The organism is Roseateles albus, assembly GCF_028595345.1.
GTDB classification, from domain to species: domain Bacteria; phylum Pseudomonadota; class Gammaproteobacteria; order Burkholderiales; family Burkholderiaceae_C; genus Paucibacter_A; species Paucibacter_A albus.
Genome location: NZ_JAQQXT010000002.1, coordinates 346,029 through 402,320, shown reverse-complemented (window position 1 = coordinate 402,320; position 56,292 = coordinate 346,029). Strand labels below are relative to the sequence as shown.

52 protein-coding genes (2 of these 52 running past the window's edge) are annotated in these 56,292 nt (G+C 63.1%); 24 read left to right on the top strand and 28 right to left on the bottom strand.

The annotated features are described in order from the left end of the window. A protein-coding gene (locus PRZ03_RS04690) for an SIMPL domain-containing protein (protein ID WP_263532042.1) crosses the window boundary here: on the bottom strand, positions 1 to 273 show its beginning. Its footprint begins 429 nt before the window's first position; the window shows 273 of its 702 coding nt (coding positions 1-273); it begins with the start codon at positions 271 to 273; its stop codon lies beyond the left edge, outside the window. 194 nt (positions 274 to 467) lie between these two features. Between PRZ03_RS04690 and ompR the strand changes: the two genes are divergently transcribed. From ompR to PRZ03_RS04670, 4 genes are all read left to right on the top strand, one after another. Further along, complete coding sequence (gene ompR / locus PRZ03_RS04685) at positions 468 to 1,202, top strand: osmolarity response regulator transcription factor OmpR (protein WP_263532041.1); 735 nt, start codon at positions 468 to 470, stop codon at positions 1,200 to 1,202. Positions 1,203 to 1,234: 32 nt separating this feature from the next. Beyond that, positions 1,235 to 2,557 carry an ATP-binding protein gene (locus PRZ03_RS04680; protein ID WP_273599233.1) on the top strand — a complete coding sequence of 441 codons (1,323 nt, stop codon included), beginning with the start codon at positions 1,235 to 1,237 and terminating at the stop codon, positions 2,555 to 2,557. A 42-nt stretch (positions 2,558 to 2,599) separates the two neighbouring features. Beyond that, a complete protein-coding gene (locus tag PRZ03_RS04675) occupies positions 2,600 to 2,737 on the top strand; it encodes a hypothetical protein (RefSeq protein ID WP_273599232.1) in 138 nt (45 codons plus the stop codon). 813 nt (positions 2,738 to 3,550) lie between these two features. After that, positions 3,551 to 4,366 (top strand): hypothetical protein, encoded by an 816-nt coding sequence (locus PRZ03_RS04670; protein ID WP_273599231.1) that lies wholly within the window; start codon positions 3,551 to 3,553, stop codon positions 4,364 to 4,366. A 74-nt stretch (positions 4,367 to 4,440) separates the two neighbouring features. Here the strand turns inward: PRZ03_RS04670 and ispF are convergent, their stop codons facing one another. Next, positions 4,441 to 4,968: a 2-C-methyl-D-erythritol 2,4-cyclodiphosphate synthase gene (ispF, locus tag PRZ03_RS04665; protein WP_273599230.1), complete on the bottom strand. Its 528-nt coding sequence runs from the start codon at positions 4,966 to 4,968 to the stop codon at positions 4,441 to 4,443. Positions 4,969 to 5,219: 251 nt separating this feature from the next. Here ispF and PRZ03_RS04660 point away from each other — a divergent pair, with 251 nt between their 5' ends. After that, positions 5,220 to 7,370: a patatin-like phospholipase family protein gene (locus PRZ03_RS04660; protein WP_273599229.1), complete on the top strand. Its 2,151-nt coding sequence runs from the start codon at positions 5,220 to 5,222 to the stop codon at positions 7,368 to 7,370. Here PRZ03_RS04660 and PRZ03_RS04655 read toward each other — a convergent pair whose 3' ends face one another. Beyond that, complete coding sequence (locus PRZ03_RS04655) at positions 7,371 to 8,111, bottom strand: helix-turn-helix domain-containing protein (RefSeq protein WP_273599228.1); 741 nt, start codon at positions 8,109 to 8,111, stop codon at positions 7,371 to 7,373. A 93-nt stretch (positions 8,112 to 8,204) separates the two neighbouring features. After that, on the bottom strand, positions 8,205 to 8,927 hold the full coding sequence (gene ispD / locus PRZ03_RS04650) for a 2-C-methyl-D-erythritol 4-phosphate cytidylyltransferase (RefSeq protein ID WP_273599227.1): 723 nt from the start codon (positions 8,925 to 8,927) through the stop codon (positions 8,205 to 8,207). A gap of 204 nt (positions 8,928 to 9,131) precedes the next feature. Between ispD and PRZ03_RS04645 the strand changes: the two genes are divergently transcribed. From PRZ03_RS04645 to PRZ03_RS04630, 4 genes are all read left to right on the top strand, one after another. Further along, positions 9,132 to 10,172, top strand: coding sequence for an RNA methyltransferase (locus PRZ03_RS04645; RefSeq protein ID WP_273599226.1), 1,041 nt, complete (start codon positions 9,132 to 9,134; stop codon positions 10,170 to 10,172). A 67-nt stretch (positions 10,173 to 10,239) separates the two neighbouring features. Next, entirely contained in the window at positions 10,240 to 13,704 is a 3,465-nt protein-coding gene (mfd, locus tag PRZ03_RS04640) for a transcription-repair coupling factor (RefSeq protein WP_273599225.1), read from the top strand. Positions 13,705 to 13,716: 12 nt separating this feature from the next. Then, entirely contained in the window at positions 13,717 to 14,421 is a 705-nt protein-coding gene (serB, locus tag PRZ03_RS04635) for a phosphoserine phosphatase SerB (RefSeq protein WP_273599224.1), read from the top strand. Positions 14,422 to 14,487: 66 nt separating this feature from the next. After that, positions 14,488 to 16,665, top strand: a complete 2,178-nt coding sequence (locus PRZ03_RS04630) for a putative bifunctional diguanylate cyclase/phosphodiesterase (RefSeq protein WP_273599223.1) — start codon at positions 14,488 to 14,490, stop codon at positions 16,663 to 16,665. Between the two features lie 6 nt (positions 16,666 to 16,671). Here the strand turns inward: PRZ03_RS04630 and rraA are convergent, their stop codons facing one another. Then, positions 16,672 to 17,166, bottom strand: a complete 495-nt coding sequence (gene rraA, locus PRZ03_RS04625; protein ID WP_263532029.1) for a ribonuclease E activity regulator RraA — start codon at positions 17,164 to 17,166, stop codon at positions 16,672 to 16,674. Further along, positions 17,166 to 17,423, bottom strand: coding sequence for an RNA-binding S4 domain-containing protein (locus PRZ03_RS04620; RefSeq protein WP_273599349.1), 258 nt, complete (start codon positions 17,421 to 17,423; stop codon positions 17,166 to 17,168). The genes rraA and PRZ03_RS04620 overlap by 1 nt, the downstream gene beginning before the upstream one ends. Positions 17,424 to 17,499: 76 nt before the next feature. Between PRZ03_RS04620 and PRZ03_RS04615 the strand changes: the two genes are divergently transcribed. After that, positions 17,500 to 19,065: a polyamine aminopropyltransferase gene (locus tag PRZ03_RS04615; protein WP_273599222.1), complete on the top strand. Its 1,566-nt coding sequence runs from the start codon at positions 17,500 to 17,502 to the stop codon at positions 19,063 to 19,065. Beyond that, entirely contained in the window at positions 19,066 to 20,634 is a 1,569-nt protein-coding gene (locus PRZ03_RS04610; RefSeq protein ID WP_273599221.1) for a flavin monoamine oxidase family protein, read from the top strand. A gap of 15 nt (positions 20,635 to 20,649) precedes the next feature. On the opposite strand, the gene PRZ03_RS04605 is transcribed toward PRZ03_RS04610, so the two are convergent. After that, entirely contained in the window at positions 20,650 to 21,675 is a 1,026-nt protein-coding gene (locus PRZ03_RS04605; RefSeq protein ID WP_273599220.1) for a questin oxidase family protein, read from the bottom strand. Positions 21,676 to 21,760: 85 nt separating this feature from the next. Between PRZ03_RS04605 and soxR the strand changes: the two genes are divergently transcribed. Beyond that, positions 21,761 to 22,312, top strand: a complete 552-nt coding sequence (gene soxR / locus PRZ03_RS04600; RefSeq protein ID WP_273599219.1) for a redox-sensitive transcriptional activator SoxR — start codon at positions 21,761 to 21,763, stop codon at positions 22,310 to 22,312. Here the strand turns inward: soxR and speD are convergent. The 6 genes from speD to PRZ03_RS04570 are packed head-to-tail and all read right to left on the bottom strand — an operon-like array spanning position 22,254 to position 28,129. Beyond that, a complete protein-coding gene (gene speD, locus PRZ03_RS04595; RefSeq protein ID WP_273599218.1) occupies positions 22,254 to 22,631 on the bottom strand; it encodes an adenosylmethionine decarboxylase in 378 nt (125 codons plus the stop codon). The two genes, soxR and speD, sit on opposite strands and share 59 nt — an antisense overlap. A gap of 15 nt (positions 22,632 to 22,646) precedes the next feature. Then, positions 22,647 to 22,907 (bottom strand): molybdopterin converting factor subunit 1, encoded by a 261-nt coding sequence (gene moaD / locus PRZ03_RS04590; RefSeq protein WP_273599217.1) that lies wholly within the window; start codon positions 22,905 to 22,907, stop codon positions 22,647 to 22,649. Further along, positions 22,904 to 24,151, bottom strand: coding sequence for a molybdopterin molybdotransferase MoeA (locus PRZ03_RS04585; RefSeq protein WP_273599216.1), 1,248 nt, complete (start codon positions 24,149 to 24,151; stop codon positions 22,904 to 22,906). Before PRZ03_RS04585 ends, moaD begins: the two co-directional genes overlap by 4 nt. Then, a complete protein-coding gene (thrC, locus tag PRZ03_RS04580) occupies positions 24,144 to 25,550 on the bottom strand; it encodes a threonine synthase (protein ID WP_273599215.1) in 1,407 nt (468 codons plus the stop codon). The genes PRZ03_RS04585 and thrC overlap by 8 nt, the downstream gene beginning before the upstream one ends. Continuing rightward, positions 25,547 to 26,857: a homoserine dehydrogenase gene (locus PRZ03_RS04575; protein WP_273599214.1), complete on the bottom strand. Its 1,311-nt coding sequence runs from the start codon at positions 26,855 to 26,857 to the stop codon at positions 25,547 to 25,549. The genes thrC and PRZ03_RS04575 overlap by 4 nt, the downstream gene beginning before the upstream one ends. A 45-nt stretch (positions 26,858 to 26,902) precedes the next feature. Next, positions 26,903 to 28,129, bottom strand: a complete 1,227-nt coding sequence (locus tag PRZ03_RS04570; RefSeq protein ID WP_273599348.1) for a pyridoxal phosphate-dependent aminotransferase — start codon at positions 28,127 to 28,129, stop codon at positions 26,903 to 26,905. A 191-nt stretch (positions 28,130 to 28,320) separates the two neighbouring features. Here PRZ03_RS04570 and PRZ03_RS04565 point away from each other — a divergent pair, with 191 nt between their 5' ends. From PRZ03_RS04565 to PRZ03_RS04550, 4 genes are all read left to right on the top strand, one after another. Continuing rightward, a complete protein-coding gene (locus PRZ03_RS04565; RefSeq protein ID WP_263532021.1) occupies positions 28,321 to 28,695 on the top strand; it encodes an Mth938-like domain-containing protein in 375 nt (124 codons plus the stop codon). A 142-nt stretch (positions 28,696 to 28,837) separates the two neighbouring features. Further along, positions 28,838 to 29,317 (top strand): peroxiredoxin, encoded by a 480-nt coding sequence (locus PRZ03_RS04560; RefSeq protein ID WP_263532020.1) that lies wholly within the window; start codon positions 28,838 to 28,840, stop codon positions 29,315 to 29,317. A gap of 238 nt (positions 29,318 to 29,555) precedes the next feature. Continuing rightward, positions 29,556 to 31,316, top strand: coding sequence for a PhoH family protein (locus PRZ03_RS04555; RefSeq protein WP_273599213.1), 1,761 nt, complete (start codon positions 29,556 to 29,558; stop codon positions 31,314 to 31,316). A 69-nt stretch (positions 31,317 to 31,385) separates the two neighbouring features. After that, positions 31,386 to 32,222, top strand: coding sequence for an HAD family hydrolase (locus PRZ03_RS04550; protein WP_273599212.1), 837 nt, complete (start codon positions 31,386 to 31,388; stop codon positions 32,220 to 32,222). A gap of 29 nt (positions 32,223 to 32,251) precedes the next feature. On the opposite strand, the gene PRZ03_RS04545 is transcribed toward PRZ03_RS04550, so the two are convergent. Next, entirely contained in the window at positions 32,252 to 32,680 is a 429-nt protein-coding gene (locus tag PRZ03_RS04545; RefSeq protein ID WP_263532017.1) for a YidB family protein, read from the bottom strand. Positions 32,681 to 32,981: 301 nt separating this feature from the next. On the opposite strand from PRZ03_RS04545, the gene PRZ03_RS04540 reads away from it, so the two are divergent. Continuing rightward, on the top strand, positions 32,982 to 33,794 hold the full coding sequence (locus PRZ03_RS04540; RefSeq protein ID WP_338109591.1) for a C40 family peptidase: 813 nt from the start codon (positions 32,982 to 32,984) through the stop codon (positions 33,792 to 33,794). A 19-nt stretch (positions 33,795 to 33,813) separates the two neighbouring features. On the opposite strand, the gene PRZ03_RS04535 is transcribed toward PRZ03_RS04540, so the two are convergent. Genes PRZ03_RS04535 through PRZ03_RS04490 form a run of 10 tightly spaced genes read right to left on the bottom strand, consistent with a single transcriptional unit; the run spans position 33,814 to position 42,070 of the window. Further along, positions 33,814 to 34,296, bottom strand: a complete 483-nt coding sequence (locus PRZ03_RS04535) for a hypothetical protein (RefSeq protein ID WP_273599346.1) — start codon at positions 34,294 to 34,296, stop codon at positions 33,814 to 33,816. A gap of 45 nt (positions 34,297 to 34,341) precedes the next feature. Further along, positions 34,342 to 36,393, bottom strand: a complete 2,052-nt coding sequence (gene paaZ, locus PRZ03_RS04530) for a phenylacetic acid degradation bifunctional protein PaaZ (protein ID WP_273599210.1) — start codon at positions 36,391 to 36,393, stop codon at positions 34,342 to 34,344. Between the two features lie 24 nt (positions 36,394 to 36,417). After that, complete coding sequence (locus tag PRZ03_RS04525) at positions 36,418 to 37,026, bottom strand: TetR/AcrR family transcriptional regulator (protein WP_273599209.1); 609 nt, start codon at positions 37,024 to 37,026, stop codon at positions 36,418 to 36,420. A 17-nt stretch (positions 37,027 to 37,043) separates the two neighbouring features. Beyond that, entirely contained in the window at positions 37,044 to 38,129 is a 1,086-nt protein-coding gene (gene paaE / locus PRZ03_RS04520; RefSeq protein WP_273599208.1) for a 1,2-phenylacetyl-CoA epoxidase subunit PaaE, read from the bottom strand. Positions 38,130 to 38,146: 17 nt separating this feature from the next. Then, positions 38,147 to 38,674, bottom strand: a complete 528-nt coding sequence (gene paaD, locus PRZ03_RS04515) for a 1,2-phenylacetyl-CoA epoxidase subunit PaaD (protein WP_273599207.1) — start codon at positions 38,672 to 38,674, stop codon at positions 38,147 to 38,149. Continuing rightward, complete coding sequence (gene paaC / locus PRZ03_RS04510; protein ID WP_273599206.1) at positions 38,668 to 39,444, bottom strand: 1,2-phenylacetyl-CoA epoxidase subunit PaaC; 777 nt, start codon at positions 39,442 to 39,444, stop codon at positions 38,668 to 38,670. The genes paaD and paaC overlap by 7 nt, the downstream gene beginning before the upstream one ends. A 7-nt stretch (positions 39,445 to 39,451) precedes the next feature. Further along, positions 39,452 to 39,760 (bottom strand): 1,2-phenylacetyl-CoA epoxidase subunit PaaB, encoded by a 309-nt coding sequence (paaB, locus tag PRZ03_RS04505; RefSeq protein ID WP_273599205.1) that lies wholly within the window; start codon positions 39,758 to 39,760, stop codon positions 39,452 to 39,454. Further along, a complete protein-coding gene (paaA, locus tag PRZ03_RS04500; protein ID WP_273599204.1) occupies positions 39,757 to 40,764 on the bottom strand; it encodes a 1,2-phenylacetyl-CoA epoxidase subunit PaaA in 1,008 nt (335 codons plus the stop codon). Before paaA ends, paaB begins: the two co-directional genes overlap by 4 nt. 23 nt (positions 40,765 to 40,787) lie before the next feature. Beyond that, the gene (gene paaI / locus PRZ03_RS04495; protein ID WP_273599203.1) at positions 40,788 to 41,240 is read right to left on the bottom strand and encodes a hydroxyphenylacetyl-CoA thioesterase PaaI; all 453 of its coding nucleotides are present in this window, start codon (positions 41,238 to 41,240) and stop codon (positions 40,788 to 40,790) included. A 26-nt stretch (positions 41,241 to 41,266) separates the two neighbouring features. Next, positions 41,267 to 42,070, bottom strand: coding sequence for an enoyl-CoA hydratase-related protein (locus PRZ03_RS04490; protein ID WP_273599202.1), 804 nt, complete (start codon positions 42,068 to 42,070; stop codon positions 41,267 to 41,269). 180 nt (positions 42,071 to 42,250) lie between these two features. Between PRZ03_RS04490 and PRZ03_RS04485 the strand changes: the two genes are divergently transcribed. Next, on the top strand, positions 42,251 to 42,856 hold the full coding sequence (locus PRZ03_RS04485; protein WP_273599201.1) for a phenylacetic acid degradation protein PaaY: 606 nt from the start codon (positions 42,251 to 42,253) through the stop codon (positions 42,854 to 42,856). Here PRZ03_RS04485 and PRZ03_RS04480 read toward each other — a convergent pair whose 3' ends face one another. Then, positions 42,857 to 43,840: a PfkB family carbohydrate kinase gene (locus tag PRZ03_RS04480; protein ID WP_273599200.1), complete on the bottom strand. Its 984-nt coding sequence runs from the start codon at positions 43,838 to 43,840 to the stop codon at positions 42,857 to 42,859. Between the two features lie 260 nt (positions 43,841 to 44,100). On the opposite strand from PRZ03_RS04480, the gene PRZ03_RS04475 reads away from it, so the two are divergent. From PRZ03_RS04475 to PRZ03_RS04450, 6 genes are all read left to right on the top strand, one after another. Further along, complete coding sequence (locus PRZ03_RS04475) at positions 44,101 to 50,274, top strand: hypothetical protein (RefSeq protein ID WP_273599199.1); 6,174 nt, start codon at positions 44,101 to 44,103, stop codon at positions 50,272 to 50,274. Positions 50,275 to 50,355: 81 nt separating this feature from the next. Continuing rightward, positions 50,356 to 51,483 (top strand): GTP 3',8-cyclase MoaA, encoded by a 1,128-nt coding sequence (gene moaA / locus PRZ03_RS04470; protein WP_273599198.1) that lies wholly within the window; start codon positions 50,356 to 50,358, stop codon positions 51,481 to 51,483. A gap of 6 nt (positions 51,484 to 51,489) precedes the next feature. Then, positions 51,490 to 52,032 carry a GNAT family N-acetyltransferase gene (locus PRZ03_RS04465; protein WP_273599197.1) on the top strand — a complete coding sequence of 181 codons (543 nt, stop codon included), beginning with the start codon at positions 51,490 to 51,492 and terminating at the stop codon, positions 52,030 to 52,032. A 24-nt stretch (positions 52,033 to 52,056) separates the two neighbouring features. Next, entirely contained in the window at positions 52,057 to 52,686 is a 630-nt protein-coding gene (locus PRZ03_RS04460; RefSeq protein WP_273599196.1) for a 3'-5' exonuclease, read from the top strand. Further along, entirely contained in the window at positions 52,683 to 53,960 is a 1,278-nt protein-coding gene (gene moeA / locus PRZ03_RS04455; protein WP_273599195.1) for a molybdopterin molybdotransferase MoeA, read from the top strand. The genes PRZ03_RS04460 and moeA overlap by 4 nt, the downstream gene beginning before the upstream one ends. Before the next feature lie 70 nt (positions 53,961 to 54,030). Beyond that, complete coding sequence (locus PRZ03_RS04450) at positions 54,031 to 54,729, top strand: YebC/PmpR family DNA-binding transcriptional regulator (protein ID WP_263532000.1); 699 nt, start codon at positions 54,031 to 54,033, stop codon at positions 54,727 to 54,729. Here PRZ03_RS04450 and PRZ03_RS04445 read toward each other — a convergent pair. The 3 genes in view from PRZ03_RS04445 to mobA are tightly spaced (at most 6 nt apart) and all read right to left on the bottom strand, a layout consistent with a single transcriptional unit that may run on beyond the window. Next, positions 54,708 to 55,298 carry a nitroreductase family protein gene (locus tag PRZ03_RS04445; RefSeq protein ID WP_273599194.1) on the bottom strand — a complete coding sequence of 197 codons (591 nt, stop codon included), beginning with the start codon at positions 55,296 to 55,298 and terminating at the stop codon, positions 54,708 to 54,710. The genes PRZ03_RS04450 and PRZ03_RS04445 overlap by 22 nt on opposite strands. After that, complete coding sequence (locus PRZ03_RS04440; protein WP_273599193.1) at positions 55,295 to 56,164, bottom strand: formate dehydrogenase accessory sulfurtransferase FdhD; 870 nt, start codon at positions 56,162 to 56,164, stop codon at positions 55,295 to 55,297. Before PRZ03_RS04440 ends, PRZ03_RS04445 begins: the two co-directional genes overlap by 4 nt. A gap of 6 nt (positions 56,165 to 56,170) precedes the next feature. After that, positions 56,171 to 56,292 carry the end of a molybdenum cofactor guanylyltransferase MobA gene (mobA, locus tag PRZ03_RS04435; RefSeq protein WP_273599192.1) on the bottom strand. Its footprint extends 484 nt past the window's final position, so the window shows 122 of its 606 coding nt (coding positions 485-606); its start codon lies beyond the right edge, outside the window; it ends in the stop codon at positions 56,171 to 56,173.

The window sequence follows — 56,292 nt, the reverse complement described above, 5'->3', positions numbered from 1 at the left end:
CGAGAAGTTACCGGTTTGCACCTCCACCTGACCCGGCTTGGCAATCTTGCGCGCCTCCGTCAGGGCGGCCTCCAGCGCCTGCTTCAGCTGCGTCTGCACCGTCGCCGCATCCGAGCCCTCTTTGCTGGTCGAAAAGACGATGCCCAGCACATCACGGGTGACTTCAACACTGGCGCTGGCTGTCAGGTTGAGCCGGTCTCTGGGCAAAGCATCGCTTGCCGCAAAAGCGCCACCGGCCAGGGACAACAAGCCAAGACAAATGATTGCTTTCATGAAACTCCAATTTTTGAAGACGCACACTGAGCGCCCCAGGCCGCGCAGCATTGCACGGAATCTCGCCCGGGCCAGGCCCGAGATGTTAATGAACTGTAACGAGCTGTCAGTGCGGTGCCAAAACAGACCAAAACGCACTCACAATGAGCTTGTTACAAATCAGGATCAACCCGGACTAACCAGGACTTACGGCCATGACCAGCACGCCCCCCACGCGGCCTAATCGCATTTTGATCGTCGATGACGACGCTCGCATCCGCGACCTGCTGCGCCGCTATCTGAGCCAAGAAGGGTTTGAAGTCTTGCTGGCCGAAGACGGCCGCGCCCTCACCAAGCAGCTCAGCCGCGAGACGGTCGATCTGATCGTGCTCGACTTGATGCTGCCAGGCGAAGACGGCCTGACGATCTGCCGCCGGCTGCGCGCCGGCAATGACCTGACGCCCATCATCATGCTGACGGCCAAGGTCGAGGATGTGGACCGCATCGTGGGCCTGGAGGTCGGGGCCGATGATTATTTGTCCAAGCCCTTCAACCCGCGCGAGCTGCTGGCGCGCATCAACGCGGTGCTGCGCCGTCGCCCTGTGATGGAAGCACCAGGCGCCCCATCCAAAGAAGCGATGACGGTCAACTTTGGGCCCTTTGAATTCGACTTGGCCCTGCGCCGGCTGTCGCGGGACGGCGAGGCGCTGCCCTTGACGACCGGAGAATTTTCGATGTTGAAGGCCTTGGTTCGGCACCCACGTCAGCCGCTGACCCGCGACAAGCTGGCCCAACTCGCACGCGGCCGCGACTTCGAACCCTTTGACCGCAGCCTCGATGTGCAGATCTCTCGCCTGCGCAAATTATTGGAGACCGACCCGGCTCAGCCACGCTATATCCAAACCGTCTGGGGCGTGGGTTATGTGTTTGTGCCGGACGAAACGGCCTAGGGTTCTTCGCTAAAACCAAGTCTACTTAAGCCGTGCCACGCCCCCAGCTCGCGCTGAATCTGTTCTGGCGCACTTTTGCGCTCTTGGCCCTGCTGCTGGCCGGTGGGGTGCTGGCTTGGCAACAAACATTCAAAGTCTTGGAGGCGGAGCCGCGCGCGCTCGAGGCGGCGCAGCAGTTGGCCGGCTTGGTCAATCTGAGCCGGGTCGCGCTGGCCGACACCGACAGCATCAACCGCGTTGCCGTCCTGAGCTCTTTGGCACGCAGCGAGACGGTGCAAGTGCGCGTGGCCGAGGCGCATGACCGCTGGCAGCCCTACGACAGCTCGGACTTCGCCAAGCAGCTCGCTGCCGAGATGCGCGGCCGGCTTGGGCCCGATACCGTGGTGGCGCGCAGCGTCAACGGCACGCCCGGCCTGTGGGTGCGCTTCAACATTGGCCAGGACGCCTATTGGCTGCAAACCAGCGCACGGCCCTTCAGCATCGCCAATTCGACCAATAGCTGGTGGTTGCTGATTGCCCTGATCGGTACGGTGCTGGGATCGGCGGCCATCACGCGCCTGATCAACCAGCCGCTGCGAGATCTGAGCCTGGCGGCGCACCGCATCCGCGAGGGCGAGTACGACTCGGTGCTGGATGAAAGCACCCGCACCAGCGAGATCCGCGACGTCAATATGGGCTTCAACCGGATGGCACGCGAGCTCGCCAAGATGGAAGAAGACCGCACGGTCATGCTGGCCGGCATCTCGCATGACTTGCGCACGCCACTGGCCAGGCTGCGGCTGGAGGCCGAAATGAGCGTGCCGGACGAGCAAGCGCGCCAGTTCATGGCGCAAGACATCGATCAGCTCGACGCCATCATCCACAAGTTCATGGACTATGCCCGCCCTTCGGAGCTGCAGTTACAGCCGCTGCTGCTGGGCGAAGTGGTGGACCGGGTGGCCCAGGGCTTTCGCGAACCCCAGCAGATCCGGATTCAAAACGGGGTGCAGTCTGACTTCAAGGTTTGGGCCGACGACACCGAGCTGGGCCGCGTGCTGCTGAATCTGTTCGAGAACGCCCGCCGCTACGGCCGGGCCGACGATGGCCCTGCGCAAGTTGAAGTAACAGCCAGCATCAGCGGCAACTGGGTGCATCTGCTGGTGCGCGACCATGGAAGAGGCGTGCCCTCGGACAAATTGGCCAAGCTGACCACGCCCTTCTTTCGCGGCGACGCCGCACGCACCGCCGCCAATGGCGCGGGCTTGGGTCTGGCCATCGTTGAGAAATCGGTGCAGCGCCTGGGCGGCCAGCTGGAGATCGGCAATGCCGAAGGCGGCGGCCTTTTCGCGGTGATCAAGTTGCAAAAGGCCAGCTAAGGCAAGGCTAAACCCGCAGGGGTTTGACTAGATGGCACCAGCATGGGCGCGGTGGTGGGCGGCGCCTTTGCTTCGGGCCTGGGCGTTGAAGAGCTCGCTGCCTTTGTACGTGCCTCCGATTGGGACGCTATTTTGGCTGACCGCTCGCCGCGCCGCGAGCTGAGCTTTCAGCGCCGCTGAGGATGACCGCTTGGTGGCATCCAGAATTGACTTCGGCGTCAAATTTAAGGGCCTGACGCTGCCGCCCGCTGCGGCCGGCAACAGCACCTTGTAATTCACCCTGACACGCCTGGCCCCCAGGGCGCCAAGAGCGAGCAAGGTCTGCAATAGTTGCCACTGCCGTTTCGAGCCCTCGCAACCGATTTGCTGGACGGGCGGCTGGTCACCCTGAGCGATCAAGCGCTGTTCCTCGCCATGCGGGCCTTGATGGCGGCACCGGACTTGTTCTCGCCGGTGCGGGTCGACGGCCAGCGGTTTCTTGGCCGTGGGCACACGCCTAGGCCCCTTCTACCTGGCCTACGGCGGCACGCACGATGGCGACAAAGTTTCAATTTCCGAACCCTCTGATAGCGAAAGCCAATACTTGGGCCGACCTGTTTGGCGCAAGCCGAGTGGGTGCCGACACTTTGAGCCCCTATGTCTACGCGCAGGATGTGGGCGCCTATCGACGCACTGGATTGCGATTCATACCGATGTCGCCGCAGACCGTAAGGTCAACTACTACAAAACACTCGAGGTACGCGCCAAGGGCTCAGACACACCGACCTTGGTGAAAGTCATATCGACCAACGATGTGGAACAGTTGGTGTGGCGCGCTCTGAGGCCGCTGGTTTGCACAGGCAAGTAGCAAGTTAGGCCTCCTGAGGGCGCAAATTTCGCCACCTCTGAGGGGCGGCTGGCAAGGGCTCGCGAACTGCGCAACACTGCAGCGCGTCCACCCAAACCACCACGCCAACAGCCCCTACCGGGGCATAAAGATCGGAGCGACTTGCGATGAAAGCGAACCTGAAATCCATTTCCTGCCTGCTGTGCCTGAGCGCCAGCGCACTCATCTTGAGCGCCTGTGGGAGCAGCAGCGACCCTGAGCCGAAGCCGGAGCCCAAAACCGCGTCCATCAACAGCGCCAACTACAGCGACGTCTTGGGGATCGCGGCAGGCAGTACAGACCAAAGCGAGGGTTTGATCAGGGCCGGCTTGGCGCCCATTGCCGTCGGCTTCACTCAAACCCAGCCGGGCAGCCTGGCCTGTGTCGATGGCGGCAGCCTTGATTTGAGCATTGCAGACAAGCTGCGGACCTACACGGCCGTGAATTGCAAGACCGGGCCGGTCTTCATTGCCTCGGGCACTTTGACCGAAAGCGTTGACAGCCCCGACGGCCTGAGCCGCAGCGTCAAGATCAAAGATCTGAACCTGCGCACCAGCGACACCGATCTGACCATGCAGAAGGTCAACGGCGACCTGAAGGTCAGCGTCAAGGCCGACGGCACACCGGTGAGCGCCGTGATCGACCTCAGCGTGCTCCGCAATGCCCGCACCGACACTTTTGCCCTTACGCTGGACGCCAGCGGCAATCTTATGGTCGTGATCGACACTTCGCGCTTCCCGCAAAAACTGGTGATCACCGGCGACGCCAAGACCAATAGCGTCAAGATCAGCAGCCGGGGCGACGGTTCTTCGTTGACGGCCATAGAAAGCGCCGATGGCAAAACCTATATCTTGGAGCTGCGCGAGCCCGGCAACGCCACGCCGGTCTTGACCAAGACCATCACTGCGGCCGAGCTAGAAGCCTGGGTGAAGAAGGCTCTGTAAACAGCCCCAGCGGCATTCAGAACAGGGCCCCTGCAGCGCATGGCGCGGCAGGGGCTTTGTCAATATTTCGGCGCTCAGCCCTTGGCCAACAGACAAACCGCCTGCGCCTCGATGGCCTGACACTCGCCGACCGGACCCATCTTCTCGGCCGTCTTGGCCTTGACATTGATCTGCCCAATCTCCAGGCCTAACACCTCGGCCAAGCGGGCTCGCATCAGGGGAAGGTGGGGCGCCATCTTGGGCGCTTGGGCCTTGATGGTGCTATCGATATTGACGATCTGCCAGCCCTCAAGGCGCACGCGGCGGTAGGCCTCGGCCAGCAAGACCATCGAATCGGCACCTTTGAACTCGGCCGCTGTGTCAGGAAAAAGCTTGCCGATATCACCCAAAGCCGCTGCGCCCAGCAGCGCATCGGTGATTGCATGCGCGAGCGCGTCGGCGTCCGAATGACCCAGCAGGCCATGTGTATGCGGGATGGTGACGCCGCCCAGCACCAGGGGCCGGCCCAGCACCAAAGCATGGGTGTCCCAACCTTCGCCGATTCGGAATGGGCAGGGCATCGGGCTGTGCGGCGGTAAGGCAGGAGTTTGAGTTTGTGTCATGGCGTTGGTGGGAGCTAAGGCAGCGAGCCTAGATCAAAAACGCCGCGAGCTTAGCGCGGATTTACACAAAGCTGCGCTACGCTCGCGGCCTTGCCCATCTGCTGACCATGCCTGCATCAAATTTTCAAACCTGCCTCAAGCTGGCCACAAGCCGGCGGCGGCAATGCGTTCTCCTTTTCGTTGCGTCTGCACTGGCGCTGAGTACCGGCACTGGCTTCGCTCAAGAAGAAGCCGCTGCGCAGGCTGCGCCTGTGGAAGCACTCAAACGCCCCAAGATCGGCTTGGTGCTGTCCGGCGGCGGCGTGCGCGGCCTGGCCCATATCGGGGTGCTGCGAGTGCTGCAAGAGCTGCATGTGCCGGTGGACGTGGTGGTGGGCACCAGCATGGGCGCGGTGGTGGGCGGCGCTTTCGCCTCCGGGCGCAGCATCGAGGAGTTGGAGAACTTTGTTCAGGGCACCGACTGGCCGGCGATTCTTGCGGACCGGCCGCCGCGTCAATCCCTGAGTTTTCGCCGCCGCGAGGAGGACCAACTGCTGCCCTCACGCATCGAACTGGGATTGCACCGCGCCACCGGCGTCAGCTTGCCCCCCTCGGCAGCGGGAAACAGCGCCTTGGAATTTGCGCTGGAGCGCCTGGTGCCGCCCGCGCAAGCCGAAGCGCCGATCAGCCAACTGAGCCTGCCCTTTCGCGCCGTGGCCACCGACCTGCTCAGCGGCGACATGCTGGAGATGATTGACACGCCGCTGTTCCTGGCCATGCGCGCTTCGATGGCAGTGCCCGGCGTGTTCACCCCGGCGCGCATCAATGGCCGGCAGGTTGTGGACGGCGGCCTGGTGCGCAATCTACCGATCGATATCGCCCGCAAAATGGGCGCCGAGATCATCATCGCGGTCAATGTGGGTTCACCGCTGCTGGAAGAACGCGAGATCAACAGCGCGGTCGGCGTCGCCAACCAGATGCTGCAGATTCTGACCAATCAAAACGTCGCCCAATCGTTGCGGGGGCTGCGGCCCGACGATGTCTTGATCGACCCCGATCTGGGCAATATCGCCTTCATGGACTTCGGTCGCCACCAGGAAGCGGTCGCCTCCGGTCAGCGGGCTGCGTTTGCCTCGCATGAACGTCTGCGCCAGCTGGCCATACCGCCCGAGGTTTACGCTGCACTGGAATCCAGGCGGCAGCAAACGGCTGAAGCGGCAAACCCCAGCAAGCGCCTGCCCTTGGCCAGCCTGGAGATTCGCGGCACGCAGCGCAGCAACCCTGCAGCATTGAAGGCCGAAATCGACTTGCCGCTGGGAGAGCCGGTCAGCGTCGGCGACATTCAAAAAGCCAGCGCGCAGCTCTATGGGCGCGGCGACTTCGAGCGTATTGACGCGCAGATCAGCGACGAAAAAGGCCAACGCCAGGTCACCCTCAACGTCAGTGAGGCCGACTGGGCCAGCAGCCGCCTCAGAGTCGGACTGGAGCTCTACAGCGACTTTGATGACGCCAATCGTTTCACGGTGCGGCTGATGCATGTGTGGACCTGGCTCAACCCATGGGGCGCCGAGCTGCGCACCAATGCCAGCATCGGCGACAAGCGCTGGCTGGGCACGGAGTTGTTTCAACCCTTGGGTGCCGGCTCACCCTGGTTCCTGAGCACCGAAGCGCATTACCGGGCTGGCAGCATTGACCAATACAGCAGTCTGGGTTTGCGTACCGCTAGGGTGAGCGCCAATGGCGCGGAGGTCTCGGTGGCCTTGGGCCGGCAGCTCTCCAATTGGGGCGATGTGCGCCTTGGCGTAGGCAAGCTGCGGGAAAGCGCCAGGCTGACGATTCCCGAGCCTCAGAATGCCGAACAGCTGAACGGCTACTACTCGCACCGATTCATGGAGATCCGGACCGACACCTTGGACTCCTTGGCCTTCCCGACCCGGGGCCTGCTGTTTGGTCTCAGCTTGGAGGAGTACCGAAACCGCGACAAGGAGTCAGTAGGCAAGGTGGAGTTGCGAGGCCTGAGCGCCTTCCGCTGGGGCCAGTGGGCCGGCCATGTGTATGGCGAAGTGGCCTCCTCGTCGATCGGCACGACCGGAGATTTGGGCGGATTCTTGCGCCTCTCCGGCTCGCCGCAAGGCTCATTGAGCGGCCGGGCCGTGGCGATGACCCGCCTGGTGATGGCGCGCAATATTGCACAGATGCCGGTCGGCTTGGGCGGTGCCATTCGCGCCGGCTTCTCGCTGGAAGCGGGATCAATCTTGCGCGCCAGCGACAACAGCTTGTTCGCCTTTGCCTTGCCCGAATCCAAGCTGGCCGCCAGCGGTTTTCTGTCCTTGGACACCCGCTTTGGCCCCTTCTACCTGGCGGCGGGCAGCACCTATCAGGGCAGATCTTCGCTGTATCTGTTCCTGGGGCCAATCTGGTAATCAATCGGCTGTTCGGCGCATCGCGGTGAACTGCGCAAACTCCCATGAACGCAGACCCAGCAGCAGCGTGAAGCCGTCACGCTCGCTGGCCTGCAGGCGCTGATCGTCCTGGTGCAAGCGCGCCAACTCGGCGGCCAACTGGCGGATTTTCTGTACCAACTCCTGCGCGCTCGGGTTGGACAGGCGCCCATGCACGCACAGCAAGGCCTCGCCGGGCGCATCAAAACGTCCGCCGAAGTAATCATCCACCACATGCTTGCGGAAGAACTGCTGCACCGGCCCATCCGCGATCCAGCGAAACGCAATCGACACCCGCATGCGGTAGCGATTCATCGCCTTCAGCTCGATCAGTTCCAGCCGGTCGAGTTTGACTAAATAGCCGATGCACTCGGTCTCACTGATCGCATAGACCTCGATGATCTGCGCCAGCGTCCAGTGGCCCAGGCAGCAAATCGCAACCAGCAGCAGCTTGGGGTCACGCACCAATGAGCGCTCTTGATCGAGCGTCAGCGTGTCGGCATGGGGCGCGCAATCGGCCGCCTGGCGCAACACATCTTCCATCGCCACGCCGACCGCTTTGCAGATCTGCTCCAGCCGGCTCAGGCTCATATCGCCTTGCGAAAACACCCGTTTAACGCTGGATTCGCTCATCGCGAGACGCAGCGCCAGCTGCTTGTAGGTCATATCGGCGGCGCGCATTTCGCTGCGCAGCACTTGAATCAAAATTTCCGGACTGCTCATACACCCTCCCAGGCTCGGCTTGTTTGGTGGCGAATATTAATACCAAACATAGAGAAATACCCTGGAAGTCCCGAAAATCAATGAAGCCAGCCCTTAAGACCTCGTGCTGAGCAAGCGTTCGGCCAGCGCGAAGTCCTCGGGCCAAGTCACCTTGAAGTTCTCGATTGAGCATTCGACCAACAAGGGGCTGTGGCCCAAGGCCTCGATCGCGCTGGCCTCGTCGGTGATGGATTCGCCTGCATGAGCCAGCGCCGGCATCAAGAGACCGAGGCGGAACATCTGCGGCGTTTGCGCCGCCCATTTCTCGGCCCGCGAGATGGTTGATGCAACCCTGCCTTGGTTTGATGCCTTCAAGGTATCGGCCAAGGGCTGAGCCAGCAAACCGCCCACTTCATCGGCTTCGCAGGCGGTGATCAAGCGCTCGACCCATTCGGGGCGCAGCAAGCAACGCGCCGCGTCATGCACCAGCACCCAGTCATGCGGCTGGGCACCGCGCGCCAGCAGTTCACGCAAGCCATTGGCGACCGTCTCGGCCCGACTGGCGCCACCGCAACGCGCCAGCCAGCTCGTTTCACCGACAAACTCGGGCATGGCCCCTTCGAACAAGTCATCGTCCGGCGCCAGCACCACCAGCGTGGCGGCAAGGCCCGGCACCCGCGCCAAGGCGCTCAAGGTATGCGCCATCATCGGCCGCCCGGCCAACGGCACATATTGTTTGGGGCCCTCTGCGCCCGAGCGGCTGCCGATGCCGGCGGCCGGCACCAAGGCATAACAGCGTGGCTGCACACCCACCGTGTAATTGTTCTGGCTCATCATCGCTTCATTCTAGGAGGCTGGCGGACTTGGAGCGGCGAAAGCGAGAATCGGCCCCAGCCAGGACAGTTGGTGCCGGATTTGCAGCCCCATAGCCCGGCTATGGGGCAAAAAGACGGTGCCGAATGGACGGCTGCGGTCGGTTCGCAGCCGCCGGACTCCAAGTCCGACAGCCTCCTCGGGTGGCGCTCTAAAATGCCCGGCTCCATGCAGATCCAAGACCTACGCCTGCGCCTGCGCGCGCTCGGCGCAAAACCCGAACACGAACAACGCGTCCTGCGCGACTGGGTGCAGGTGCGCGTGCGCGACAGCGGCCGGCGGCGCCCCGGCAACTACCTGCCGCTGGCCCTGCGGGAGGCTTTGCCGGCCATCGAGGCCGAGTTGGCGGGCCTGACCCGCTTGATCTCCAGCCATCCCGGCGAGGACGGCTCGGCGCGCCTGCTGGTGGGCCTGCAGGACGGGCAAACGGTCGAATCTGTGCTCTTGCCACGCGACGGCCTGTGCGTGTCGTCCCAGGTGGGCTGCGCGGTTGGCTGCGTGTTTTGCATGACCGGACGGGACGGCTTGATCCGCCAGGTCTCCAGCGCCGAAATCGTCGCCCAAGTCACGTTGGCACGGACCCTGCGGCCGGTCAAAAAAGTCGTCTTCATGGGCATGGGCGAGCCGGCGCACAACCTCGACAATGTGATCGAGGCGATCAACTTGCTCGGCAGCGAAGGCAATATCGGCCACAAGAACCTGGTCTTCTCCAGCGTCGGCGACCCGCGCATCTTCACGCGCTTGGCCGAGGGGCAGGTCAAGCCGGCCCTGGCCCTGTCGCTGCACACCAGCAAGGCGGAGTTGCGCGAACGCCTGCTGCCGCGCGCGCCGCGCCTGACGCCGGATGAGCTAGTCGAACTCGGTGAACGCTATGCACGCGCGACCGGCTACCCGATCCAATATCAATGGACGTTGCTGGACGGCATCAATGACAGCGCCGAGGAACTCGATGGCATCGTGCGGCTGCTCAGCGGCAAATACGCGCTCTTGAACATGATCCCCTACAACGCCATCCCGGACCTCGAGTTCCAGCGTCCGAGCTGGGAGAAAGCCGCCGCGATCGCACGCCATCTGCACCAGCGCGGCATTCTGACCAAGTTGCGCGACTCAGCGGGGCAGGATGTGGACGGCGGCTGCGGCCAACTGCGCGCGCGGGCGCAAACCGGCAGCGCCCCGGTCAAGATCCACCCCCGGCGACCCCACAACTGAGTCGGCGCGCGGGGCTTGCCTACAATCATGGCAGCCCCACCCCGGGGCTGTTTCCATTTGTGGCCCCATGCAGCTTCCTCTGATCTCTCCCGGCAAGAAATTCACCCAGGCGCGCCCGACCGGCTCGGCCGACGCCCTGCTGCTGGCCCGCTTTGCCGTGCAGCAGATGGCTGCGGGGCGCATCACAGCGATCTTCACGGCCGAGCCGGGCGACACGCAGCGGCTCGAGGACGAGCTGAAATTCTTTGCGCCGCAGTTACGCGTTGGCGTCTTCCCAGACTGGGAGACCCTGCCCTACGACACCTTCAGCCCACACCAGGACCTGATCTCGGAGCGCCTGGCCACGCTCTGGCAGCTGCTGCAGAGCCGCGGCAAGCCGGCCGACCAGCGCGAGCTGGATGTGGTCCTTTTGCCCGCCGCGACCGCGCTGACGCGCCTCGCGCCACCGAGCTTCTTTGCCGCCACCACCTTCAACTTCAAGCAAAAGCAACGCCTCGACGAAGCCGCGCTGAAGTCGCAACTGACGCTGGCCGGCTACTCGCATGTCTCCCAGGTGGTGTCACCGGGCGAATACGCGGTGCGCGGTGGCCTGATCGATCTTTTCCCGATGGGCTCCTTGGTGCCCTACCGGGTCGACCTGTTCGGCGATGAGGTCGACTCGATCCGCACCTTTGACCCCGACACCCAGCGCAGCCTCTACCCGGTGCCCGAGGTGCGGCTGCTGCCGGGCCGTGAGTTCCCGATGGATGAGGCGGCTAGGAAGGCCTTTCGCTCGCGCTGGCGCGAGAAGATGGACGGCGACCCGACCCGCTCACGCCTTTACAAAGACATCGACCAAGGCATTGCGTCCGGCGGTATCGAGTACTACCTGCCGATCTTTTTCGAGCAAACCGCCAGCATTTTCGAATTCCTGGGCGAGCAATGCGCATTGGCGCTGCACGGCGAGGTCGACGAGGCGCTGACGCGCTTTTGGACCGACACCCGCGAGCGCCATCGCTTTTTGCAGCATGACCCCGAGCGCCCCATCCTGGCGCCGGAAGAGCTCTTCCTCAAGGTCGAGGATTTTTTTGCACTGACCCATGTGCATCCGGTGCTCGCGATCCGCGGTTCCGAGCCGGTTGACTATGCGCGGCCGCTGCCCGACGTCAGCGTCGAGCGCGGCGCGCAGGAGCCGCTGGCGCGTTTGGCCGCGCATCTGAAGGCGACGCCGCACCGGGTCTTGCTGCTGGCCGAAAGCGAAGGCCGGCGCGAGAGCCTGCTGGAGCTGCTGCGCGACAACAAGATCGATCCACCTTCGGTCGCAAATCTGGCCGAGTTCGAAGTTAGTACCGAGAAGTTCGCGATCACGGTCGCACCCTTGGCCGCCGGCTTCTTCTGGCGTGAGCCTGAAGACGGTAGACAGATTCAGCTCTTTACCGAAACGGAATTGTTCGCGACCACGCCGACGACAAGGCGGCGGCGCAAACAAGAGCAGGTCTCCGACGTCAATGCGCTGATCAAGGACTTGTCCGAGCTCAAGGTCGGCGATCCGGTGGTGCATAACAACCATGGCATCGGGCGCTACCAGGGCCTGATCAATATCGACATCGGCGACGGGCCGTCCGAGTTCCTGCACCTGATCTACGCCGATGAGGCCACGCTTTATGTGCCGGTCTCGCAGCTGCACCTGATCAGCCGCTACACCGGCGTCAGCGCCGAAGAAGCGCCGCTGCACCGCCTCGGCTCCGGCCAATGGGAAAAAGCCAAGCGCAAGGCGGCCGAACAGGTGCGCGACACCGCCGCCGAGCTGCTCAATCTCTACGCCCGCAGAGCCGCCCGCGAAGGCCATGCCTTCCGCTACTCCGGCCCCGACTACGAGGCCTTTGCCACCAGCTTCGGCTTTGAGGAAACACCCGATCAGCGCGCGGCCATCCATGCGGTGATCCAGGACATGATCAGCCCCAAGCCAATGGACCGATTGGTCTGCGGCGATGTGGGCTTCGGCAAAACCGAGGTGGCGCTGCGCGCGGCCTTTGTGGCCGTGATGGGCGGCAAGCAGGTCGCCATCCTGGCGCCGACCACCTTGCTGGCCGAGCAGCATTACCAGAACATCGCTGACCGTTTCGGCAAATGGCCGGTGCGCGTGGCCGAGATGAGCCGCTTCCGCTCCGCCAAGGAGATCAAGGCCGCGATGGCGGGCCTGGCCGACGGCACCATCGACATCGTCATCGGCACCCACAAGCTGCTCAGCCCGGATGTGAAGTTCGCTAGGCTGGGCCTCTTGGTGATCGACGAGGAACACCGTTTCGGCGTGCGCCACAAAGAGCAGATGAAGGCGATGCGGGCCGAGGTCGATGTGCTGACGCTCACCGCCACGCCGATCCCGCGCACCTTGGGCATGGCCCTCGAAGGCCTGCGCGACTTGAGCGTTATCGCGACGGCACCGCAGCGCCGCCTGGCAATCAAGACCTTTGTCCGGGCCGAGAGCAGCGGCACGATACGCGAGGCGATTCTGCGCGAGTTGAAGCGCGGCGGTCAGGTCTACTTTCTGCACAACGAGGTCGAGACGATCGAGAACCGGCGCCAAAAATTGGCCGAGCTGGTCCCCGAGGCGCGCATCATCATTGCGCACGGCCAGATGCCCGAGCGCGAGCTGGAGCGCGTGATGCGCGAGTTCGTCGGCGGCAAACATAATGTGCTGCTGTGCTCGACAATTATTGAAACCGGCATCGACGTGCCGAGCGCCAACACCATCATCATGGCGCGCGCCGACAAGTTCGGTCTGGCGCAGCTGCACCAGCTGCGAGGCCGGGTCGGCCGCTCCCACCATCAGGCGTACGCCTATTTGTTGGTGCCCGATATCGAAGGGCTGACCAAGCAGGCGGCGCAGCGCCTGGACGCAATCCAGGCGATGGAGGAGTTAGGTTCGGGCTTCTATCTCGCCATGCATGACCTGGAAATTCGCGGTGCCGGCCAGATGCTGGGCGAGAACCAGAGCGGCAATATGATGGAAATCGGCTTTCAGCTCTATAACGAGATGCTGGCCGAGGCGGTGCGCGCGCTCAAGTCCGGCAAAGAACCCGATCTGCTCAGCCCTTTGGGCGCCGTCACCGAAATCAATCTGCACGCACCCGCCCTGCTGCCCGACGCCTACTGCGGCGATGTGCACCAGCGCCTCTCGCTCTACAAGCGCCTGGCCTCGGCGGAGAAGAGCGAGCAGATCGACAAGTTGCTGGAAGAAGTCACCGACCGTTTCGGCAAGTTGCCCAGCCAGGGTCAGACCTTGTTCGATACCCACCGCCTGCGCGTGCTGGCCAAGCCATACGGCGTGGCCAAGATCGATGCCGCCCCGCTGGCGATGAATATCAACTTCCGCCCCAATCCACCGATCGACGCGATGCGGGTGATCGAGCTGGTGCAGAAGAACCGCAACATCAAGCTGGTCGGCAACGACAAGTTGCGCATCGACAAGGCGCTCAGCGACCCCAAGGACCGGGCGCAGGCGATTCGCGAAGTGCTGCGGCTGCTGGGCGCTCCGATCAAACAAGACTGATAGACCTTCAAGATGACGACAACGAATTTAGTGCTGCAAGGCATCACCCCGCCGTTGGCCTTGGCCGACTTCAAACTCGCGGCCTTCGACATGGACTCGACGCTGATCAGCATCGAATGCATCGATGAGATCGCCGATGCTGCCGGCCGCAAGGCCGAGGTGGCGGCCATCACCGAGGCGGCGATGCGGGGCGAAATCACCGACTTCAAAGACAGCCTGCGCCGGCGCTTGGCGCTGCTCAAGGGCGTGCCGGTCACGGCGCTGGATGCCGTCTTGAAGGAGCGTCTGCAGTTCAACCCCGGCGCGCGCGAGCTGTGCGCGGCGCTCAAGGCCGCCGGCGTCAAGCTGCTGCTGGTGTCGGGGGGCTTCACGTTTTTTGCCCGCTATGTGGCCGCCGAGCTGGGCATGGACTTTGTGCGCAGCAATGAGCTGGAAGTCAAAGACGGCCTGCTCACCGGCGGCCTCGTCATGCAGGACTGGGGCGATATCTGCGACGGCGAAGAAAAGCGCCGCATGATGCTGCAATGCGCGGCCGAGATTGGCTGCAGCCCCGAGCAATGCATCGCGGTCGGTGACGGCGCCAACGACCTCTTGATGATGGGCGCGGCCGGCCTGTCGGTGGCCTATCACGCCAAACCCCGGGTGCGCGAGCAGGCGATGGTGGCGATCAACGCAGGCGGGCTTGAGCAGTTGCTGAGTTTGATGACTCGCAACTAAACCTGGCTAAACCTAGCTAAAGCTGGCGTAGGATGGACTTGGACCATCCAAGCGAGCCCTAAGCTTATGCCTGATCACGCTGCCCCGCCCGCCTTGCCGCCTTTGGCGCCCCAGCAGCTATTCGACTCGCTGGATCAGGCCAGTCTTGGCCTGATCTGGGTGGATGAATCGGCAACGATTCGGCATTCCAATCACTATTTCCGCCAATTCAGCGTCGCGGCGGACTATCTGCACGAGTGCTTTCAAGATCTCAGCCTTGAACGCTGGCAGACCCTGATGCGCCAGGACGGCCCTCCCGAACTCCGGCAACAAACCTTGTTGCTGCAACTCACTCTGGCCGAGGGCGGGCAACGCAGCTTCGAATTGCAGTTTCAGTCACTGCCCGACGCCGAGTCAAAACTGACCCTGATGCTGTTGCGCCCCATGGACGAGCGCATCGAGCGCGAGGCGGTCTCAGCACTCCAGCATGATGTATTGGAGGCCGTGGCGCTGGGGCGGCCGCTGCCGGTCGTGATGGACCTGCTGTGCCGGCGTGTTGAAGCCTTGGCACCGGACGTCATCTGCTCGGTGCTCGCGGTGGACGAGGCCGGTTTGCTGCACCCCTTGGCTGCACCCAGCCTACCCTCCAATTTCAGCGCAGCCTTGGATGGGCTGGCCATAGGCCCATCGGTGGGCTCATGCGGCACGGCAGCCTTTCGAGGTCAAGCCGTGCAGGTCACTGATATTGCCAATGACCCCTTGTGGGCCGACTATCGGGCCTTGGCCCTGTCCTTTGGCCTCGGTGCTTGTTGGTCGACACCGATTTTTCTCAACCCGCAACGGGTCGGGGCGACCTTCGCACTCTATTACCGCGAGGCCCGCGTTGCGGCAGATTTTCACCGCCGCATGGTCGAGGCCTGCGAGCAGCTCTGCACGGTGGCGCTCAAGCATGACGAGCATCTGCGCCAAATCGAGCGCCTGGCCTATTTCGACGGTGTCACCGGCTTGCCCAATCGCACGCTGTTTGCCGATCGGGTTCGGCAGGGCTTGCCGCTGGCCGGGCGCACAGGCGCGCCCGCAGCCTTGCTGTTGCTGGACTTGGACCGCTTCAAAACCGTCAATGACACCCTGGGCCACGCCAGCGGCGACGAGGTGCTGCGCCAAGCCGCGCTGCGCCTGAGTGCTTGCCTGCGCGAGGCGGACACCTTGGCGCGCTTTGGCGGCGATGAGTTTGTTGCCTGGTTGCCCGGCTGCAGCGCCAGCTATGCGATGCAGGTCGCGGCCAAGCTGCTGGCCAGCCTGGAGCTGCCGCTGGAGCTGACGGGCCAAGATGCACCGCTGCTGATCAGCGCCAGCATCGGTGTGAGCTGCTACCCCGATGACGGCCATGAGCTCGACAAGCTGCTCAAGCATGCCGATATCGCCATGTACGAAGCCAAGCGGGCCGGCCGCAACTGCGCGCGCTTTTACCTGCCGGCAATGAATCAAGCCCTGGACACCCGCATGGCGCTTGAAAGCGCGCTGCGCCTGGCGCTTTCGAGCAATTCGCTGGCCCTGCACTATCAGCCCAAGGTGCGCTTGAGCGACGGCGCGCTGGTCGGTGCGGAGGCCTTGCTGCGCTGGTGGCATCCGCAACATGGCCAAGTGCCGCCCGACACCTTCATCCCCATGGCCGAAGAATGCGGCCTGGTCAACGCCTTGGATGCCTGGGTGCTGGAGGCGGCCTGCGCGCAACTGGCCAGCTGGCGCGAACAAGGGGTGGCTATTCAAGCGGTCGCGGTCAATGTCTCGCCCACCCGATTTCAGCAAGACGATGTGGCAGCGCATGTGCATTCGCTGCTGCAGAAACATGATTTGCGCGCCGAACAGATCACGCTGGAGATGACCGAACGCCTGCTGCTGGAGCATGAGACGCGCACCGTGGACCAGCTCAATCAACTGCATTCAATGGGCGTGCGCTTGTCCATAGATGATTTCGGTACTGGCTACTCCAGCCTGAGCTATTTGAAGCGTCTGCCCGTCAGCGAGCTCAAGCTCGACAAAAGCTTTGTGCGCGATCTGGAGACCGACGCCGATGACCGCGCGCTGTCCAGCGCCGTGATCGGCATTGGCCGCGCCTTGGGCCTGGCCGTGGTGGCCGAAGGTGTCGAGACCGAGGGGCAGCGGCGCGTACTGATCGAAGCCGGCTGCGAAATCGCTCAAGGTTACTTTTTCGCCCGCCCACAGTCCGCGCAGGACTTGCAGGCCTGGCTCAAGCTTCGCTGACGAAAGTTACAGGCGATTTGCGCTGATCACCACGCCGTCGGCGTCGGCGTACAGCCAATCTCCAGGGCGAATGCTGACACCCTGAACCTGCAGCAGCACGTCGGCCAGACCTTGGCCCTTGCGATCGGTGGGCATAGGCACAAGGCCCAAGGCCAGAATGCCGACCTGCGCCTGCGCCAGCTCGGCCACATCGCGCACACAGCCATTGATCACAAGCCCGGCCCAGCCGTGATGAGCGGCGGCCATACCCAATTGCCCGCCCAGCAAAGCCCGCCGCAGCGAGCCGGCGCCATCGACCACCAAGACGCGCCCGTTTCCGGGACTCTCCACGGCGGCCTTGACCAGGCTATTGTCCTCAAAGCATTTGACCGTGCTGACTGGGCCAGCAAAGCGACTCAGTCCGCCATAACTGCGAAAGACGCCGGGCATCCAACGGAAGTTGCCCGAGTCATCGCTTTTATGAGCATCGCAAAAATCACAGGTCGAAAATTCTTGATCCATCACGATTGCACCCTGCCATCGGCCAAAGGGTCGGCCAAAGGGTCGGCCAAGACCTTGATGCGTACGCCCTGCATGGACACGACCTGACCGGCGCGTATCTTGGCCGTCTTGCGCAGCTCGTCCTGCCCGTTCACTTGCACATGGCCCTCGCTGATCAACACGCGGGCGCGCCCGCCGCTCTCGACCAAGCCATTGGCCTTGAGCAGCTTGTCCAACTCGATGTATTCGCCGCGTAGTTCAAATTCGATTTGAGAGATCTTCATGGCCGGATTGTCTCAAACCTGGCCGCCTCCATGCCAAAAGCAATGCCAAGCATCGGCTAAGCTCGCGGCCATGCCATCTCCTACCGCCCCCAGCCCCGCCGGCCGCATATCCCTGCCCGAGTTGTTGCTGCTGGCCAGCGTCTTTGTCATCGCCGCCTGCGGCCTGGTCTACGAGCTGACGGCCGGTGCCTTGGCCAGTTACTTGCTCGGCGACTCGGTCTTGCAGTTCTCGACCATCATCGGCACCTATCTGTTCGCGATGGGCCTGGGTTCCTGGTTGAGCCGCTATTTGAAGCGCCAGCTGGTGGCGCAGTTCTTGAAGATCGAGTTGCTAGTCGGCGTGATTGGCGGGCTGATGCCGGCCGCACTCTTTGTGGCCCACAGCCTGCTGCCACCCGGCCAAGTGGCGGCCTTTCGGGTGCTGCTCTACGGCCTGGTGCTCTTGGTTGGCGCCTTGGTCGGGCTGGAAATTCCCTTGGTGATGCGCATTCTCAAAAAGCAATTCAGCGAGCGCTATGAGCTGGGTGACTTGGTCTCGCAGGTGCTCACCTTTGATTACCTGGGCGCCCTGGTGGTGGCGCTGGCTTTTCCGCTGCTGCTGGTGCCGCATTTGGGACTGGTGCGCACGGGCCTGTTTTTTGGGCTCTTGAATGTGCTGGTGGCGATCTGGGCGCTGTGGCTCTTTCGCTCGCAACTGCGCGCCTGGCGCGCTCATGCCTTGGCCTGCGCGGCCAGCTTGGGCCTGCTGCTGGTGGCGATGCTGGGTGCGGACCGACTGACGAGTTGGGCCGAGGACCGCTTCTACGGCGAGCACATTCTGGTGCGAGAAAGTTCAGACTACCAACGTGTCGTCGTCACCCAAGGCAATGCCGGCACGCGTCTGTTTTTGAACGGCAATTTGCAGTTCCATTCCAAAGACGAGTACCGCTATCACGAGGCCTTGGTGCACCCGGCCATGGCCGGCCACGGCGCGCCCCAAAAGGTCTTGGTGCTGGGTGGTGGCGACGGCATGGCCGTGCGGGAAGTATTGCGTTACCCCAGCGTGCAAAGCGTCACCCTGGTCGAGCTGGACCCGCATATGACGCGGCTGTTCTCCACCCTGCCCCTGCTGCGCCAACTCAACGGCGATGCGCTGCTTTCACCGAAGCTGAACATCGTCAATGCCGACGCCTTTGGCTGGCTGGAGCAACATGCCGGCTACTTCGACGTGATCGTGATCGACTTCCCCGACCCCAGCAATTTCGCGCTCGGCAAGCTCTACACCACGAGTTTTTATCAGTTGATCGACCAGCATTTGGCGGCCGGCGGCTACGCCGTGGTGCAGACCACCTCACCCTTGATCGCCAGACGCAGCTTCTGGACGGTGGTCAGCACCTTGGAAGCGGCCGGCCTGACGACGACGCCCTACCACGCTCATGTGCCGAGTTTTGGCGAATGGGGCTTTGTGCTGGCCGGCCGGCGCCCCTGGGCAAGGCCAAGCACGCTGCCAGAGGGGTTGAAGTTTCTGGATCTAGGCGGGCTGCCAGCCCTGTTGAACTTCCCCCCCGATATGGCGCGCGTGCCGACCGAAGTGAACCGATTGTCAAACCAGCAGTTGGTGCATGAGTTCGAAGCGGAATGGGGCAAGGTGCATTGATTGAAACGGCGTGAGTTGTTACTGGGCAGCGGCGCGGCCCTGCTGGCCGGCTGCGCTCCTGCAGACGCGGCTTTAGCAGGAGGCTGGGTCGGCGGGGCAGATCTCGAGCGCGGCCACCGCCTGCGTGCACCTGTGCCCAAGGCCGGCGATGGCCCACTGCGCCGCACAAAAATTCTGATCATCGGCGGCGGCGTTTCCGGTCTTGCCTGCGCCCGCGCCCTGAGCCAGGCGGGCATGACAGACTTTGCATTGCTGGAACTAGAAGAGGCTTGCGGCGGCAACAGTCGCGCCCACAGCATGGGCGGCATGCCCTGCCCGACCGGCGCGCATTATTTACCTTTGCCCGGTCCAGCTTCACCTGAGGTCTACCAGCTGCTTGAAGAGTTAGGTCTGGTGCGCCAGGTATTGGGTCGCGCGGTGTGGGACGAGCGCCATCTCTGCCACAGCCCGCAAGAGCGGCTGTTTTTCGACGGCACCTGGCACGAAGGCTTGTTGCCGCCGCCGCTCAGCGCGGCGGCAAGCGCACAGCAGCAGATGTTCGAGCGCGCCGTTGACCAAGCGCAGGCCACACTGGGCTTTGCCATGCCGAGCCGGCGCGCGCGCTGGACCCCTGGGGCTACGGCGCTGGACAGACAAACATTCGCCGCTTGGCTGACGCAGCAAGGCCTGCACGATGCTCAGCTGCTTTGGTATCTGGACTACTGTTGCCGCGACGACTACGGCGCGGGCATTCAAGACGTCTCAGCCTGGGCAGGGCTGCACTACTTCGCCAGCCGACATGGCTTTCACCCCGCCAACTCGAACAGCGAACGCGAGGCAGTCCTGACCTGGCCCCAAGGCAATGCCTTTTTGACCGATGCAATGGCCCAGCCCTTGGCCGACCAGATCCACAGCGGCCGCAGCGTCTTGCGCGTAGCACCCGGCAAACATCAGGTGGAGGTCTTGGCCTGGAACGAGGCCAAGCAGACGCCTGAGCGCTGGGTGGCCGATCAAGTCGTGTTGGCAACGCCGCTCTTCATCGCCAACCAACTGCTGGGCCAGGCGCTGACGCCACTCAAGGCCGCCGCCCAGCAGTTGCGCTATGCGCCTTGGTTGGTAGCCAATCTACAGCTCAAAGCCCCCCTGCTGCAACGCACGGGCGCGCCGCCGTCCTGGGACAATGTGGTCTATGCCAGCCAAGCGCTGGGTTATGTGGACGCCATGCATCAAGCCCTCGTGCCCAAGGCCGGACCTACGGTGTTGAGCGCCTACTGGGCATTGTCACAGGCGCGGCGCGGCGAATTGCTGCAACAGGATTGGCGCCATTGGCTGCGCCTGGTGTTGGCGGATTTGGGCACCGTCCACCCCGATCTGGCCGCGAACTTGCAGCGCGCAGATCTGGCCCGCTGGGGTCATGCGATGAGCATCCCGGTACCGGGCGTGCGCAGCTCGGCGGCGCTGAGCGCCTTGCTACAGCCGCAAGGCCGCCTGCACTTTGCGCACAGCGATCTGGCCGGCTACTCGGTCTTTGAGGAGGCTTACACGCGCGGCTATGAGCTGGGAGCGAGCCTGGCCGGAAGCCGAAGCTGAGCTTGAGACCCCACTTCATCGCAGGGCAAAAGCCGCAGCTTGCAAGTAACGCGCATCACCATAGACGGCCCACTCCTCCTGGCATGCATGGACCAGCTTGATGGTGTGATCATCGTCGGACAGGCTTGCTTGCTTGGCCAGCGCGGGCCAACTCAGGCCCAGCTGATCAACAGGCGCTTCACGCCGCTGCACGCGCCCGGCCAGGTAGGCGGCAACAAAGGCCTGGGTCAGTACAGCCTGGGCTGAGGCTTGAAACTGTGCGTCTTGCGGCAGCCAAGGCCCGAGAACACGCACAGCGCGCAGACCGGTGATCATGTGCAGCACAGTGAAATTGGCGCTGTGCAAGTAGTAGCCCAAGGCCAGGCTTGCCAGCTCCGCCACGCGAGCCAGCAAGGTCGGCGCAGGAGAAGGCGCTGCCCAAACCAACTCGGCAAACACCGGCCTGGCGCTGGCCTCCATCATGCGCAGAAAAATCAAGGGTGCCTCACTGCGCCAGGTGGACGCGCTGGCCACCAAACGCTCAGACCAAGCAGACAAGCTCAAGGGCTCGACACCACTGTGCACCAAAGGCGCCGGCAGTTGCTGCCAGCGGCTCGCCCAGTAGGCCAAAGCAGCGGCTAGCTCGCCGATGTGCCCGCCCTCTAAGGCATGAGCCAGCCGAATCGCACCGTGAAAGGCGACCGCCGAAACGCCCGGCAGCAGCTCGGGCAAGACCCGGCGCAGCAGCACGTCCCGACCTTCCGCCGCCAAGGCCAAGTCAAAATAGCAGCGCAAGGCACTGTAGGCCGACCAGTCGCCCCACAAGCTCAGCCAGTCCTGCGGCGGCGCGGCCGGAGACGGCGCCGCCATGCCTTCAAATCGACGGCCATAGCTATTGAAAAACGCGGCCATGCGCGCCTCGTCGGCACCCAGGCTGTGCAGGGCATGCAAGGCCATGGGCAGATGGCTGCTGAGTTGATCACCGTACTCGAGCGGAAATTGCCGCAAATTGAGTTCCAGCCAAGGGGCAAGTGCAAATGTGTGTGCTTGTACGTGAGTCATGATGAGCTTGATTGAGCTAGCAAGGCCCCTATACTGAAAGTTCAAGTTAACTTGAAGTCAACATTTTTCTCGAACGAGGTCGCCCGTGCCCAACTCTCCCGCCAAGCTTCAGGACGCACAGACACGCCTGCCGATCGGCGAGGTCGTGCGGCGCAGCGGCGTAGCCGCCAGTGCGCTGCGTTTTTATGAGGAACAAGGCCTGCTGGGCAGCCAGCGCAGCGAAGGCGGCCGGCGCCATTACGCGCGGGGAGATTTGCGCCGCATCGCCTTCATCCGCGCGGCACAAACTGTCGGGCTGAGCCTGGAACAAATTCGCGCTGCTTTGAGCCAGTTGCCCGATGGGCGCACGCCCAACGCCGCCGACTGGCAACGCCTGTCCAGCGGCTGGCGGCCGGTGTTGGATCAACGCATTGCCGAGCTGACCCAGTTGCGCGACACCTTGAGCGCCTGTATCGGCTGCGGCTGCTTGTCACTGAGCAAATGCGCGCTCTACAACCCGGCCGACACGGCGGCAAAGGCCGGACCCGGGGCCCGCTATTTGCTCGGTGACAGCGCGCAGGCCGTGATGGACGGGGCAGCTAAGTCAGGCCGCGCTGCAAAGCCTGCTGCTGCACCTGTTCGGGTGCGAAAGCCTTGATCAACTCGCCCATCAAGGCCCGCGCCTTGGCGCTATTGTCCTGGCCCATATTGCACACATAGACATCCAGCGTCACACCGCCCAACTCGGGCCAGGTGTGAACAGCCAGATGGGATTCGGCCAGCAGCATCACCCCGGTGATGCCGGACTGCGTTTCACCGGGAGCCGGCGTGAAGCGGTGAAACAGCTCGGCCACAGCACCCAGCTCAGCCGCTGCCACCGCACCCACGCAAAGTGCTTGCAAGGCAGCCGGATCAAGCATCAAGACAAGGTCGGCTCGGACACCGCTCAAATCAGCGGTCAGGTGCAGGCCCCGCATATTGGCGCGGCCGGCTCAGCCGCCGGTGACGGGTGGGAAGAAGGCGACTTCGGCGCCGTCTTGGATGACGGCATCTTCGGCGCACAACTGCTGATTCAAGGCACAGCGGACCGCGCGACTGCGCGCCAGCTGTTCGGCATGGGCGTCCGAGCGGGCCAGCAGCAAGTCACGCAACTCACCGACCGTCGTGCCGGCCGCCAAGCTCAGCGTCTCACTCGCACCGAAGCGCTCGCGCAGTGATGCAAAGAAACGCAGATTGATGGTGATGGCATTCATGTCAGCAGCTCAGTCATCGGCAAGTAACGCACAGAATGCCCGGCTTCAAAGGCCTGGCCGGCCGGATTGTCCAGCAGGCCATCGGCCCAGACGGCAGAGGTCAGTACACCCGAACTCTGATTGGGGAAAAGGTCCAATCCGCCGGCCTCATTGAGCCGCACACGCAAAAACTCGCGCCGCCTGTCGGCTTTGGGCCAATCGAAATCGGCCCGCAACATGAAGCTGCGCGGCTGCAGCTTTGTAGCGCCCTGCATGCGCAGAATCACCGGCCTTACAGCCAAGGCAAAGGTGACGAAGCTGGAGACCGGATTGCCGGGCAAGCCAATGAACCAAGCTCCGCCCACGCGACCGAAAGCCAGAGGCTTGCCAGGCTTGATCGCAATCTGCCACAAATCCAAACTGCCTTCGGCTTGTACGGCCGGACGCAGATGATCTTCCTCGCCGACCGAGACACCGCCCGAGGTGATGATCAGGTCGGCCTGGCCAGCCGCCTCACGCAAGGCGGCGCGGGTGGCGTCGAGTTTGTCGGGAACGATGCCTAAGTCGATCACCTCGCAGCCCAGGCCTTGCAGCATCGCGCGCAGCGTAAATCGGTTGGAGTTGTAAATGGCACCGGGCTTGAGGGGCTCGCCCGGCATCACCAACTCGTCACCGGTCGAGAACAGCGCCACGCGTGGCCGGCGTGCGACCGTCAGCTGAGCCGCGCCCACCGAAGCGGCCAAGCCTAGAGCGGCAGCATCAAGCCGGCAGCCCGCCGCCAGCACCGTGGCGCCTTGCTCCACATCCTCTCCACGCCGCCGAATCCACTGTCCCGCTTGCACCTGGGCATTGACGCGAACGCTGCCCAGACCCTCACTTGCAAGGTCCACGGCCAGCGCCTCGCATTGCTCTTGCATGACGACCGCATCGGCGCCGACGGGAATCTGCGCGCCGGTAAAAATGCGCGCCGCCGTGCCCGCTTGGTGGACCGCGCCAACAACGCCGGCCGGTACGCGCTGAGCGACCGGCAGGACCGCGTCGCTTGCTGCCACATCGGCGGCGCACAGCGCATAACCATCCATGCTGCTGTTATCGGCCGGCGGCACATCGATCAGCGACACCACCGGCTCGGCCAGCACCCGACCCAGCGCGTCGCCAGTGGGCAGTCGTTCGCTCAGCCCCAGCGGCTGGACGGTCGACAGCAAGCGCTCCAGCGCTTCGTCCAGGCTTTGCATGGCCAGACGATGAGGGGCAGCTTCAGACATGAGCTTGGATAAAGGACTTGACTGCTTGAACGTCGACCGGCATCACGCTCACACGCTTGGGCAGCGACTCGATGTTTTCCAAACCGGCCGGACGCGGCGGCGTCAAGCTCAAGGCCTCTTCAATCGTGGCAGCGAACTTCACCGGCAAGGCGGTCTCCAAGACCAGCATCGTGGTACCAGGTTGGCGGTATTCCAGCGCCACCTTCAGGCCGTCAGCGGTATGGGTGTCGACGATGACGCCGTATGTTTCATAGGTCGAGCGGATCGTCGCCAGACGGTCGGCATGGCTGCTGGAGCCGGAGACAAAGCCATAGGGCTGAATCTGCGCATGCTCGGCGGCGCTGATCTCGAAACGTCCAGCCTTGGCGATGGCGTCATCAAACAGCGATTTCACCCTCGCGCCGTCGCGTCCCAAGAGGTCAAACACAAAGCGCTCGAAATTGCTGGCCTTGGAGATATCCATCGAAGGACTGGAGGTCTCATGCGTATCCGCACTGCCGCGCACGCGATAGACGCCGGTGCGGAAGAATTCGTCCAGCACATCGTTCTCGTTCGTCGCCACGACCAGATTCGCGATGGGCAGGCCCATCATGCGCGCGACATGGCCGGCGCAGACATTGCCGAAATTGCCGGAAGGGACGGTGAAGCTGACCTTCTCGTCGTTCGACTTCGTGGCTTGGAAGTAGCCGGCGAAGTAATAAACAACTTGAGCGAGCAGACGCGCCCAATTGATCGAATTGACGGTGCCGATTTTGTACTTGCGTTTGAAGTCCAGGTCATTGGACACCGCCTTGACGATGTCCTGGCAATCATCGAACACGCCTTCGATGGCGATATTGTGGATGTTCGCGTCTTGCAGGCTGAACATCTGCGCCTGCTGGAACGGGCTCATGCGGCCATGGGGGCTGAGCATGAAGACATTGACGCCTGCCTTGCCGCGCATCGCGTACTCGGCCGCGCTGCCGGTGTCACCCGAGGTCGCACCAAGGATGTTGAGCGTCTCGCCACGGCGCTTCAATTCGTACTCGAACAACTGACCGAGCAATTGCATGGCCATGTCCTTGAAGGCCAGCGTCGGGCCATTGGACAAGGCTTGCAGGGCCAAGCCGGGCTCCAAGACCTTCAGCGGCGTGATTTCAGGCGTGCCGAACACCGCCTCGGTATAGGTCCGGCGGGCAATCGCGCGCAAGTCTTCTGTCGGGATGTCGTCGATATAGAGCGACAAGATCTCGAAGGCCAGATCGGCGTAGCTTAAGGCTCGCCACTTGCTCAGCTTCGCTGCGTCGATCTGCGGATAGCTCACCGGCAAATAAAGGCCACCATCGGGCGCCAGGCCTTCCAGCAGGATTTCGCAAAAAGCACGCTCGGTCTTGTCGCCACGGGTACTGATGTACTTCATGCCAACTCTTCCTTGCGCAGTCGCACGATAGGCGCCAGCACGGTCGGCAAACCTTGCATGCGTGCCAAGGCCTTGTTCATGCCGCCTTCGCTGGTTTCATGCGTCAGGATGATCAGATCGGTCTGACGCTCACCATCAGCAGATTCGCGCTGCAGCACCGCATCGATCGAGATATCGCTCTCGGCCAAGATGGTGGTGATGCTGGACAAGACGCCGGCCTCGTCGGCCACCCGCAAGCGCAGGTAGTAGCTGCTCAGCACATCTTCCATCGGCAGAATGGCGGTGTCGCTGATGGCATCGGGCTGGAAGGCCAGATGCGGCACGCGGTGATCGGGGTCAGCGGTGTGCAAGCGGGTGATGTCGACCAGGTCGGCGATGATGGCCGAGGCGGTCGGCTCGGCGCCCGCACCCTTGCCGTAGTACAGCGTGGTGCCGACAGCATCGCCCTGCACCACCACCGCATTCATCGCCCCCTCCACATTGGCGATCAAGCGCGTGATCGGCACCAAGGTCGGGTGCACGCGCAGCTCGATGCCTTTCTCGCGCCTGCGCGTCAGGCCCAGCAGCTTGATGCGGTAACCGAGTTGTTCGGCATATTTGATGTCGGCCGCCTGCAACTGGCTGATGCCCTCGACATGGGCCTTGTCGAACTGCACCGGCACCCCAAAAGCGATTGCGCTCATGATGGTCAGCTTGTGCGCCGCGTCCACACCTTCAACATCGAAGGTCGGGTCGGACTCGGCATAGCCCAGGCGCTGCGCCTCCTTCAACACGGTGGCAAAGTCCAGGCCCTTGCTGCGCATCTCGGAGAGGATGAAATTGGTCGTGCCGTTGATGATGCCGGCAATCCACTCAATGCGGTTGGCCGTCAGACCTTCACGCAAGGCTTTGATGATGGGAATGCCGCCGGCCACGGCCGCTTCGAAAGCAACCATCACGCCTTTTTCGCGTGCAGCCGCGAAGATCTCGGTGCCATGCACGGCCACGAGGGCCTTGTTGGCCGTCACCACATGCTTGCCGGCAGCAATCGCTTCCAGCACCAGCGTGCGCGCCAGGTCACAGCCACCGATGGTCTCGACGACGATGTCAATCTCGGGGTTGCGAATGATGTCGAAGGGGTCGGCCGTCACGGTCACACCCTCGCCGACGATTTGCTTGGCCAGCGCCACATTGCGGCGGCTCACCATCGTGATCTCGATGCCCCGGCCGGCGCGGCCACGGATTTCTTGGCTGTTGCGACGCAGCACATTGAAAGTGCCGCTGCCCACGGTACCAATGCCCAGCAGGCCAACTTTGATCGCTTTCATGGGAGTTCTCTCTGCTCTTCGCTAAAAAACTAAGGCGTCCGGCGACTAGCGCCCGGCCCGCTTGCGGTAATGCGTCAGGAAACGCTCGATTCGCCCCACCGCTTCCCGCAGGTCGTCGGAGTTGGGCAGAAAAACGAGCCGGAAATGATCGGGGGCTATCCAGTTGAAGCCCGTCCCTTGCACGATCAACACCTTTTCCTCGGCCAGCAATTCATAGGCGAATTGCTGGTCATCCTCGATCGGGTAGATCTTCGGGTCCAGGCGGGGGAACATATACAAAGCCGCTTTCGGCTTGACCACGCTGACGCCAGGAATCTGCGTCAGCAAGTCGTAGGCGAGGTCACGCTGGCGGCACAGGCGGCCGCTTGGTGCGACCAGGTCGTTGATGCTCTGGTAGCCGCCCAAGGCGGTCTGAATCGCCAACTGACCCGGCGTGTTGGCGCATAAGCGCATCGAGGCCAGCATATTCAGGCCGGTGATGTAGTCCTGCGCATGGCGCTTCTCGCCCGAAACAATCATCCAGCCGGCGCGGTAGCCGCAGGAGCGGTAGTTCTTGGACAGGCCGTTGAAGGTCACGAACAACACATCATCAGCCAGCGAAGCCAGGCTGGTATGCACATTGCCGTCGTAGAGTGTCTTGTCGTAGATCTCGTCGGCAAAGATGATCAGCTGGTGCTGGCGGGCGATCTCGACGATTTCCAGCAGCACGCTGTCAGGGTAAAGCGCGCCGGTCGGGTTGTTCGGGTTGATGACGACGATGCCCTTGGTATTGGGCGTGATTTTGCGGCGGATGTCGGCCACATCCGGCATCCAGTCGGCTTGCTCGTCACACACATAATGCACAGGCCTTCCGCCGGCCAGGGCGACCGACGCTGTCCACAGCGGATAGTCGGGTGCTGGCACCAGGATTTCGTCGTCGCCGTTGAGCAGGGCATTCATGCTCATGGTGATCAACTCGGACGCGCCGTTGCCGAGGTAGACATCGTCGATGGTGACGCCGGCGATCTTCTTTTCCTGGCAGTAATGCACCACCGCCTTGCGCGGGGCGAACAGGCCCTTGGAGTCGGTGTAGCCAGCCGCAGCAGGCAGATTGCGGATCATGTCCTGCACGATCTCATCCGGAGGCTCGATACCGAAGGCGGCGATATTGCCGATGTTCAGCTTGATGATCTTGTGCCCCTCCTCCTCCATTTGCCGGGCCTTGTCGAGCACGGGCCCGCGGATGTCATAGCAGACATTGGCCAATTTGCGGGACTTGAGCATGGGCTTCAACAAGACTGGAACTCCTCAAACATGGCGGGGGGCGCGAGGGAAAGCGGCTCAGCGCGCAGAAATGCTGCGCCGCAAAACGTACAATTTAATCACAGGCTGGTGGCCCGGCGGCAAAGAGCGCCGCGAGCGCCGGCCGAACTCCTTGAAATTCGTCAGCCTTTCTTCAACGCTTTAAGCGCTCTGATCCCGTCATGAAATTCCAACTCGATGAGCCGCAAGGCGGCAACAGCATTTCAAAGCATGATGGACGCACCGTTTGGGTCAACGGGGAAGCCTATGCGGCGAGCCTGCTCGTACCTTGGAAGGGCGAAGTACAGGCCTGGAGCTTGCAGCGCTTTGAAGACCTGACGGAGCTGCACTTCGAACAGATCTTGAGCCTGAAGCCCGAGTTGGTGATTTTCGGCAGCGGCGCTCGCATCAGGTTTGCCAAGCCGGCCTTGTACCAAAGCTTGATCCAGGCCCGGATCGGCGTGGAAACCATGGATCTGGCGGCGGCCTGCCGCACCTACAACGTACTGGCCAGCGAAGGGCGCAATGTTTTGGCGGCGCTTTTGATTGAGGCCTGAAAGCGGCCGCGCTTTTTAGGCAGGCCTCACGGGACTTGGCAGGGCCACAGAGCCGCTTGAGCCCTCGTCGCCGGACCGTCACGCCGAACAACGTATAATCAGCAGCTATGCCTACTCGGGCGCATCATACATACATCGCCAAATGACGCCAGCGCTCAACAAACCTCTCCCGGAAATTGAAGCCCTTGCCACGGGAGGCGTGAAGTTCACTCCGCACACCTACCTCGGACATGCCGTCGTGTTGTTCTTCTACCCGAAGGACAATACCCCGGGTTGTACCACCGAGGCGATGCAATTCCGTGACCGCTACAAAGACTTTGTGAAATCCGGCACGGTTGTGCTTGGAGTTTCGCGCGACAACATGGCTTCGCACGACAAGTTCAAGCAAACGCTTGAGCTGCCCTTCGAGCTGATTGCCGACACCGAAGAAAAGCTCTGCCATATGTTTGGCGTGGTCAAGAACAAGATCATGTACGGCAAAAAGGTCAAAGGCATCGAGCGTTCGACCTTCTTGATCGATGCGACCGGCGTGCTGCGAGCCGAATGGCGCGGCATCAAGGTCGCCGGCCATGTCGATGAAGTGCTGAAGGAAGTCGGCAACCTGAAGAAGGAAATTGCCTGAGCCTTGCACCCGCTGCATTGAACCCTCAGAAAACCGGCCCGCGCTGTCCAAGCCCGGCCGGTTTTTTCTTGGGCCAAGACCTTCATTTGGTGTCATCACGCTTTGTGCATAATGGGTCCATGCCCGAGAGCCGCAAAGCCAAACCCCAAAGCCGCACAGCTGTCTGTGCGGCTTTTGTTTTTTGCGCGCGACCAGATCACCCTCGGACCCCATTTTTCAACGCAGACTGACGCCCACCATGCCCCTGCCCAAGCCCCCGACCAAACGTGCCAGCCGCCTGGAGTCTTCCGCCTTCGAGGCCAACTTGGCCGTCAGCAAGCCTGATGCGCCGCGCAAGTCAGCGCCGCCTGTCGCCGCGGCCAAGCCGGCGCCCGCTGTCAGTCAGGCCGCGCCAGTTGCCGTTGCCAGCACCAAACCAGCAGCCAGCAGCAAGGCCGCAACGCCCGTAACGACCACCCAAGACGTGCAAACAACCTTTGCGCCGCCACGCGCGACCGGCGCCAAGACCAGACCGGCAGCGACCACGGCCGCCAAGCTCGCTTCGGCCGAGTCTGCCGCCCAGCCCAAGACCAGCAAGTCGAAGAAGGCGGCAGCGGCCGGTGCACCCAAGCTGTTTGTGCTGGACACCAATGTGCTGATGCATGACCCGATGTGCTTGTTCCGATTCGAGGAACACGACATCTATCTGCCCATGATCACCTTGGAGGAAATGGACGGCCACAAAAAGGGCATGACCGAGGTGGCGCGCAATGTGCGTCAGGTCAGCCGCGAACTGGACAACCTTGCCGGCGGCCTCAAGAGCAGTGGACTGGAAGAAATGGCCAAGGGCCTACCCTTGAACCACACCGGCCACCGCGAAGCCGGCGGCAAGCTGTTCTTCCAAACACAGTTGGTTGACGCGCCGCTGCCGCCGGGCCTGCCCCAAGGCAAGGCCGATAACCAGATCCTCGCGGTGGTGACGGCGCTGAAGCTGAAGGAGCCGGGCCGCGAGGTCGTGCTGGTGTCCAAGGACATCAATATGCGGATCAAGGCGCGTGCCCTGGGCCTGCCGACCGAGGACTACCGCAACGACAAGACGCTGGAAGACTCCGACCTGCTCTACACCGGCGTGCAAGCCCTGCCGGCCGACTTTTGGGAGCGCCACGGCAAGACCATGGAGAGCTGGAGCCAGGGCGGCATCACCTTCTACCGCATCAGCGGGCCACTGGTGCCGTCTCTGCTGGTCAATGAACTGATCTACCTGGAGGCCCCAGGTGCCGCGCCGCTCTATGCCAAGGTGCTGGAGATCACCGGCAAGACCGCCGTGCTGCGCACGCTGAAAGACTATGGCAATCAAAAGCACAAGGTCTGGGGAGTGACCGCCCGCAACCGCGAGCAGAACTTTGCGCTGAATTTGCTGATGGACCCCGATGTCGATTTCGTCACACTGACCGGCACCGCCGGCACCGGCAAGACCTTGATGACGCTGGCGGCGGGCCTGTCACAAGTACTGGATGAGCGGCGCTATTCCGAGATCATCGTCACCCGCGTGACCGTGCCGGTGGGCGAAGACATCGGTTTCCTGCCCGGCACCGAAGAAGAGAAGATGAGCCCCTGGATGGGCGCGCTGGACGACAATATGGAGGTGCTGGGTCGCGGCGATAACACCGCCGGCGAATGGGGTCGCGCTGCCACCAACGACTTGGTGCGCAGCAAGATCAAGATCAAGAGCATGAACTTCATGCGTGGCCGCACCTTCTTGAACAAGTACGTGATCATCGATGAGGCGCAGAACCTGACGCCCAAGCAGATGAAGACACTGATCACGCGAGCCGGCCCCGGCACCAAGATCGTTTGCCTGGGCAACTTGGCGCAGATCGACACGCCCTATCTGACCGAGGGTAGCTCCGGCCTGACCTTTGCAGTGGACCGCTTCAAGGGCTGGGCCCACAGCGGCCATGTGACGCTGGCGCGCGGCGAGCGCTCAAGACTGGCGGATTTCGCCTCCGAAGTACTCTGAACTCGGGCAGCGTCCAGCTCTCACACTAGGGCGGCCGAGCGGTCGCCCTTTTCACTTTTCAAATCAAAAATGAGTTTCTACGTTTCAGATCTTGACGGCACCTTGCTGGACCAGCAGGGCAAGTTGGCACCCAGCACCCGGGCCGGCCTGCTGCAACTCCTCGACCAAGGGCTGACCTTCACCGTCGCCAGCGCGCGCCACGTCTCTTCCATTCGCCAGATCCTGGGTGACTTGCCGCTGCGCTTACCCGTTATTTCGTCGAACGGCGCCTATATCAGCGAGATGGCAAGCGGCAGGCACGAACTGGTGCACGCGATAGAGCCGGCCTTGAGCCAAGCCGTGTTCGCGCTGATCCGCCAACACGGCCTGATGCCTTTTATATCGACCCATGGCCCCAAGGGCGATCAGCTCTTCTACCAATCGGTGCACAACGAGGCGCAGCAAGCCTTTGTCGACGAGCGCAAGCGCAATGCCGACCCGCGCCTGCGTCATACGGCCCGTCTGCAAGACGAGTTAGGGACACCGGCCGTGACCTTTGTGGTGGTGGACCGCGAAGGGCCACTGGCGGCGCTACAAGCCGCGATTGACGAGTTATGCGGGGATGCGGTGGAAACCCATCTCGCCGAGGACCTCTACAAACCCGATTGGCCCTGGCTGACCGTGCACGACCGGCGCGCCACCAAGGACCAGGCCATCAAAACCTTGGCCGAACGCTACGGCCTGCAAGAACGCGAAGTGGTGGTGTTCGGCGATCATGTCAACGACATCAAGATGCTGCGCGCCGCACACCGCGGCATCGCGGTCGCCAACGCCATTGCGGCGGTCAAAGATGAAGCCCATCAGGTGATCGGGCCTCACCATGAAGACAGCGTGCTGCGCTTTATCGATGCTGACTGGAAGCGCTGAGGATCAAGCTCAGCGCCGATAGACAGAGCTCAAGCCTGCTTGAGCAAGCCGCCCAACATGCCGGCCAAATCACCCAAGCCGCCGGCACCAGCGGCCGGCACTTCGCCATGCGGCGTCAGCATATTGATGATCTCCGGCAACATCTGGCTGAGCTGCGAGCCGGCCTCGGCGTGCGAAACGCCGGCCTGCGCGGCCAATTGCGACATCAGATCACCGCCCAAGGCCGAGCTCAGTTGATCACCCGACACCGGCTGATTGGCTCCATGCCCGACCCAGGACTGCACCTGCTCGCCCAAACCGGCACCTTCCAACTGCTTCAACAAGCCGCCCAAGCCGCCTTGCGCCGAGCCATTGGCCAGTAGACCCGAGACAATGCCGACCCAGTCCGGGCCGCTGCCGCCATGCCCTTGCCCTTGACCCGCCAAGGCCTGCGTCGCAGCACCAATCAAAGAATCCATCAAACCCATAATGCGCTCCCCTATATACAAACACGATGCAATTCATCGCGTTCGGATTGTCTACGCGCAGCCGTGATCCCCTGTGAAAAAAAGTTAGGAGCCAACAAAATCACGCTTGGGCCTAACTGTTCTCGGCCATTGACGAGCCACATCGGGCAAAACTCGGGATTACCCTGAATCCACGTTAAAATCTAAGCTCTAGATCCCGACTTGCTGCGGGCTTTCCCTTGCTTTCCCTTAGCTAGACGACTGACTGCTTGACACCTGCAACAGCCCCCGCCTAAGCTGCGCGCCGAACACCATGCTCGACGCCAGCCACTGCCACCCCTCCCCGCTCAAAACTATCTGGACCCTGCGCCGCCTGACGGCCAGCGCGGTCGGTTTGCTCTTGTGTGTCAGTACGGCAAGCCAAGCGCAAAACGCGCCGCCGCCCGGCATGGTCACCGGCGCCTTGGGATGGAGTCTCGTGCAGGGCTCAACTGCGGCGAAAGCCGCGCCGCCACCAGCCCTTGTTGCGGCAGCAGCTGTTGCAACATCCGCATCGGCCGCATCACCGAGCTCAGCCATTCAGCCGTCCGCGCTGAGTGCGACTGTGGCAAATCCGGCAGCCGATCCGGTCAGTCGGTTTCTGCAGGAACGAGGCTTCTTGTCGCAAGGGCAAATCGAGCCGGGCCGCTTGATGGAGCAGGTGCGCGACGCTGCATCCAATCTGGTGATCTCGTCGATGAACTTCCTGGGCGTGCGCTACACCCGAGGCGGCTCCTCGGTGGAAAGTGGCTTTGACTGCAGCGGCTTTACCCGCCATATTTTTGAATCCAGCGTCGGCATGATCTTGCCGCGCCGCGCCGACGAACAGGCCAAGATGTCGAATCTGCTGACCGTCAAGCGGGACGAACTCAAGCCCGGCGATCTGGTGTTTTTCAACACCATGAAGCGCACCTTCTCGCATGTGGGTATCTATGTCGGCGAAGGCAAGTTCATCCACTCACCCCGTGTCGGCGGCGCCGTGCGGGTGGAAGATATGCGTGAAGCCTATTGGGCCAAACGCTTCACCGGCGCACGTCGCGCCGACCTGAAGTCGGCGGGAGCGGGAGCCGTAGACAGTTCCCGTTGAACGGACTCTGCGCCAAAGTCTATTTCGAGGGCCGTAAAAAGTCGGCCTCCACCCAGGCCTGAGCGCTGCTCTCGGTCAATTTGAACCCGGCGCTGACCTTCACCTCGGCCAAGACATCGCCATCGGCATTCTTGGCGCTCAGCGTGGCATAAGGGTTATCTTCATCGGGCACGATGTCCAGCAGCACCGTCAAGCGGCCCTTCTCGCTATCGATCTTCAGGCTCTTGTGCAGTTGCGCGTGCAGTTGCTGCTCATGACGACGCAAGACTTCTGAGGCCGTTTTCACCAAGGTGTGAAAGGCCGGCGCCGACAGCGGCTTGGGGTTCTTTTTATCACGCCCCATGGTCCAAGGCCCGACCAGCGCCGGCTCGGCCTCGCCCGCCAAGGTCATCGCCACGGCCCAGCCCTCGTCATCTTCGTTCTTGATGACCTGGGCAGTCCAGCGCTCGTCACGCCAGCATAGATCGCCCTGGGTCCAGGTGTCTTCGGCGTTCAACGCCATTTCGTTCAATGGTGATTCAAGCTGTACATCCATACAGCTACGATATCACGACATCTTGGCCACCAGGGTCAGAATGTCGTAACTGGCCACCATTTCGCCACGCTGATTCATCACTTGCACATCCCAGGCGACCACACCCTGCGGCGGCTGATCCGGGCGATTGCCCCGGTCGATGCGGCGCTTGCAGGTCAGGCGCGCCTGAATCGTGTCGCCGATCGCCACCGGATTGACGAAGCGCAGGGTGTCAAGGCCGTAGTTGGCCAAAACCGGGCCGGGCGCCGGCGACACGAACAAGCCGGCCGCCGCCGACAGGACGAAATAGCCATGCGCAATGCGCTGGCCAAATTGCGTGTCCTTGGCCGCGATGGCGTCAAAGTGCATATAGAAATAGTCGCCCGAAACACCGCCGAAATTGACGATATCGGCCTCGCTGACGGTGCGCCGGTGGGTCAGCAGCGAGTCGCCAATCTGAATTTCTTCAAAATGCTTGCGGAACGGATGCACCGCATGCTCTTGCACCTTGCCGCCACGCTGATACTCGCCGGTGATGGCGCTCAGCATGGTCGGGCTGCCCTGCACCGCGCAGCGCTGCAAATAATGCTTGATGGCCCGCGAACCACCCAGCTCCTCGCCGCCCCCGGCGCGACCCGGGCCGCCATGCTTGAGTTGCGGCATCGGTGAGCCGTGGCCGGTCGACTCCTTCGCGGCATCGCGGTCCAGCACCAGAATGCGGCCATGGAAGGCTCCGGCGAAATAGACCGTTTGCGCTGCGATGGCCGGCGTCTTGGTAACCACCGAGGCCACCAGACTGCCGCGCCCCTTGGCGGCTAGGCTCAGGGCCTGATCGAGATCGTCATAAGGCATCAAGGTCGAGACCGGGCCGAACGCTTCCAGATTGTGGACGGCTTGGTTGGCGAAGCCATCACGGCAGAGCAGCAGCGTCGGCGCGAAGAAACAGCCTTCGCTAACGCCCTCCCCGACCGGCGCAAAGCTATCGCGCTCACCGAAGATGACTTCATTGCCGGCGCTCAACGCTGCCAGCCGCTCGGCCACATCGGCCTGCTGCGCCTTCGAGGCCAGCGCGCCCATGCGCACACCCTCGATCGCCGGGTCGCCGACTTTGATCTTGGCCAGCCGCTCGCGCAAAGTTGAGGCGACCGCATCGATATGGCGGGCCGGCACGATGGCGCGCCGAATGGCCGTGCACTTCTGACCCGCCTTGGCCGTCATCTCGCGCGCCACTTCCTTAATGAACAGATCAAACTCCGGATCAGCCACCTCGACATCGGGCGCCAGGATAGCGCAATTCAGGCTGTCGGCCTCGGCGTTGAACGGAATCGAGCGGCGCACCAGATTGGCGTTCACGCGCAGCATGGCGGCCGTGTCGGCCGAGCCGGTGAAGGTGACCACATCGGTCTCCTCCAGCCGGTCGAGCAGATCGCCGGAGCCGCCGATGATCAGCTGCAGCGCGCCGGCCGGCAGCAGGCCGCTGGCGTGAATCAAACGCACGCAGGCTTCGGCAACAAAGGAGGTTGCGGTGGCGGGCTTGACGATGCAAGGCATGCCGGCCAGAAAACTCGGCGCGAACTTCTCCAACATGCCCCACATCGGGAAGTTGAAGGCATTGATGTGCACAGCCACGCCGCGCTTGGGCACCAACACATGCGAGCCGATGAACTGCCCTTCTTTGCTCAAGGGGATGGCAGGGCCTTCATGCAACACATTGCTGGACGGCAACTCGCGCCGGCCTATGCTGGCATACGCAAACAGGGTGCCGATGCCACCTTCGATATCGATCCAGTTGTCGCTGCGCGTGCCGCCGGTATGGGCCGACACGGCGTAGAGCGACTCCTTGTGCTCCATCAAGTAAGTGGCCAAAGCCTTCAGGCAGGCGGCGCGTTGCTGAAAGTCGAATTTCAGCAAGGCAGGCAGGGCCTGCGTCCGGGCAAAGGCCAGGCTCTCGGCAAAGTCGATCTCGTCCGCATGGGTCAGCGCCACGGCACGGCCGTTGATGGCGCTGTGCAGGCTGCGGGCGGCTTGGCTGCCGACCCAACGGTTGGCGATCAGGCTTTGAAGAATGGGAGCTTGGGTGTTCATCAATGTCTCGCTATACAGAAATCGTCAAGCCTTGACGGCAGAGATGCCGCCAAAGAACAGGTCGGCGACCATCGGTGCCACCGCTTCATAACTCAAATCACCATCGGGCTTGAGCCAGGTGAAGGTCCAGTTGATCATGCCGAACAAGAGCATGGTCAGCGGCTTGTGCAGCTTGGCGGCACTCAACTCCGGCCGCAGTGCCGCCACCGCGTCGGCAAAGGCAGCCACCACGCGGCGCTCGATTTCGAGCAGCCGGGCACGGTCCTCGTCGTTCAAGAACTTGACGTCCTCGGTCAAGACCCGATGTTCGTTTTGCGCCTCGCCGTAAGCCTGCACAAAGCGCGCAATCAAGGCCCGCAGCAAGGCTTCGGGCGCGAGAGATTGCTCGCGCGCCTGCGCTTGCACCTCGGTGACCAGAGTCTCCAACCACTGCACATGGGTCTCGCAGATCTGCATCAACAGTTCATGCTTGTCGCGCACATAGTGATAAAGCGTGGGCTTGGAGACCGCGCAGGCCTCGGCCACTGCATTCATCGAGGTACCGGGGTAGCCCTGGTTCGCAAACAGGCGCGCCGCGTTGCGCAAAATTTCATCGCGTTGATTCTCAAAACCGGGGGCGCGTCCACGAGCCATGGCTGCTCAGCCCTCACTCAGCGTTCATCAAAAGAAATCACCACGCGCGGCGTCAAGGCGTGAGCCTGGCAACTGAGGATGAATCCTGCTGCCACCTCGGCCTTGTCGAGCGCGAAGTTCTTGTCCATGCGCACCTCGCCCTCCATCAACTTGCAGCGGCAGGTTGAGCAGACCCCGCTCTTGCAAGAAAACGGCACGTCCATGCCGGCGCGCGCCGCTGCGTCAAGCAAGCTGGCATCGGTCTTGGCAAACTCGATCTCGCGACTGACACCGTCGCGAATTACCGTCACGCGAGCGCTGTCGGCATCGCCCGCCAAGACCACATGGGGTGCCGGCCGACCGGTCTGCATCTCGACCGTGCCGAAGCGCTCGATATGAATGCGATCCTCGGGCACACCGGCCGCCTTCAGCGCGACCTCGGCCGCCTCATTCATCTCAAAGGGGCCGCAGACAAAAACATGGTCAATGCTCTTGGCCGGCAGCAAGGCTTGCATGAACTCGCTCAGCTTGGCGGCGTCGATGCGCCCGGCCTGCAGCGGCGAATCCACATGTTCGCGTGAGAACACATGGTGCAAAGAAAGCCGCGTCATGTGGCGATTTTTGAGGTCCTCGATCTCTTCCTTGAACATCGTCGAGGCCTGGGCGCGATTGCCGTAAATCAGCGTGAAGCGGCTCAAAGGCTCGCGCGCCAGCAGTGTCTTCATGATGGACAGAATCGGCGTAATGCCCGAGCCGGCGGCGATGCCGACATAGTGGCGCGCTTCGCCCGGGGCCGCAGCCACCGCGCCAAAGCGGCCCTGCGGCGGATAGCTTTCGATCACCGCACCGAGTTTCAAGTCCTGGTTGACCCAGGTCGAGAACACCCCACCCTCGACCCGGCGCACACCGACGCGCAGTTCGCCGTCGTCGGCGCCGGCGCAGATCGAATAGCTGCGGCGCAGGTCCTGGCCATTGATCTCGTGGCGCAGGGTCAGGTATTGCCCGGCGCTGAACTTGAAGGCCTCGCGCAGCGCGGCCGGCACGTCAAAGCTGACCACGACCGCTTCGTCGGTATCGGGCGTTATGGCCCGTACCGTCAGAGGATGAAAATGCAAGCTACTCATTGCCGCGCTCTCTTTTGTCAAATAGGTTTGAAATGTTCGAACGGCTCTTGGCAAGCGAGGCAGCGGTACAGCGCCTTGCAGGCGGTGGAACCGAAGGCCGAGAGCTTCTCGGTGTGAACGCTGCCACAACGCGGGCAGGCCAGCTTGTTCAAGGACGCACGGTGGACCAAGCGGATCGGCTGCGCCTCGGCCGACAAGACCCGACCGGGCGGCGCAATGCCGTAGGCACGCAGCTTCTCGCGCCCTTCTTCGCTGATCCAGTCAGTCGTCCAGGCCGGCGCACGCTGCATCGTGATTTGAATCTCGCCGAAAGCGGCCAACGCAGCCCGCACATCGTCTTGAATCAACTCTGTCGCCGGGCAACCGGAATAGGTCGGAGTCAGCACCACTTCCAGGCCGCCGGCTGTTTCTCTCAGGTCGCGCACAATGCCCAAATCGCAGAGCGATATCACCGGCACCTCGGGGTCGGGAATTTGGCGCAATACCTCCCAGGCGGCGGCGAGCCGGCCGCAGGGGCTGGACTGCTGCTGATGCGAACTCACCATTTACCGCCAGGGTAGGCGCGCTGCAAATACTGCATCTCGGCCAGCAGATGGCCCATATGCTCGCTGTGCACACCGCGCCGGCCGGCCGACACATAGGCACTGGCTTTTGGATGAGCCAGACCGGCATCGGCCAAAACCTCGTTCAGATGCGCCGTCCATTCCGGCTTCAACTCGGCCCAGGATGGGCCCAGGCCAAGAGCCACCGCTGCGGCATCGACCGCGTCGGCATCGAACAGCTCATTGAACAGCGGCCACAGCTGCGCTAACGCTTCCGCCATACGGGCTGTGGACTCGGCCGTGCCATCACCGAGGCGCACCACCCAATCGGCCGCATGCTGCTGGTGATAGGCGCTCTCCTTGACCGCCTTGGCAGCGATCGCTGCCACTTCAGGGTCGGTCGAGCTTTGCAGACGCCGCCATAGCAGCAACATCCAGGTCGCCACCGCGAAGTTGCGCACCTGCGTGAACGCGAAGTCGCCGCGCGGCAGTTCCATCAACACCGGGTTCAGGTACTGGCGCTCCTCGCGCAGAAAGGCCAGCTGGTCTTCGTCATGGCCCTGCCCGTCTAAATGCGCGGCATGAGTCAGCAAGGCGCGAGCTTGGCCGAGCAAGTCCAAGGCCATATTGGCAAGCGCCAGATCTTCTTCGAGGATGGGCGCATGGCCGCACCACTCGCCCAGGCGCTGGGCCAGGATCAGGCAGCTGTCGCCGATGCGCAGCAGGTATTTGACCTGTGGCGAGGAACCGACTTGTACGGAGGCTTGGCTCATGGCTGGATTACATGTGGTTGATGGCATCGGGCAACTCATAGAAGGTCGGGTGGCGGTACACCTTGTCTTCCATCGGGTCGAAGTACATGCCCTTCTCGCCCGGGTCAGAGGCGACGATCTGGTTCGACAGCACCACCCAGATGCTCGTGCCTTCCTGGCGCCTGGTATAGACCTCACGGGCCATCTGGATCGCCATCTTGGCGTCGGCCGCATGCAGGCTGCCGCAATGCTTGTGGTCCAGCCCCGCCTTGCTGCGCACAAAGACTTCCCACAGCGGCCATTCTTTGTCGGTACTCGTGTTGCTCACGCTGCTCATGCTGCTTGCTCCTGTGTCTTCATCGTTTGTTTGCGTGCATGGGCGAGCGCGGCTTCGCGCACCCAGGCTCCGTCATCCCAGGCCTTGACGCGGGCTGAGAGGCGCTCGCGGTTGCAGGGTCCGTCGCCGCCGACGACGCGCCAGAACTCGGCCCAGTCGATCGCGCCGAAGTCATATTCACCGCGCGCCTCGTTCCACTTCAGATCGGGGTCCGGCAGCGTGATGCCGAGCAGTTCTGCCTGCGGCACGGTGGCGTCGACGAACTTCTGGCGCAGCTGATCATTGGTGATGCGCTTGATGCCCCAGCGGATAGACTGCTCGGAGTTCGGCGAGTCTTTATCAGCCGGGCCGAACATCATCAGCGACGGCCACCACCAGCGGTTGACCGCGTCCTGCACCATCGCTTTTTGCGCGGCATTGCCCTCGCGCATCATCACCAGCAGCGATTCATAACCCTGGCGTTGATGAAAGCTCTCTTCGCGGCAAACGCGGATCATGGCCCGCGCGTAAGGCGCGTAGCTGCAGCGGCACAGCGGCACCTGATTCATGATGGCCGCGCCGTCGACCAGCCAACCGACCACGCCAATATCGGCCCAGCTGGTGGTTGGGTAATTGAAGATAGAGCTGTACTTGGCCTTGCCCGAGTGCAGCGCATGCAGCATCTGATCACGGCTGGTGCCCAAGGTCTCTGCGGCCGAATAAAGATACAGGCCATGGCCGCCTTCGTCTTGCACCTTGGCCAGCAGAATCGCCTTGCGCTTGAGCGTCGGTGCGCGGCTGATCCAGTTGCCCTCGGGCAGCATGCCGACAATTTCCGAGTGCGCATGCTGGCTGATTTGGCGCACAAGGGTCTTGCGGTAATGCTCGGGCATCCAGTCCTTGGCCTCAATGAAGTCTCCAGCATCGATACGGGCCTCAAACGCCGCTTCTTTGGCCGCGTCCTCAGCGCTCTTGACCTTGGCGGCCGCATCCTGCGGGCCGACACTCATCGCTTGGGTATACATAGTTTGTCTTCCTTGATTCAGGCTCAGCCTTGGGGCTCGCTGGGGCCATGCAGGGCCACCACCGGCTTGCCCTTGATGCGGTAAGAGCGGCCCCTGAACACCGCAATCAACTCATCGGCCTGGTTGGTGATGGTGATGTCATAAACACCGGTGCGTCCCGCCAACGAGGTTTCCTTGGCCACCGCCTTGAGCCGGTCACCCAGCCTTGAGGGTGCGACGATGTCGATCGAAAAACCCGAGGCCACGGTCAGCTCGTTATAGGAGTTACAGGCAAAGGCAAAGGTCGAATCGGCCAGCGCAGTGACCATGCCGCCGTGGCAGATGTCGAAGCCGTTGAGCATGTTCTCGGTCACCGTCATCGCCAGCGTCGCCGAGCCGGGGCCTATGGCCAGCACATCCATGCCCAGCGCTTTGCTGGCCCGGTCATTGGCGAACATGCCGTCCCGTACGGCTTCGGCAATTTCTTGTGAGGTCATGGGATTTCTCCTGGCCCAATCCTGGATTAACGGTCGCTGAACTTGGGCGCCCGCTTCTGCAAAAATGCGGCGGCGCCCTCTTGATAGTCATCGGCAAAACCGAGCCGACTTTGCTGCATGGCCTCCAGCTTCAAGGCATCCTCGAATTCAAGCCTGCCCGCCTCGTCAAAAGCACGGCGCGTCTGGGCAATCGCGCGCACCGGCATTTGGCTAAGGCGCTGGGCGAGAGCTTGCGCGGTGACTGCAAGTTCCTCGTCGGGCACGCAGCGATAGATCAAGCCCATGGCCTGCGCCTCGGCCGCCGGCAGCTTCTCGCCCAACAAGGCCAACTGCAACGCACGCGCGCGGCCGACCAAGCGCGGCAGCAGCCAGGTGCCGCCGCAATCCGGAATTAGGCCGATCTTGGAAAAAGCCTGGATGAAATTGGCCGAAGCGCCGGCAATGACCAGATCGCATCCGAGCGCGAAATTGGCGCCGGCACCTGCCGCCACACCGTTGACGGCAGCAATCACGGGAATAGGCATGCTGCGCACCCGCAGCGCCAGCGGGATGTAATAGGCATCAAGCAAATGGCCGATGTCCTTGGGCGCTTCACCGGGCTGCAGATTTGGATTGACCAGCGGGTCGGACAAATCCTGACCGGCGCAAAAGCCTCGTCCGGCGCCTGTGATGACCACACAGCGCACGCCCACGTCGTCTGCGGCCGCATCCAGAGCGGCCCGCATCTGGGCCAGCATGGCGCTCGTGAAAGCATTCAAGGCGGCCGGCCGATTGAGCGTCAGCGTCCGCACTGCGCCGTCTTGGCTGATCTCGATCAAGGGGTCATGCATGGCGGGCCTCAAGTGTCAAAGCGGCCAAGGTGCCTCGGAATTTCCCGAAAACACTCTTGACCGACCGGTCGGTAGATCGTAAGGTGCGCTTTGATTTAGCGCAAGCCAAGGTGATCTAGTGGAAACCCTAGATCCCTTACCCCCCGGGCCCGGCGCAGCCCGAAAACAAAGGATTCACAGATGCCTTGCTACGCCATCGACGGCGTGATTCCCGTCGTCCACCCCAGCGCCTATGTTCACCCGACCGCCGTACTGATCGGTGATGTGATCATCGGCCCCGGCTGCTACGTCGGCCCCTTGGCCAGCCTGCGCGGCGACTTTGGCCGCATCGTCTTGCATGAAGGCGCGAATGTGCAGGACAGCTGTGTGATGCACGGCTTTCCGGCCTCGGAGACCGTGGTCGAGGCCAACGGCCATATCGGCCACGGCGCTGTCTTGCACGGCTGCGTGGTGCGCCACGATGCGCTGGTAGGCATGAACGCGGTGGTGATGGACGAGGCCGAAGTCGGCGCCTACAGCATCGTCGCCGCCTGCGCCTTTGTGCGCGCCGGGCTCAAGCTGCCCGAGAAATCATTGATCGCCGGCCTGCCGGCCAAGGTGATGCGGCCCTTGAGCGAGGACGAAATCAAATGGAAGCTGGCCGGCACGCAGACCTATCAAGACCTGACCCTGCGCTGTCTGGCCAGCATGCAAGAGGTGCCGCCACTGGCCGCGCAGGAGGCAGATCGCCCAAAACTGCCCACCCAACTGCACAAACCGCGCGCTGCCGGCCTGGCCGGCAAATAGCTACTCGCCCGGCAGTACCCGCACTCGGGCCGCCAAAGTCGCCACCAGAGCCCGCGGCAAAGTCCAGGGCTGCGCGCGCGGCAAGGCATAGTCACTGCTCGCCGTACAGGCGGCCGTGGCCGCTGCGACCGCCCAGCGCAAATGTTGCTCGGGCGGCGCTGCCGGCTCGCGCATCAGACTGGACAACAAACCCGCTATCGCGGCATCACCCAGACCGAGCGCTGTCTTGCCTGCAAGGTCCTCCAATTGCGGTGGCTCGGCATGCCACTCACCGCTCCCGCTGTACAGCGTTGCACCCTGGGCACCACGCGTCAGCAGCACAAAAGCACCCGGATTCCAGGCCCCGATCTGAGCCAGGCCGGAGTGATAGTCGGCGCTGCGAAACAAACCGCACAGCTCGGCGGTTGAGACCTTGATGACATCGGCCAGGCGGCACATGCGCTCTAGGCTGTCGTCATAGCGTGAATCCATCAGGGTCCGAAAGCCAGGTGCGTAAGCAATCTTCTTGCCCTCTGCTTTAAGGCCGGCGGCCAAGGCCTCAAGCCGCTGGGCCTGTGGTTGGCGCACCAGCCCCAGGCCTCCAAAGTGAGCCCAGCGCAGCGCCTTGACCCAGCCGGCAGGCAGGCCCTCGGGCCGAAAATGCTGGTCCGCACTGTCGGCACCGATGAAAAAACCCTCGGGGGCTTCTTCCGCGTCGATGAAGTTCAGTAGCGGCGGGCGGGGGAGCTGCTGCAAATAGCGCAAATCCAGATTGGCGTCCGTACAGGCGCGCCAGATATCTTGCCCAAACAGGTCCGAGCTGATCGCACCGGCGTAGGCACTGAGCTCGCCCAAGCTGGACATCGCCATCGCCACCTGCCAGGGCGAGCCGGCGCAAGCACTGCGCCAGCGCTGATCCTCGTCGCGGACAAGGTCAATCCGAACTTCGCCGAAGGCAACGAAGCGCGCCAGATCGGGGTGAAGCAGAGTTTGCGTGAGCGGCATGCCCGCATTCAAACATCGCGCGCCGTTTAGGGCAATGTCTGGCGAGTATTTCGGCTTGGCCGCCACAAGGCTGCAATTAAAGCAACAGGCCGGTGTTTACCGTCCAGTTCAGGCGTTTGCAAGCCATCCAGCGCGGCGAACGCCAAGCACAAGGGCAAAGTGGGCCGCATTTCCGGCGACCACGAAACCTCGGGGCTCACTACATTTATCGGACAAGAAAAGCAAAACTTGAACAGGATTTTGGTGAATCGGAGTTTCACATGACGTTTATGTCCAATCTGCCACCGGAGCAAATTGCCAAGCTGTCGACGACAGCGATTGCCGCGCTCACCAGCAGTGATTGGCAGGCTTTCAACAACGAGCAAGTGGCTGCCTTGACCGCGATCCAGGTCAGCGCCATCTCGTCGCGCGGCTGGCTGAGCATCAGCCCTGAGCAAGTGGTGGCACTGAGCATAGACGCCATGGCAGGCCTGAACGCGCGCGCCATGCCCTTGCTGCCCAGCAGCTTGCTGGGCGCCTTGCACAACGATCAGATTGCCGCACTCAGCGCCGTCGGCCTGCGCGCCCTGACCAGTGCCCAAGCGCCCGCGCTGCAGCCCGAATGGCTGGGCGCTTTGGCCTCGCCGCAGGTTCAAGCCCTCTCGAATGCGGCCTTGACGGCCATTGGGCCCAGTCAAATTGCCGGCTTGCACGCAGACACGGTGCAGAGCTTTTCAGAGCTTCAGATTCGCACTTTGAAGACTCAGCAGATCGCCGCCTTCAGCGACGAAGGGCTGGGCGCGCTCGCATCGAATCAGCTGCGCGCCATGGCCACGGCCCAAGTCCAGGCATTGAGCAGCGCCCAGTTGGACGCACTCGGCACCGCTCAACTTGACGGTTTGAGCAGCAGCCAACTCGGGGTGCTGAGCACGACACAGTTCAATGCCCTGGACGCCAGCGATCTACAAAGCCTGGAAACCGCACAGCTGCGCGGCCTGGGCAGCCGCCATATCGCCCAGCTCGATGCCAGCGAATTGGGCAGCCTCAGTGAAGCCCAAATTTCGTCCTTCAGTTCGGCCCAGGCCGCTGGACTGAACAGCTTGGCCCTGGCCGGTCTGTCGGACACGCAGTTGCATGCGCTGTCCAGCGCAGCCCTGGCCGGCATGAGCAGCGCCACTTTGCAAGGGCTGAGCCCTGAGCAAATCGCCGCACTCGACCCGGCGCAAATCAAAGGTCTGAGCAGCGCGGCCTTGCGCGGCTTGTCAGACCTCGCGCTGGCCGCTTTCAGCACCGAGCAGGTCGGCTTCTTCAGCTCCAGCCAGCTCAATGCTTTCAGCACGCACCAACTGCAGCTGCTGGATGAAGGCCAGATCGCCGCCCTGAGCACGGCCGCCTTGCGCGGCTTGGCCGGCAGCAGCGTCGCGGCCTTGACGGAGGCACAGCTCGACGCGCTGCAGTTTGAGCAGGTGCGCTCGTTCAGCACCCAGGCGGTGCGCGCATTGCAAATCACCCAGCTCAATCAGCTCGACACGGATCAACTCGGCGCGCTCAGCAACGCGCAGATTGCCGCGCTGAGCAGCACGCAACTGGCCGGCTTGGACGCTGGCATCGTCGGCAGCTTGAACAGCGCGCAGCTGATGGCGCTGAGCTCCAGCCAGTTCGGCCGCCTGAGCAATCAGGCACTTGCCGATCTGAGCGCCGATCAAGTCGGCCTGCTCAGCAGCAAACAGCTGCTGGGCCTCAATAGCGCGCAGTTTGGTTTGATGAGCAGCAGCGATGTCGCAGCCTTGTCGGTGAATACCTTGCGCAGCCTGAGCAGCAGCCAGCTGGCCGGCATGAATTCCGAGGACTATGAAGCACTCAGCGACAAACAGTTTCAAGCACTGAACGCCGCTCAGTTAAAGGGCTTGGGTGGTGAGCTGATCGGGAAACTGGGCATCGAGCAAATCGCGGCCATCAGCTCGGCGCAAATGGGCGGCTTCAGTGCCGCGCAGCTGCGCCAGCTCAGCCTCGAGCAAATCGCCGTCCTCAGCACCCAAGCCATCAGCGGCCTGGGCAGCGCCGGCGCCGGTTCGCTGAGCAGCAGCCAGGTTGCGGCTTTGGATGCGGATCAGTTTCGCGCCCTCTCCGGCTCGGCCATCAATGCGCTGACCAGCGGCGTGATGGTGGGCTTGACGCCCTCCCAGCTGGCCGCTCTCTCGCCGGCGCAGATTGCCTTGCTCGGCACGGCACAGATCAGCGCTTTGGGTGCACAGCAAATCGACGCGCTGAGCGCCACCCAGGTGGCAGGATTGACGGCCAATCAGTTCGGCCGACTGAGCGCCGAGGCCATCGCCTCCTTGAACGCCGATCAACTGGCGGCCATCACGGCGCGTCAGTTTGCCGGCGCCTCGCCGGCGCAAATCGGCCAGCTGAGCCCAGAGCAATTCCGCTTCATCAGCCCAAGCACGCTGGGCGCCTTGAACAACAGCCAGGTGGCCGCTTTGAGCACGGCCGACATCGCGGCCCTGAGTGGCGCGCAGTTCGCAGGCTTCGGCCCGGCCCAGCTGCGGGCCTTGCCCGACGCCGTATTGGCCTCGCTGAGTCTGGACCAATTGGGCGGCCTCAGTGCGGCGCAAGCGGCCGGCTTGCAAGCCCATCAGATCAAGACATTTTTGCCCGAGCAACTGGCCGCCTTCAGCAACACGGCCTTGCGCGCCCTTGGTGCAGGCGCAGCTCAGGCCTTGAGCGCCGAGCAACTCAAAGCGCTCGAGCCCGGTCAAATTGCGTCGCTGTCCAAATTGGCCCTGACCAGCCTGGACGTGTCCCAGCTGCAAGTGCTCAATATTGACCAATGGGCCGCGCTCGGCCCCGCCAATGTGGCCGCGCTGACCCTGACACAAATCGCTGGGCTGGGCGGCGCCCAAGCATCGATGCTGACGCCAAGCGAGCTGGCCGCACTCAGCGCCAGCCAGTTCAACCGCCTCAGCGCTGCGGCCGTGCAAGGCCTGACCATAGACCAATTGGAGGCACTGGGCACGCGCCAGCTGCAAGCCATGAGCGGCGTTCAGCTGCAAGCGCTCTCGCATCTGCAGGTGCAGGCACTGAGCCCTTCGGCCATAGGCAGTCTGTCGCTGGATGCGATCAAGGTTCTCAGCCTCGATAGCCTGACGCCGACCCAGCTGGCAGGCCTGCGGGCGGTGCAAATCCAGTCGCTCGGCGATGCCGCCATCGCGACCTTCAGCAACGCGCAAATTGCGGGCCTGAGCGGGCAACAAGTGGCCGGGCTGACCGCGCACCAGATGACGCTCTTGTCACCCGGCCAGATCGCGGCCGTCAGCACCGAGGCCTTGGGGGCCTTGTCGGCCAAGGCGGCGGAGGCGATGACGACATCGCAATTGGCCGCCCTGACCACCGCCCAGATGCAGGTCTTGGGCACGCAAGCCGCTCACGCCTGGTCGAATGCGCAATGGGCCGCCGTCAACAGCGCCCAGGCTGGCGCCTTGAACACGGCCGCCATCGCCGTGCTCACTACCGCTCAATTCAATAGTTTGGCGCCTGAGGCGGTGCTGGCCCTGAACTCCCAGCAAGTGCTGAGCCTGTCAAGCGCGGCACTGCGCAGCCTGGGCACCCATCATCTGGGCATGCTCAGCGATGAGCAATGGGGCGAGCTGGGCGCACGCCAGCTGAGCGCCTTGTCGACAGCGCAGGTAGCGCGTCTGAGCGTCGGCCAGGCCGGCGCCTTGGATGCTGCCGCCTTGAGCGGCTTCAGCACCCAGCAGTGGCGTGCCATGGGGACACAACAGTTGCAAGGCCTTGAGACCGATGCGATACGCGCGCTCAGCGGCAGCGCTCTGATCAGCCTTTCACAAACGCAGGTCCAGGCCTTGTCGACGCTGCAAATTCAATCGCTCTCGAACCAGGCCCTGCGCCAACTCGACAGCACGCAGGTGCAGGAGTTCAGCGGCACCCAGCTCCAGGCCCTGGGCAGTGCGCAGATCGGCGCGCTGGCGGCCAATGTCTGGCCATCGTTGAGTGCGGCCCTGCCCTTGCTGAGCACGGCCCAAGTCGCTGGCCTGACCAGCCTCCAGATTCAAGGCTTCAGCAGCGCCGACATCCTGGCGCTCAGCCCGGCCCAAGTCGCGGCGCTGAATGTCGCGACCATCCCGGCCCTGTCCACCTCGGCCATCAAGCTGCTCAGCACCGCCCATCTGGCCGCACTGACGACCGAGCAGACGCAGGCGCTGACCGGCGCTGAGCTGGGGGCAATGAACAGTGCGCAGCTCGATGCCTTCTCCAGCCAGCAGGTCTACGCCTTGCAGCCCGCGGCCATCGCAACCTTGAGCAGTGATCAGCTGACCGCGCTGGTCATGAATGACCTGGCCGCCGTCAGCACCGCAACTTTCGCCAGCCTGAGCAGCACCGCGATCGCGCAAATCACGGCCCAGGCCAGACCCGAAATCAGCACCGCCCAGCTGGCCGCGCTGACCTCCACGCAAGCACCGGGCTTGAGCACGGCCGAGTTGGCCAGCCTGAGCACCGCGCAGATGGAGGCGCTGTCGGTCGCGGCCTTGCACAGCCTCAGCAGCGCCCAATTCGCCGCCTTCAGCAGCACGCAAATGCTGGCGCTCAGCAGCGCGCAGATCGAAGCGCTGAACAAGAACGAATTGCCGCTCTTGGGTCTGGACACCATGAAAGCGCTCAACGCGAGCCAAATCCAGGCCCTGAACTCGGCGCAGATCGTGTTGCTCAGCAGCGCCCAGCTGCAGGCCATCAACCCGGACAGCCTGCGCGCTTTGACGACGGCCGCGCTGGACGCCATCAGCGCCGACAACTTCGGCGCCTTGCGTCCGGCCCAAATTGCCGCCTTGGGTGAAAGCCAGATTGCCGCACTCGACGCCGGCCAGTTGCATGCGATGTCGGCCGCGGCCTTGCAAGCCCTCAATGTCGGACAAATCAATCTGCTGACAACCCAGCAGCTGCAAGGCCTCAGCGGCACGCAGATCAATGCCTTTGCGCCGCAGCAACTGGTCGCACTGAGCACCGCCGCGATCGGCTCGCTGAGCCTGGAGCAACTGAAAGGGTTGAGCCCCACCCATATCGGCGAGCTGTCGCCGACGCAACTGGCGGCAATTGCGCCGTTCCGGCTCAGCGAACTCCCGACCAGTCATATCGCTGCCCTCAGCGTCACGCAACTGGCCGGCCTGACCGTGCCGCAGATCTTGACCCTGAGCGATGCGCAGTTCGGCGCCCTGAGTGCGGCGCAGATGCCGGGCATCAGCGTTGAAGCTTTGAAGGCGATGGCGCCGTCACAGTTTGGTGAGTTCCGCCCCGACCAGCTGGCGGCACTGACGGCGGTGCAAATCGTGGCACTTTCCCCGGCCGACCTGGCCCAGCTGAGCGCCCAGCACATCGGCGCGATGGAACCCTTGCAGTGGAAGGCCTTGCTGCCTGCTCAAGTGGCGGCACTGAGCGCAGCCCAAGTCGATGTGATTGGACCCAGCCACCTGGCTTTGTTTGCGCCGGCCCAAATCGCAGCGCTCAGCACTGCCGCCATCACGACCTTGTCCGGCGCGCAGCTCAATGCGCTGCCCATGACAGACGTGGCGGCCCTCACACAAGGCCAGATCGCCGCGCTCAGCACCGAGCAACTCGCCACCATGGACATGGCCCATGTGGCCGCATTCACCGGCACGCAGCGCGAAGCGATGACGCCGGCACAGTTAGGGGTGCTGGCCGCCGCCTCGCCGCTGATGCTGGATCTGAGCGGCATTGGCGTCAGCGACGGTGTTGGTGCAGGTGCGCATACCCTGGGCGTTGAGAACGGCGTCACCTTTGACGTCAATGCCAATGGCCATGCCTCGCAAATCGGCTGGGCCGCTGCCGGCAACGGCATGCTGGCGCTGGACCGCAACGGCAATGGGCAGATCGACAACGGCGCCGAGCTTTTTGGCACCGCCACCAAGCTGAACAACGGCCATCTGGCCGATAACGGCTTTCAGGCCTTGGCGCAGCTGGACAGCAATCACGACGGCAAGATCTCGGCCGCCGACACCGAGTTCAATCATCTGCAGGTCTGGGTCGGCGCCAGCAACAGCTCCAAAGGCCAGCTGCACAGCCTGGCCGAGTTGGGCGTCGTCGAGCTGGATCTGAATGCGAGCCACCAAGAAGTGATCCAAAACGGCAATCTGATCGGCATGGCCTCCAACTTCAAAACCGCCGACGGCCAGACCCATGAGTTGGTCGACGTCTGGTTTGCGCAAGCGCCGCCGGCCAACAACAAGGACAGCTCAGGTCCGACCCTGCATGATTTGCTGCAAGGCCCATCGGCCAATTTACTGACGGACCGGCTATCGCCAGCGGCCGAACCGCTCGCAACGGACCTGCAGCAGCACAGCACAGCACATCACACCCTGTTCCGGGCCGAGCAATTGCACGACGAACTTGAACGCAACAAGGCGTATTTGCTGATCTGAGTTGGCGTGACCCGCGTGGATGCGACAGGTGCTGACTGAAGTTCTGAGGCGGTCCGCCCGAAGCGGGCACAATGCAGCGCTATGTCAGACAAGGTCATTCCCATCCTCGACCAACGCAGTGGCCAGGCGCTGCCCAAGCTGCCTGCACAGATGCTGCCCCCGACGGGTTTGCTGGCCGACGCACTGGGCCGGCCGCTGCGCGATCTGCGCATTTCGGTCACCGACCGCTGCAATTTCCGCTGCAGCTACTGCATGCCCAAGCAGGTGTTTGACAAGCATTACGAGTTCTTGCCGCACAGCGACCTGCTCAGCTTTGAAGAAATCACCCGTCTGGCGCGCGTCTTTGTCGCCCACGGTGTGCAAAAGCTGCGCCTGACCGGCGGCGAGCCGCTGCTGCGCCGACATATCGAGGCGCTGATCGAAATGCTCAGCGAGATCCGCACGCCCGAGGGGCTGCCGCTGGACCTGACCCTGACCACCAATGGCTCGCTGCTGGCCCGCAAGGCCGCCTCGCTGAAGGCGGCCGGACTGCAGCGCGTGACGGTCAGTCTGGACGGGCTCGACGATGCGGTGTTTCAGCGCATGAACGATGTGGGCTTCCCCGTCGCCGAGGTCTTGGCCGGCATCGAGGCGGCGCAAGCGGCGGGTCTGGGCCCGATTAAGGTCAATATGGTGGTCAAGCGCGGCGTCAATGACCAAGAGATTTTGCCGATGGCGCGGCATTTTCGCGGCAGCGGCGTAACGCTGCGCTTCATCGAATACATGGATGTGGGCGCCACCAATGGCTGGCGCATGGACGAGGTGCTGCCGTCAAGCGAGGTGTTGGCACGGCTGCGCGAAGAATTTGACTTGCTGCCGCTGTCGGCCAGCGTCGCCGGCGAAACGGCCGAACGCTGGAGTTACGTTTCCGAAAATGCCGGCGGCCAAGGCGAAATCGGCCTGATCTCCAGCGTTACCCAAGCCTTTTGCGGCGACTGCAACCGCGCCCGCCTGTCCACCGAGGGCAAGCTTTACACCTGCTTGTTCGCCCACCGTGGCCACGACCTGCGCGCCTTGCTGCGCAGCGGTGCGAGTGAGGCCGAACTCAGCGGCGCCATCGGCCTGCTGTGGGGCGGGCGCGCGGACCGCTATTCGCAGCTGCGTGCCAGTGGCGTTTCAAGCCTGGGCGACGGCGAGCGCCGGGTTGAAATGCACTATATCGGCGGCTGAATATCAATGCCGAACCAGGACATGAGCACCGACCCGCCCATCAAGCTGATGCGCCTGGCCGATTTAAGCGCCTACAAGCAGCTGCGCGACGGCATGCTGGCCGCCCACCCCCAGGCTTTCACCTCGGACGCTGCCACCGAACTCAAGCGCGATGCCGACAGTTACCGAGGCCGCCTCAGCGGCGGAGGCGATGGGGCCAACCTCTTTACGCTGTGCGCCTGGGCCGGGCCTCGCATGATTGGCGCCATCAGCTGCGAGCATGAGGCGCGCATCAAGGTGCGCCATATCGCCCACATCGTCGGCATGATGGTCAGCGACGAGATGCATGGCCAGGGCGTGGGCCGCCGCTTGCTGGAGCGGGCCTTGACGCTGCTGCAGGGCGAGCCGGTGCTGGAGTTGGTGACCCTGACGGTGACTTCCAGCAACACCCGCGCCGTGCGCCTGTACGAGGGCTGTGGTTTCACCCGCTATGGGCGGCTGGAGGGTGCGATCAAGCTGCAGGACGGACAAGTGCTTGCCAAGGACTTGATGAGCCGCCGTCTGCGTTGAAACTGACCGAACTGAACCCCGGATATGACAAGAAAAATAGCCCCGAGCAAAGAACAAACCACCTTGCTGCCGCCGTTTGAATGCTTGCGTCTGGACCAGATCCTGGTGCCGACCACGCTGCCCCAATTTGAAGCAGCTGCGGCGGACATTGCGCAGGCCGGTGTGGTCGGCTTCGACACCGAGTCCAAACCGACCTTTTTGAAAGACAGCGTCAGCGAAGGCCCTCACATCGTGCAATTCGCGACCTTGCAGCGGGCTTATATCTTTCAGCTACATCAGGACGATTGCCGGCAATATCTGGCCGACTTGCTGTGTTCCAGCAAGGTCTTGAAGGTCGGCTTCGGGCTGGAGTCCGATCATGAGCAGATTCAGCACAAGCTGGGCTTTCGCTTGGCCAACGTGCTGGACTTGAACCAGGTTTTCCGCAAAGACGGCTACGCCAACTCGACCGGCGCGCGTGCCGCCGTGGCCATCATGTTTGAGCAGAAATTCCACAAGTCGAAGAAGATCACCACCTCCAACTGGGCCGAGCGCCAGCTGACGGAGCGCCAGCTGCTTTACGCTGCCAACGACGCCTATGTGGCCTTGCGCGTGCATGCAGCCTTGAATGAAACCCTGAATGCGCCGAAGACACGGCCGGAAGGCCTGGCATGACCCCCTCTTTTGAAGCCATTGCCGCTAGCCTGGCCGGTTATGACCCGCAGGCGCTGCGGGTCGATCTGGCCCAGCAGTTCATCAAGGAGCTCTTGCCCCTGCCGCAACAGTCGGAAAAGCTGGGTCTGCGCGCCGCGCTGGGCCGGGTACTGGCGGCCGACGTCATCTCGCCGCTGCAGGTGCCGGCTGCCGACAACTCTGCCATGGACGGCTATGCCTTGCGCGCCAGCGACCTATTGCCTAGCGGCGAGACGCGGCTGCGCCTGGCCGGCACCAGCCTGGCCGGCGCTGCGCCGAGCGCGGCCTTAGGCTCTGGCCATTGCCAACGCATCATGACCGGCGCCTTGATGCCGCCGGGACTGGACACCGTGGTGCCGCAGGAATTTACCCGCAGGGACGGCGATTTCGTCGTGATCCCTGCCGGTCTTCTGCGCGCCGGCGACAACCGCCGTCTGGCCGGCGAGGACTTGGCGCTGGGCAGCGTGGCTTTGGCGGCTGGGCGTGTCTTGAAGCCGGCCGACCTGGGGTTGCTGGCCTCCTTGGGGCTGGCCGAGGTGTTGGTTTGGCGGCGCCTCAAGGTAGCCATCATGTCCACCGGCGACGAGTTAAGAGGCTTGGGCGAGCCACTGCCTCCCGGCTGCGTCTACGACAGCAACCGCTACACCATGTGGGCGATGCTGGAGCGACTCGGTGTCGAGGTGATCGATCTGGGCATCGTGCGCGACCAGCCCGAGGCATTGCGCGAGGCGTTTTCTCGCGCAGCGGCCGAAGCAGACGCCGTCATCAGCTCCGGCGGCGTCAGCGTCGGCGAGGCTGACCATACCAAGCGCGTGATGGCCGAACTCGGCGAGGTGCTGTTTTGGCGCATCGCGATGCGGCCCGGCCGGCCGATGGCGATCGGGCGCATTCGCAGCGAGGGCAAAACAGCGCTGCTCTTCGGCCTGCCGGGCAACCCGGTGGCGGTGATGGTGACTTTCTATGCCTTTGTCCGCGAAGCCTTGCTGCGCATGAGCGGTGCCAGCCCAGAACCCATGCCCATGCTGCGCGCTGCCAGCACCGGCACGCTGCGCAAAAAGGCCGGCCGCACCGAGTATCAGCGCGGCGTCGTGACGCGCCCAGACGGCCAATGGCAAGTCGCCATCACCGGCAATCAGGGCTCGGGCATCTTGTCCAGCATGAGTCAGGCCAATGGCCTGGTCTTGTTGGGACACGAACAAGGCGATGTGGCGGTGGGCGATCTCGTTGACGTACTGCCGTTTGACGGTTTGATGTAAGAACTATTTCAATTCGAGGCCTGGGGCTGCTTGCTGTATAAACCCGGCCTTCAACCAAGGAGACTCCTAAATGGGCGCGCAATGGAAAGCTAAACACAAGGACCTGGCGGCGAATGCTCGCGGCCGTGCCTTCGGCAAACTGTCAAAAGACTTGATGGTGGCCGCTCGCAACGGCGCCGACCCCGATATGAATGCGCGCCTGCGCCTGGTGGTCGAACAGGCCAAAAAAGTCTCGATGCCGCGCGACACGATTGAGCGCGCAATCAAGAAAGGCGCGGGCTTGCTGGGCGACCCGGTGCATTTCGAACGCGTCACCTACGAGGGTTTTGCGCCTCACCGCGTGCCGGTGATCGTGGAATGCCTGACCGACAACCTCAACCGCACCGTGTCCGAGATTCGCGTGTGTTTCCGCAAGGGCCAACTCGGCGCCGCCGGGTCGGTGTCCTGGGACTTTGACCATCTGGGCATGATAGAAGCCGCGCCGAATCCTGGTGCCGACCCCGAATTGGCGGCGATCGAAGCGGGCGCGCAGGATTTTGAGCCCGGCGAAGACGGAGCGACGCTGTTTTTGACAGAGCCGACCGATCTGGACCTGGTTTGCCGCGCCCTGCCTAACTTCGGATTCACCGTGCTGTCGGCCAAGATTGGCTACAAGTCCAAGAGCCCGGTCACTTTGGGTGAGGCCGAAATGGCCGAGGTCGAGCATTTCCTGGACGCGATCGACGGCCAGGATGATGTGCAGAACGTCTATGTAGGTTTGGCCGGCTGAGGCCATTCAGAAAGGGCGAGCGCCACGCCGCCCTTTCTCGAGGGTCCGGTGGCGCGCCGCAGCGGCGTGCCCAGGGCGATCCAGCCCAGCAGCGTTTCGCCGGGGCCGCAAAACGCGGCCATGATGGCGGCATCGCGTACCTTGGCGCCGGACAGCATCTTGCCGCCATAACCCAATAAATGCGCGGCATTGAGAAAGTTGCTCAGCGCCCCGCCCACGCAAGCCCATTGCTCATGCGCTGGCACCAGCGGGTGGCCCAGATCGATGCGTGCCAGCACCGCCACCGTGACCGGCGCCCGCAGCGCACGCTCGGCGTCCAGCGCCGCTCCGGCTGCATCTTTTCCCGCCGCCCGGCCGGCGGCAGCGAACAGCTCGGCCATCTGCGCCCGCGCCGCCCCGCGCACGACTTTGAAGCAAAACGGCAGCAGTTCGGCATGGTCGGGCGCGCGCAGCGCCGCCTCCACCATCAGGCTCAAATCGGCCGAACTGGGCCCCGGCTCGCTCAGATGCTTGGGGCCAACCGAATAGCGGCTCAGCAGCGCCTGCAAGGCCTTGTCTTCGTCGCTCACGACGCCTCCGAAAGTAGTCGCGCCGGCTCCGGCTCGCTGTCAAAGCGATCAAAGCCGCTGTAGCAAATGAAATGCCGGCCCTTGGCGCGGCCTATCAGCGTCAGGCCGAGTTGCTGCCCTAAAGCATGGCCCATCTGCGTGATGCCATTGCGCGAGACGATGATGGGCACGCCCATCTGGGCCGACTTCATCACCATCTCGCTGGTCAAACGGCCGGTGGTGTAAAAGCACTTGTCGGCGCCGCCCACTGGCGATTCACCAGACATTTCCGATTGCATCCACATCCAACCGGCGATGCTGTCGATCGCGTTGTGGCGGCCCACATCTTCCATATGCACCAGCATCTGCTCGCCGCAAAAAAGTGCGCAGCCATGCACGGAGCCGGCTTTCTTATAGACGCTATCGAGCTTGCGGGCCTGCTCCAGCATCGCGTACAAGCTGCTCTGGCGCAGGCGCGCGCTGACCGCGCTGGGCAACTGCACGCTGTTCACATCGGCCATCAGGGCGCCGAACACCGTGCCTTGGCCGCAGCCGGTGGTGACGATGCGCTGCGCAGTCTTTTCTTCGATCTGGGCAATGCCGGCGCGGGTGCGCACGGCCGCTGCACCCACCTCCCAATCGACCGTGATCGACTCGACCTCGCCCACATCGCTGACCAAGCGCTGGTTGCGCAGATAGCCCAGCACCAATAACTCGGGCGCCTGACCCAAGGTCATCAAGGTCACCAACTCGCGCTTGTCGACAAACACCGTCAAAGGCCGCTCGGCCGGGATGTGCAGGCTGCGGCGCAGCCCGAACTCGTCCAGCACGCTGACCTCGCGAGTCAGCGGCGCACTGCATTGGGTCAGCCTAGGCAAAGAGCGCATGGGGATTCAAGCCTGGTCGGACAAGTCTTGCAAATCAGCCAAGGTATTGGCGTTGGCGAAGGCCTTTGCGTCCTCGAACACGACACGCGCGCAGCGATGCTGCGCGGCCCATTTGCCGATCTTGGCTT

What these genes read in the sequence shown, in the direction of transcription:
- ompR (WP_263532041.1), top strand. Translation starts at nt 468, where the DNA reads ATGACCAGCACGCCCCCCACGCGGCCTAATCGCATTTTGATCGTCGAT.
- PRZ03_RS04675 (WP_273599232.1), top strand. Translation starts at nt 2,600, where the DNA reads ATGGGCGCGGTGGTGGGCGGCGCCTTTGCTTCGGGCCTGGGCGTTGAA.
- PRZ03_RS04670 (WP_273599231.1), top strand. Translation starts at nt 3,551, where the DNA reads ATGAAAGCGAACCTGAAATCCATTTCCTGCCTGCTGTGCCTGAGCGCC.
- ispF (WP_273599230.1), bottom strand. Translation starts at nt 4,968, where the DNA reads ATGACACAAACTCAAACTCCTGCCTTACCGCCGCACAGCCCGATGCCC.
- PRZ03_RS04655 (WP_273599228.1), bottom strand. Translation starts at nt 8,111, where the DNA reads ATGAGCAGTCCGGAAATTTTGATTCAAGTGCTGCGCAGCGAAATGCGC.
- ispD (WP_273599227.1), bottom strand. Translation starts at nt 8,927, where the DNA reads ATGATGAGCCAGAACAATTACACGGTGGGTGTGCAGCCACGCTGTTAT.
- PRZ03_RS04645 (WP_273599226.1), top strand. Translation starts at nt 9,132, where the DNA reads ATGCAGATCCAAGACCTACGCCTGCGCCTGCGCGCGCTCGGCGCAAAA.
- mfd (WP_273599225.1), top strand. Translation starts at nt 10,240, where the DNA reads ATGCAGCTTCCTCTGATCTCTCCCGGCAAGAAATTCACCCAGGCGCGC.
- serB (WP_273599224.1), top strand. Translation starts at nt 13,717, where the DNA reads ATGACGACAACGAATTTAGTGCTGCAAGGCATCACCCCGCCGTTGGCC.
- PRZ03_RS04630 (WP_273599223.1), top strand. Translation starts at nt 14,488, where the DNA reads ATGCCTGATCACGCTGCCCCGCCCGCCTTGCCGCCTTTGGCGCCCCAG.
- rraA (WP_263532029.1), bottom strand. Translation starts at nt 17,166, where the DNA reads ATGGATCAAGAATTTTCGACCTGTGATTTTTGCGATGCTCATAAAAGC.
- PRZ03_RS04615 (WP_273599222.1), top strand. Translation starts at nt 17,500, where the DNA reads ATGCCATCTCCTACCGCCCCCAGCCCCGCCGGCCGCATATCCCTGCCC.
- PRZ03_RS04605 (WP_273599220.1), bottom strand. Translation starts at nt 21,675, where the DNA reads ATGACTCACGTACAAGCACACACATTTGCACTTGCCCCTTGGCTGGAA.
- speD (WP_273599218.1), bottom strand. Translation starts at nt 22,631, where the DNA reads ATGCGGGGCCTGCACCTGACCGCTGATTTGAGCGGTGTCCGAGCCGAC.
- moaD (WP_273599217.1), bottom strand. Translation starts at nt 22,907, where the DNA reads ATGAATGCCATCACCATCAATCTGCGTTTCTTTGCATCACTGCGCGAG.
- PRZ03_RS04585 (WP_273599216.1), bottom strand. Translation starts at nt 24,151, where the DNA reads ATGTCTGAAGCTGCCCCTCATCGTCTGGCCATGCAAAGCCTGGACGAA.
- thrC (WP_273599215.1), bottom strand. Translation starts at nt 25,550, where the DNA reads ATGAAGTACATCAGTACCCGTGGCGACAAGACCGAGCGTGCTTTTTGC.
- PRZ03_RS04575 (WP_273599214.1), bottom strand. Translation starts at nt 26,857, where the DNA reads ATGAAAGCGATCAAAGTTGGCCTGCTGGGCATTGGTACCGTGGGCAGC.
- PRZ03_RS04565 (WP_263532021.1), top strand. Translation starts at nt 28,321, where the DNA reads ATGAAATTCCAACTCGATGAGCCGCAAGGCGGCAACAGCATTTCAAAG.
- PRZ03_RS04560 (WP_263532020.1), top strand. Translation starts at nt 28,838, where the DNA reads ATGACGCCAGCGCTCAACAAACCTCTCCCGGAAATTGAAGCCCTTGCC.
- PRZ03_RS04555 (WP_273599213.1), top strand. Translation starts at nt 29,556, where the DNA reads ATGCCCCTGCCCAAGCCCCCGACCAAACGTGCCAGCCGCCTGGAGTCT.
- PRZ03_RS04550 (WP_273599212.1), top strand. Translation starts at nt 31,386, where the DNA reads ATGAGTTTCTACGTTTCAGATCTTGACGGCACCTTGCTGGACCAGCAG.
- PRZ03_RS04545 (WP_263532017.1), bottom strand. Translation starts at nt 32,680, where the DNA reads ATGGATTCTTTGATTGGTGCTGCGACGCAGGCCTTGGCGGGTCAAGGG.
- PRZ03_RS04540 (WP_338109591.1), top strand. Translation starts at nt 32,982, where the DNA reads ATGCTCGACGCCAGCCACTGCCACCCCTCCCCGCTCAAAACTATCTGG.
- PRZ03_RS04535 (WP_273599346.1), bottom strand. Translation starts at nt 34,296, where the DNA reads ATGGCGTTGAACGCCGAAGACACCTGGACCCAGGGCGATCTATGCTGG.
- paaZ (WP_273599210.1), bottom strand. Translation starts at nt 36,393, where the DNA reads ATGAACACCCAAGCTCCCATTCTTCAAAGCCTGATCGCCAACCGTTGG.
- PRZ03_RS04525 (WP_273599209.1), bottom strand. Translation starts at nt 37,026, where the DNA reads ATGGCTCGTGGACGCGCCCCCGGTTTTGAGAATCAACGCGATGAAATT.
- paaE (WP_273599208.1), bottom strand. Translation starts at nt 38,129, where the DNA reads ATGAGTAGCTTGCATTTTCATCCTCTGACGGTACGGGCCATAACGCCC.
- paaD (WP_273599207.1), bottom strand. Translation starts at nt 38,674, where the DNA reads ATGGTGAGTTCGCATCAGCAGCAGTCCAGCCCCTGCGGCCGGCTCGCC.
- paaC (WP_273599206.1), bottom strand. Translation starts at nt 39,444, where the DNA reads ATGAGCCAAGCCTCCGTACAAGTCGGTTCCTCGCCACAGGTCAAATAC.
- paaB (WP_273599205.1), bottom strand. Translation starts at nt 39,760, where the DNA reads ATGAGCAGCGTGAGCAACACGAGTACCGACAAAGAATGGCCGCTGTGG.
- paaA (WP_273599204.1), bottom strand. Translation starts at nt 40,764, where the DNA reads ATGTATACCCAAGCGATGAGTGTCGGCCCGCAGGATGCGGCCGCCAAG.
- paaI (WP_273599203.1), bottom strand. Translation starts at nt 41,240, where the DNA reads ATGACCTCACAAGAAATTGCCGAAGCCGTACGGGACGGCATGTTCGCC.
- PRZ03_RS04490 (WP_273599202.1), bottom strand. Translation starts at nt 42,070, where the DNA reads ATGCATGACCCCTTGATCGAGATCAGCCAAGACGGCGCAGTGCGGACG.
- PRZ03_RS04485 (WP_273599201.1), top strand. Translation starts at nt 42,251, where the DNA reads ATGCCTTGCTACGCCATCGACGGCGTGATTCCCGTCGTCCACCCCAGC.
- PRZ03_RS04480 (WP_273599200.1), bottom strand. Translation starts at nt 43,840, where the DNA reads ATGCCGCTCACGCAAACTCTGCTTCACCCCGATCTGGCGCGCTTCGTT.
- PRZ03_RS04475 (WP_273599199.1), top strand. Translation starts at nt 44,101, where the DNA reads ATGACGTTTATGTCCAATCTGCCACCGGAGCAAATTGCCAAGCTGTCG.
- moaA (WP_273599198.1), top strand. Translation starts at nt 50,356, where the DNA reads ATGTCAGACAAGGTCATTCCCATCCTCGACCAACGCAGTGGCCAGGCG.
- PRZ03_RS04465 (WP_273599197.1), top strand. Translation starts at nt 51,490, where the DNA reads ATGCCGAACCAGGACATGAGCACCGACCCGCCCATCAAGCTGATGCGC.
- PRZ03_RS04460 (WP_273599196.1), top strand. Translation starts at nt 52,057, where the DNA reads ATGACAAGAAAAATAGCCCCGAGCAAAGAACAAACCACCTTGCTGCCG.
- moeA (WP_273599195.1), top strand. Translation starts at nt 52,683, where the DNA reads ATGACCCCCTCTTTTGAAGCCATTGCCGCTAGCCTGGCCGGTTATGAC.
- PRZ03_RS04450 (WP_263532000.1), top strand. Translation starts at nt 54,031, where the DNA reads ATGGGCGCGCAATGGAAAGCTAAACACAAGGACCTGGCGGCGAATGCT.
- PRZ03_RS04440 (WP_273599193.1), bottom strand. Translation starts at nt 56,164, where the DNA reads ATGCGCTCTTTGCCTAGGCTGACCCAATGCAGTGCGCCGCTGACTCGC.